This window comes from Kitasatospora sp. NPDC051702, from assembly GCF_040681575.1.
In the GTDB taxonomy this organism is placed as follows: Bacteria; Actinomycetota; Actinomycetes; order Streptomycetales; family Streptomycetaceae; genus Kitasatospora.
Genome location: NZ_JBFAZB010000050.1, coordinates 1 through 57,671, shown reverse-complemented (window position 1 = coordinate 57,671; position 57,671 = coordinate 1). Strand labels below are relative to the sequence as shown.

Genomic DNA, 57,671 nt, shown 5'->3' with positions numbered 1-57,671 from the left:
TCCGCGCCGATCTGCTTGTTGATGATGTCGATCGCCTGCGCGGCGGCCTCGGCGGCGCAGTTCTCCGCACCCGTCAGCCAGCGGTACGGGTAGGCCACCGGCACCCGGTAGATCTCCGGCGCGAACGGACCGAAGCCCTGCTTGTACGGCATGTTCTTCGCCGTCAGGCCCATGGTGAGGTTCGTGCGGCCGTGGTAGCCGTGGTCGAACACCACGACGGCGGTGCGCTTGGTGTAGGCGCGCGCGATCTTCACCGCGTTCTCGACCGCCTCGGCACCCGAGTTGAACAGCGCGGTGCGCTTGTCGTGGTCACCCGGGGTCAGCTCGTTGAGCTGCTCGGCGACGGCCACGTAACCCTCGTACGGGGTCACCATGAAACAGGTGTGCGTGAACGCGGCCAGCTGCTCGCTCGCCTTGGCCACCACGGCCTCGGCGCTGTTGCCGACGTTCGTCACGGCGATGCCGGAACCGAAGTCGATCAGCGAGTTGCCGTCCACGTCCTCCAGCACGCCGCCGTTGGCACGGGACACGTACACCGGCAGGGTGGTGCCGACGCCGGCCGCCACCGCACCCAGCTTGCGGGCCTGCAGCTCCTGCGACTTCGGACCGGGGATCGCGGTGACCAGGCGGCGCTCCTGCGGGAGCGGCGTTGCGGCGCTCATGGGGTTCTCCAGACTTCTCGGCTCGGTGCTTCGCAGGCTACGGCCGCCCCGACCGGCCGGGCATGCGCCACTCGGTAGCACTGGGCCGTCCGACTTGTCCGACGCGGCCAGCCCGGCCGGCACGACTACCCGCAGGCCCCGCTCCACTACATTGAGCGCGGGCGTGTCGCCGGTACGGCGGCATGGGTATGGCGGCACCGACGGCGGTCGGGCCGGGCGGGCGAGGGAGCGGGACCGTACATGGCGCAGGACGGGGCACACCACCACACGGATCGCACCACCACCAGACCCCCGACCCCCATGCCCCACCAACGCCCCGGCGGCCCGGTGGGCGGCCGGCCCGCCTTCGACCTTCCCACCTGGGCCGGCACCCCGCGACCCGAGGCCGAACCCGGCGTCTTCCGGCTCGGCTACCGCCCGATCGACCCCGAACGGGCCGAGGCCGCCCAGGTCGCCGCCTGGCCCCTGCTCCTGCGGGCGGGGCTCAACGCGGTGGTGGGGTGGTTCGCCTTCCTGTACGGCACCCAGCTGGTGCTCCGACTGATCGTTGTCACCATTTGGGTGAAGAACCCGACCGAGACCGCGGTGACGGTCGTCGGCGTATCGGTGAACCTCGTGGTCGCCGTGCTCGTCATCAAGGTCTTCGGCCGGATGGGCCGCTGGACGGAGGTGTGGCGCCGGTACGTGGCGCCGTTGCTGTCGCGGACGGTGACGCAGGAGGAGCCCGCCGAGGACGGCGGCCGGGCGGTGGCTGAAGCGGCGCGCCGGTCGGACCCGTGGGACGGGCTGCGGCAGGGCGGGGCGGCCGAGGCGGCGGGGCGGCTGGAGCGGGACGCTGTCGGGGACGTCGACTACGTGCGGATCCTGCGGGCGTGGGAGTCGGCGCAGGCGGACCCGGCGTTCGTGCCGGCGTTCGTCGGGCAGGTGGTGGCGCGCGGTGGGGCGGCGTTCGCGCACCCCTCGGAGTCGCGTGAGCTGCCGGGCCGGGGCGAGCGGCACGATCTGCTGCTGGGTCAGGTCCGGTTGGGGACGACCCAGGACGTGCCGAAGAACTCCCTGGCCCACCGGGCGGCGGGTTTCGCCCTGGACCCGGCGGTGCTGGGCACCTCGCTGCTGGCGGTGGGCCCTGCGGGGACGGGGAAGACGGCGCGGCTGGCGCGGCCGGTGGCGGAGGCGTTGTGCCTGCAGGCGCTGGCCGGTACGGCGTGCGTGGTGGTGGTCGGGGCGGCGGACGCCGATCTGGGCCCGGACACCTGGTACGACGTGGTGATCGCGCCCGGCGATCCGGCCTCGGTGTACGGGTTGGACCTGTACGGCGCGGCGCAGGATCCGGACGAGGCGGCGGCCAGGCTGGCCGAGGCGCTGTTGCCGGACGAGCTGACGGCGCGGGCGGAGAACGCGCGGACGGCGTTGCAGCAGGTGGTGGGCCCGTTCCACGCCGCGTACCGGCGCTATCCCGGGGTCCGGGAGCTGCGGGCCCTGCTGCTCGGCGAGCCGGACGCGTCGGCGGCGCTGGTGAAGGCGTTGGGGGTGGCGGGCCGGCTGGGGGTGTTCGAGCGCGATCTGGAGCACCGGGAGCGTCAGCGGGGCCGGGCCGACGATCCGGGCGCGCTGCTGGCGGACCGGCTGGCGCTGCTGGACCGGCCGGCCTTCGAGGGGGCCTTCGCGACGGACGGGACCGGCCGGCCACCGTTCGCGATGCGGGTGCTGGACCATCCGCTGCGGGTGCGGGTGCGGCTGCCGGAGCGCAGCCACCCGGAGGCCGCCCGGATGCTGTCGCGGTTGGTGGTGGGGCAGTTCGTGCAGGCGGCGGGGGCGCGGGAGGACCGTTCGCTCTTCGCGGGTCTGGTGGTGGACGACGCCTCGGCGGCGCTGGACGCGACGGCCGTGCGCGGGTTGCAGCGGATGCGGGGGGCGAACGCGGGGGCGGTGCTGCTGCTGCGCACGCTGGTGGATCTGCCGGAGGCCTTGCGGGCGCCGCTGTTCGGGGCGGTGGGGTGCCGGATGGCGTTCCCTGGGATCGCGCCGTGGGACGGCCGGCTGTTCTCGGAGGCCTGGGGGACGCACCTGGTGCAGGAGACCGCGGTGACCCACACCCCCGACACCTCCGGTGGGGTGATGCGGCGGGCCGGGCGGGTGGGGCGGAAGGCGTTGTCGGGGACGGCGGCGCAGACGGAGTCGGTGACGACGCGGGACGTGGAGCGGTTGCGGTGGTCGCCGTCGGATCTGGCGCACGCGTTGCCGGCGGGGCACGCGGTGGTGTCGTTGACGGCGGTGTCGGGGGAGCAGGTGCCGCCGTTGCTGGTGGACCTGCGGGGGTGAGGGGCGCGGGGGAGGAAGCTCGCCTTCGAGGTGGATTCGGCAGTGCGGGTTGTCCGGAGCGTCCATAATGAAGGGGAGAGTTTCTCACTTGTCCCATTGCCCTCTCCTCGCCCGGCCGCAACGGCGCGGTCAGGTCGATCCCCCGAAGGTGCCATGCCCCCCACACTCGCCTCCGTCGTCCGCAACAGTTCGCTCCATCTGACGGTCCTCGCCGGTGCGGACCATCTGGAGCGGCCGGTCCGCTGGGTGCACACCAGTGAGCTGGACGACCCGACGCCGTTCCTGGAGGGTGGCGAGCTGCTGCTCACCACCGGGATCAAGCTGGGTCGTACGGCGGCGCAGTTGCAGGCGTACGTGCACCGGTTGGCCGATGCCGGGGTGGTGGGTCTGGGCCTGGGGGTGGGGCTGTCGCACACGGAGGTGCCGCAGCCGCTGGTGGACGCGGCGGCGCAGCGGGGGCTGCCGTTGCTGCGGGTGCCGGAGCCGACGCCGTTCATCGCGATCAGCAAGGTGGTGTCGGCGGCGCTGGCCGCGGAGCAGTACGAGGCGGTGACGACGTCCTTCGAGGCGCAGGAGGAGCTGACCCGGGCTGCTCTGGGCAAGGACGGCACGACGGCCGTGGTGCGCCGGTTGGCGGCGCGGCTGGGCGGTTGGGCGGCGCTGTACGACGGTTCGGGGGCGCTGTCGGTGGTGGCGCCGGACTGGGCGGCGCGCCGGGCGGGGCGGCTGGCCGCGGAGGTGGACCGGCTGCGTCGGCGGCCGGCGCCGTCGAGTGCGGCGTTGCAGGGGCGGGCGCCGGGGATAGACACGGCGGACGAGGACTACGTGGTGGTCCAGTCGCTGGGGGCGGACCGGCGGGCGCGCGGGTTCCTGGCGGTGGGCACCGAGGACCGGATCACCCCGACCGAGCGGTACGTGCTGAACGCTGCGGTGGCGCTGCTGACCCTGACGCTGGAGCGGTCGCGCGAGCTGCGGCAGGCGGAGGAGCGGATGGGCGCGGCGCTGCTGCGGATGGTGCTGGCGGGGGAGGTGGCGACGGCCCGCCAGGTGGCGGTGGGGCTGTTCGGCGGTCTGCCGGAGGGGACGATACGGGTTCTGGTGGCCGGTGCGGGGCCGAACGCGGAGGCGGCCGAGGCGCTCGGTGAGCTGGGGGACCGTGCCGAGCAGGCGGGTGCCCGGGTGGGCGAGAAGCTGCTGGTGGCGCGGGAGGACGGCGCGCACGGGCCGCGGTTGATGGTGCTGGCGCTGGACAACGGCTCGGTGCACCGGGCCTGTCTGGGCGCGGTGGAGGAGCACGAGGGCCTGTCGCTGGGCGTGTCGGCGCCGGCTTCGCTGGAGGAGGCGGGGACGGCGCACGCGCAGGCCGAGCGGGCGCTGGCGGTGGCGCTGCGCGGTGGCCGCCGGTCGGTGGACCACGAGGAGGTCGGTGCGGGTTCGCTGCTTCCGCTGCTCGGGGAGGAGGCGGTGACGGCGTTCGCGGAGGGGTTGTTGCGGCCGCTGCGCGAGCACGACCGGACGGCGCGCGGCGATCTGGTGGCCTCGCTGCGGGCGTGGCTGTCCAGACACGGGCAGTGGGACGCCGCGGCGGCGGACCTCGGGGTGCACCGGCACACGCTGCGTTACCGGATGCGCCGGGTGGAGGAGCTGCTCGGCCGTTCGCTGGACGACACGGACGTCCGGATGGAGTTGTGGCTGGCGCTGCGCTCCGGCGAGGAGTAGGCGGGAGCGAGCAGGCGGCCGGCCGGTCGGCGGGCCGGGAGGGCCGCGGCGGGGCCGGTGGCCGCGGGTCGGCCCGGGGTAGCGGATCCCGGGCCGTTCGGCTGGACGGGATGGAGTGGCCTCGGGGCGGAACGCTCCTAGTCGTCCAATCCGGTCGGCGCGTCGCCGCCCCTACCCTCGGGTTCAGGCCCCACGTCCGTGGGTCCGACGACGACGAGGAGAGGGCCGGTACCACGGTGACCACCACGTACGATTTCTGGCTCGCCGGCCGCCGGGCGAGCGGTGACGCCGACTTCGAGGTGCACAACAGCTGGGACGGCCGTCTGGTCGGCAAGGTGAGCATCCCGACCGAGGCCCAGGTCGAGGAGGCGCTGGACGCCGCCGTCGCCGCGCTGCCGGTGTTCGCGGCGACCCCGGCGCACCAGCGTGCGGCCGCGCTGGACCACGTGGCGAAGCGCCTGGCCGAGCGGACCGAGGAGATCGCCCGGCTGATCACCGCCGAGAACGGCAAGCCGATCAAGTGGGCGCGCGGCGAGGTCGGCCGCGCGGTGTCGGTCTTCCGCTGGGCGGCCGAGGAGGCCCGCCGGACCAACGGCGAGACGATGCGGCTGGACACCGACCCGGGCGGCGTGGGCCGTTTCGCGGTGGTGCGCCGCTTCCCGCGCGGTGTGGTGCTGGGGATCGCCCCGTTCAACTTCCCGCTGAACCTGGTCGCGCACAAGGTCGCGCCGGCGATCGCGGTGGGTGCCCCGATCATCCTGAAGCCCGCTCCGTCGACCCCGCTGTCGGCGCTGGTGCTGGGCGAGATCCTGGCCGAGACGGACCTCCCGGCCGGTTCGTGGAGCGTCCTGACGGTGCCGAACGACCGGATGCCGGCGCTGGTGCAGGACAAGCGCCTGCCGGTGATCTCGTTCACCGGTTCGGACAAGGTCGGCTACCAGATCATGGACTCGGTGCCGCGCAAGCACACCACCCTGGAGCTGGGCGGCAACGCCGCGGCCGTGGTGCTCGCCGACTGGTCCTCGGAGGCCGACCTCGACTGGGCGGCGACCCGGATCGCGATGTTCGCCAACTACCAGGGCGGCCAGTCCTGCATCTCGGTGCAGCGGGTGATCGCCGACGCGTCGGTGTACGACGCGCTGGTGGAGAAGGTCGTGGCCAAGGTCGGGGCGCAGGTCACCGGTGACCCGAACGAGGACGCGACGGACGTCGGCCCGCTGGTCGACGAGAACGCCGCGAAGCGGGTGGAGTCCTGGGTGGACGACGCCGTCGCCAAGGGCGCCAAGGTGCTGACCGGCGGGACGCGCGAGGGTGCCACCTACGCGCCGACCGTGCTGGCCGAGCTGCCGGAGGACGCGATCCTGGCCAAGGCCGAGGTGTTCGGCCCGGTCATGTCGCTGCACCGGGTGGACGGCGTCGAGGAGGCCTTCGCGGCCGTCAACGACTCGCCGTTCGGCCTGCAGGCGGGCGTGTTCACGCACGACCTGCAGACCGCCTTCCGCGCCCACCGGGAGCTGGAGGTCGGCGGTGTGATCATCGGCGACGCGCCGTCCTACCGCGCCGACCAGATGCCGTACGGCGGCGTCAAGGACTCCGGTGTCGGTCGCGAGGGCGTCCGCTACGCGATGGACGACTACACGGTGGAGAAGGTCCTGGTCCTCACCGGCCTCGACCTCTGACCGGACGGATTCCCCGTGGACGAAGGGCCCGGTCGACCGACCGGGCCCTTCGCGTGTCCGCGCCCGGGTCGCCGCGGGCCCCGGCGCCCGTGCAGGCCTCCGGCCCCGGCGCCCGTGCAGGCCTCCGGGCCCCGGGAGGGGCCTCAGCCGTCGTGTCCGCCGGCGGCGGCGACGGCCTCCTCGACGGTGGCGTTCCCGGCGACCAGTTCCAGGGTCCGTCCGGCCGTGCCCGGTTCGTGCAGCAGCGCCGCGAGGACGGCGGCCACGTCGGCCCGGTCGACGGCACCGCGGGCGACGGAGGGGGCCAGCCGGACCAGGCCGGTGCCGGGGCCGTCGGTGAGCCGGCCGGGCCGCAGCACCGTCCAGTCCAGGGTGGTCCGGGCCCGGACGGCGTCGTCGGCGGCGCCCTTGGCCCGCAGATAGGTCTCGAAGACCTCGTCGGCGGGGTGGTGGGCGTTGGCGTCGGCGCCCATCGAGGAGACCATCAGGTAGCGCCGGACGCCGGCCAGTTCGGCGGCGTCGGCGAGCAGGACGGCGGCGTCGCGGTCGACGGTGTTCTTGCGGGCGGTCCCGCTGCCCGGTCCGGCGCCGGCGGCGAAGACCACCGCGTCGGCGCCGGTGAGCAGTTCGGCGAGCCGGGGGGCGGTGGTGGACTCCAGGTCGAGCAGCAGCGGCTCGGCGCCGGCCGCGGTGAGGTCCTGGGCCTGTTCGGGGCGGCGGATGATCCCGGCGGGCCGGTCGCCGCGGGCGGCGAGCAGCCGTTCGAGCTTCAGCGCGATCTGTCCGTGTCCCCCGGCGATGACGGTACGCATGGCTCCGACGGTAGCCCGGGGCGGGTGTCCCCGTCCTGCGGAGCGCGGTACCGCGCTCAGTACCGGACGAAGGTCCCGAGCGCGCTGCTCGAACGGAGCCCGTGGGCCGGCCGGCGGCCCGCGCGGAGGCGCCGTCCCGCGGGAGGGCGGGGGAGTGCGGTCCGGTCGGGGAGCGCCCCGGGGGCGCGGATCCGCCGGACGCGGCCTGGGCAGGGCCCGGGGCAGGACACAATGGGCGCATGACTTCGCTCGCCCACCCGCAGCTGCGCTTCACGCCCACCGTGCAGGACCCCTCCGGCCCCCGGGAGCTGGTGATCCTCGGTTCCACCGGGTCGATCGGCACCCAGGCCATCGACGTGGTGCTCCGCAACCCGGACCGCTTCCGGGTGGTCGCCCTGTCGGCGGCCGGCGGCCGGGTGGAGCTGCTGGCCGAGCAGGCGCTGCGGCTGGGCGTGCACACGGTGGCGGTCGCGGACCCGGCCGCGGAGCCGGCGCTGCGCGCGGCGCTGACCGCGAAGGCGGCGGGTGCGCCGCTGCCGACCGTGCTGGCGGGCCCGGACGCGGCGACCGAGCTGGCCGCCGTGGAGTGCCACTCGGTGCTGAACGGCATCACCGGCTCGATCGGTCTGCGCCCGACGCTGGCCGCGCTGGCGGCGGGCCGGGTGCTGGTGCTGGCCAACAAGGAGTCGCTGATCGTGGGCGGCCCGCTGGTGAAGGCGGTGGCGAGGCCGGGGCAGATCGTCCCGGTGGACTCCGAGCACGCCGCGCTGTTCCAGGCGCTGGCCGGCGGCACCCGCGCCGAGGTCCGCAAGCTGGTGGTGACGGCCAGCGGCGGCCCGTTCCGCACCCGCAGCCGCGAGCAGCTGGCCGGGGTGACCCCGCAGGAGGCGCTGGCGCACCCGACCTGGGCGATGGGCCCGGTGGTGACGATCAACTCGGCCACCCTGGTCAACAAGGGCCTGGAGGTGATCGAGGCGCACCTGCTGTACGACGTGCCCTTCGACCGGATCGAGGTCGTGGTCCATCCGCAGTCGGTGGTGCACTCGATGGTGGAGTTCACCGACGGTTCGACGCTGGCGCAGGCCAGCCCGCCGGACATGCGGATGCCGATCGCGCTGGGCATGGGCTGGCCGGACCGGGTGCCGGACGCGGCCCCCGGCTGCGACTGGACCAAGGCCGCGACCTGGGAGTTCTTCCCGCTGGACGACGAGGCCTTCCCGGCGGTGGAGCTGGCCCGCGAGGTCGGCACGCTGGGCGGGACGGCGCCCGCGGTGTTCAACGCGGCCAACGAGGAGTGCGTGGAGGCCTTCCTGAAGGGCCGCCTGGCCTTCACGGGGATCGTGGACACTGTTGCCAAGGTCGTCGCGGAGCACGGGACGCCCGGGTCGGGAACTTCCCTGACGGTCGAGGACGTCCTGCACGCGGAGGACTGGGCCCGCGCCCGGGCCCGCGAGCTCGCGGCGGGCTGACGGCGGCGGTCCGGCGGTCCGGGTCGCGCCCGCCCGGGTGGGCCCGTGCCGGTACCGGCACGGGCGCGACTGCGGTAAGACAAGACGAAGAGCGGAGCGGCATGACGGAGGAGCAGCGGTGGCAACGGTGATGTGGGTGGTCGGCATCCTGGTCTTCGTGGTCGGGTTGCTGATCTCGATCGCCTGGCACGAGCTGGGCCACCTGTCCACGGCCAAGCTGTTCGGCATCCGGGTGCCGCAGTACATGGTCGGCTTCGGTCCGACGGTCTGGTCGCGGAGGAAGGGCGAGACCGAGTACGGCTTCAAGGCGATCCCGCTGGGCGGCTACATCCGGATGATCGGGATGTTCCCGCCCGGCGAGGACGGCCGGATCACCAAGCGCAGCAGCTCGCCCTGGCGCACGATGATCGAGGACGCCCGGGAGGCCTCCTACGAGGAGCTCCAGGAGGGCGACGAGCAGCGGCTGTTCTACACCCGCAAGCCGTGGAAGCGGATCATCGTCATGTTCGCCGGGCCGTTCATGAACCTGGTGCTGGCCTTCGGCCTGTTCCTGACGGTCATGATGGGCTTCGGCGTCAAGACCGCGATCCCGACCATCGGTTCGGTCGCGCAGTGCGTCGTCAAGGCCGGTCAGCCCACCGACGTGTGCCCCGCCGACGCGCCCAAGACCCCGGCCAACGAGGTCGGCCTGCGGCAGGGGGACAAGGTCCTCTCCTTCGGCGGCGACCGGATCCACGACTACGACCAGCTCCAGGCGGACATCCGCAGGTCGGCCGGGCAGAAGGTGGACATCGTCGTCCAGCGGGACGGGCAGCAGCTCACCCTGTCGCCCGTCATCGCCGTCAACGACGTGCAGAAGTACGACGACCGGGGCCTCCCCCTCAAGGGGCAGACCGTCCAGGCGGGCTTCCTCGGGTTCACCCCCGGCCAGGGGGTCGTGCGGCTGGGCTTCGGGCAGTCCGTCGACCGGATGTACGACATGGCCGAGGGCGGCGTGAAGTCGCTGGCCGCCCTGCCCGGGAAGATCCCCGGTCTGTGGAACGCGGTCGTCGGTGACGCCCCGCGCGATCCGGACTCCCCGATCGGCATGGTCGGCGCGGCCCGGGTCAGCGGCGAGCTGGCCAACCTGGACCTCCCCGCCGAACAGCGGGTGGCGATGTTCGTCAACCTGCTGGCGGGCATCAACCTGTCGCTGTTCCTGTTCAACATGCTGCCGCTGCTGCCGCTGGACGGCGGTCACATCGCCGGTGCGGCCTGGGAGGCGGTCCGCCGACGGCTCGCACGGATGTTCCGCCGGCCCGATCCGGGACCGTTCGACGTCGCCAAGCTGATGCCGGTCGCCTACGTCGTGGCCAGCATCTTCATCGGCTTCACCCTGCTCGTGATGGTCGCCGACCTGGTGAACCCGGTGAAGATCGGCTAGGGCGTTCGGGTACGGCGGGTGTGCTGGGCCCCTGCGCCGTGCCGTACCGTGGAGGCCGGGTGCGCGATCGAGGCGCGCCCGGCCTCCGCCGTCCCGACGGCGGGGCGGACGACCACACCTCAACCCCGGGGAACCCTGCGCACATGACCGCGATCTCGCTCGGTATTCCGTCCCTGCCGCTCAAGCCGCTGGCCAAGCGCCGCGTATCCCGGCAGATCATGGTCGGCAACGTCCCGGTCGGCGGCGACGCCCCGGTCTCGGTGCAGTCGATGACCACCACCGTCACCTCGGACATCAACGCCACGCTGCAGCAGATCGCCCAGCTCACCGCGTCCGGCTGCCAGATCGTCCGGGTGGCCGTCCCCTCCCAGGACGACGCCGACGCGCTGCCGATCATCGCCAGGAAGTCCCAGATCCCGGTGATCGCGGACATCCACTTCCAGCCGAAGTACGTGTTCGCCGCGATCGACGCCGGCTGCGCCGCGGTCCGCGTCAACCCCGGCAACATCAAGGCCTTCGACGACAAGGTCGGCGAGATCGCCAAGGCGGCCAAGGACGCCGGCGTCCCGATCCGGATCGGCGTCAACGCCGGCTCGCTCGACAAGCGCCTGCTGGAGAAGTACGGCAAGGCCACCCCCGAGGCCCTGGTCGAGTCGGCGCTCTGGGAGTGCTCGCTGTTCGAGGAGCACGACTTCCGCGACATCAAGATCTCGGTCAAGCACAACGACCCGGTCGTGATGATCCAGGCCTACCGCCAGCTCGCCGCCGCCTGCGACTACCCGCTGCACCTGGGCGTCACCGAGGCCGGCCCCGCCTTCCAGGGCACCATCAAGTCCGCCGTCGCCTTCGGCGCGCTGCTCGCCGAGGGCATCGGCGACACCATCCGGGTCTCGCTCTCCGCGCCGCCGGCCGAGGAGATCAAGGTCGGCATCCAGATCCTGGAGTCGCTGAACCTGCGCCAGCGCGGCCTGGAGATCGTCTCCTGCCCGTCCTGCGGCCGCGCCCAGGTCGACGTCTACAAGCTCGCCGAGGAGGTCACCGCCGGCCTGGAGGGCATGGAGGTGCCGCTGCGCGTCGCCGTCATGGGCTGCGTCGTCAACGGCCCCGGCGAGGCCCGCGAGGCCGACCTCGGTGTCGCCTCCGGCAACGGCAAGGGCCAGATCTTCGTCAAGGGCGAGGTCATCAAGACCGTCCCCGAGTCGAAGATCGTCGAGACCCTGATCGAGGAGGCCCTCAAGCTCGCCGAGCAGATGCAGGAGGAGGGCGTCGAGGCCGGTGCGCCGACCGTCGTCGCCGCCGACTGAGCAGGTGGGGTCCGCGCGGGTCCGCCGCGCGCTGTTCTTCCGGAAGCGGGGCCGTCCGTGCGCGGACGGCCCCGCGGCCGTAGCCGGGTGGGGCCACGGAGTAGGGTGCGGCCAGAGTCGTCTCAGTGAGGTGCTGTCTCGATGCTCGATCGAGGTGTGATGCTCCCCAGCTCGTTCCAGGCCGCGCGCGCCCTGGCCACCACCCGCGTGCTGGAGCCCCCGGACCTGGCGGACGCCCTGGAGATCCTCCACCGCGACCCGGTCGCCAACGCGTTCGTCGCCACCCGGGTCGAGGCGGTGGGTCTCGACCCCTGGCGGCTCGGCGGCGAGATGTGGGGCTGGTACGACGGGGACGGCGCGCTGGCCGCGCTCTGCTACGCCGGGGCCAACCTCGTCCTGGTCAACGCCGGGCCCGAGGCCGTGGCCTCCTTCGCCGAGCGGGCCCGCCGACAGGGCCGGCGCTGTTCCTCGATCGTCGGGCCGGCGGAGTCCACCGCGGCCTTCTGGGCGCTGCTGGAGCGCAGCTGGGGCCCGGCCCGCGACGTCCGCGCCCACCAGCCGCTGCTGGCCACCACCGCGCCCTCGGCCGAGATCGCCCCGGACCCGCTGGTGCGGCGGGTGCGGCGCAACGAGGTCGAGGCGCTGATGCCGGCCTGCGTCGCCATGTTCACGGAGGAGGTCGGGGTCTCCCCGCTGGCCGGCGACGGGGGCCTGCTCTACCAGGCCAGGGTCGCCGAACTGGTCTCCACCGGACGGTCGTTCGCACGCTTCGGGGAGGACGGCCGGGTCGTCTTCAAGGCCGAGATCGGCGCCGTCACCGAGGGCGCCTGCCAGATCCAGGGTGTCTGGGTGGCGCCCGAGCACCGTGGCCAGGGGCTCTCCGAGACCGGCATGGCCGCCGTCCTCGGCATCGCGTTGCGCGAGGTCGCGCCGGTGGTCTCGCTGTACGTCAACGACTTCAACCTGCGCGCCCGGGCCGCCTACCGGCGGGTGGGGTTCCGCGAGGTCGGGGCGTTCATGAGCGTGCTGTTCTGAGCCCTTCCGCGGGGCCGGCGGTCCGGTCCGGTCCCGCGCGGTCCGGTTCCGATCTTCGCCCGCGCCACGGCCGCGCGGGTAGTAACGTCCGGAGCATGGATCAGCTGACCGGGGTGACGATCGAGGCCATCGACCTTGCGGCCTGGGCGCCGACGGCGCTGGAGGTCCAGGCCGTGGCCTTCGGGCTCACCCCCGAGGAGGTCGCGGTACGGCTGCACATCGTGGGCCGGCACGCCCGCCAGCCCGGGGTGGTCGCCTTCGGGGCGATGAGCGGCGGCCGGCTGGTCGGGTTCGGCTACGGCATGCCCAACCAGCGCGAGCACTGGTGGAGCACGGTGATCGAGCCGTACCTGACCGCGCGCGGCCACGGGGACTGGCTGGACGGCGTGTTCGCCGTCACCGAGCTGCACGTGCTCCCCGACTTCCAGGGGCAGGGCGTGGGCTCGCGGCTGATCCGGGCCCTCTGCGACCGTTCCGGCCTGGACCGCAGCATCCTCTCCGCGATCGACGCGGAGACCCCGGCCCGGCGGCTCTACCGCGCGCTGGGGTACCAGGACCTGGCCCGCGCGGTGCGGTTCCCGGCCACCGACCGGCTGTACGCGGTGATGGGGGCGCGGCTGCCGCTGCGGGGGCCCGGGCCGTCCGGGCGGTTCTGACCGCCGCCCGGCGACCGGGCGGATTCCGGGGCCGGCGGGTGCCGGCGGCGCGGCTTCAGAGCTGCCCGGCGAACTCCAGGTGCAGTTCGGCGTCCTCGTGGCGGCCGGCGGCCAGGGCGCGCAGGCCGAGGTCGACGGAGCGGAACAGGGTCCACCCGCGCAGCCGCTCCCGGTCGACGTCCAGGGCGTCGGCGAGCTGGTGCAGCCGGCGGCGGACGGCCGCGGGCGCGCCGGGGGAGCCGATCAGGGTGTCCGCGCGTTCCAGGGCGAGCCGGGCCAGGTCGTAGGCGCGTTCCCCGGCCAGCGGGCGCGGGTCGATCGCCAGCCAGGGCGCCCGGTCGGCGGCGAGCACGTTGCCGTGGTGGAAGTCCCCGTGCAGGAGGAAGGTCTCGGCCGCGGACCCGGTGAGCGCGCGGGCCGTCTCCAGGGCCTCCGTGACGAGGGGCTGCGCCTCGGCCGCGCCGGGCAGCGTGCGGTGCCGCTCCAGCCGCTGCGCGGTGTCGGCGGCCCGCTCGGCGAGGGTGGCGAAGGGGTGCCCCTCGGGCAGGGGGGTCCAGAGCCGGTGCAGCAGGCTGGTCGCCTCCAGCATGGCCTTCGCCTCCGCCAGCGAGCGCAGCGGGATGTCGCCGTGCAGCCGTTCCAGGAGCAGGACGCCCTCGGCCGGGTCCGCGTCCAGCAGCAGCACCGCGCCGCGGCCGGCCCAGTGGGACAGGGCGGCGTGTTCGTGGGCGGTCTCGTGGGTGCGCAGGCCGGCCTTGAGGACGGCGGGGGAGAGGTCGTCGCGGTGGACGTAGGCGACCAGGCTCAGGCTGCCGCCCGGGTCGAGCACCCGTTCCAGGGTGAGGTCCCAGCGGGCGAGGTGGGCGGCCACCGCGGTGGGGAGGCCCGCCAGCCACTGCCGGCCCCGGTCGCCCTCGCCCGCGGTGACGCCGCGGGCCAGCCAGGTGGGGACGGTGATCTGTGCTGCTGCTCCCGACATGCCGGCCTTCCGGTTGACGCTCCCCCGTGGGTACTGCTCCGTCCATTGTCGGTCATGCGGGTGAACTCGCAGGTCAGTGCCGCGTGGTCGGTGGCACGGGTCAGTGCGGGGGCAGGGCGGGCGGGGCGCTCAGCCCGTGCTGCCTGCGGTGGCCGGGGCGGAGGCGGTCGCCGGGGCTGACGGGGACGGGCCGGGGGGTGTGTCGGGGATGCCGGGGAAGGCCTGGTCGGGGGCGCCCCAGCGGTGGGCCCGGAGGGCGCACTCGCGCAGCGCGTCGGCGGCGGCGGTGCGCTCCGGCCCGGGGACGGCGGAGACCAGGTCGGCGTACACCGTGGTGAGCCGGGTCTCCAGGTGGGCGGCGAGCCGGCCGGCGGCGGCCGCGTCGGTGACGGCGAACGGGAGCTGGTAGCCGGCCGCGGCGGCGGAGGGGGTGGCGCCGAGCGAACCGACCAGCCGCTGCCAGGCGTCCCGGCGGGCCTCGTGCGCGGCGTAGGCGGTGCGGGCGTCGGCGCGCTGCTGGTCGTCGGGGAGCCGGGCGCCGACCACGCCGTAGCCGTAGACGGCGGCGTGCTCGGCGCCGAGGGCGCCCTGGAGGGCGGCGACGGCGCCGGGTGGGGCGGTGGCGGCCGGGCTGGTGGCGGTGGTGGGCGGGGCGGCGGCCGGCGAGGGGGAGCCGGACGGTTCGGCGGAGCCGGGGGCGGCCGGGCCGGACGGGGTGCCGGTGGGCGCGGCGGTCGGGGCGGGCGGCGGGGTGACCAGCGGGGTGTTGTCGCCGAGCGCGACGGCGTGCAGCACGTCGGAGGTGGCGATCGAGGCCAGGATCCGGGCCAGCGGCGGGCGGGCTGCGGCCAGGTCGGCGAGCCGGGTCCGGGCGGTCTGGCGTTCCAGGGCGGCCAGCGCGGCGGGGGTGCCGACGGCGGTGGCCGGCGGGGTCGCGGTCGGGCCGGGGGCCGTGCTCGCGCTGCCGGAGGTGGCCGGGGCGGCGCCCGGCGCGGGCGGGACGGAGGCGGCGGGCAGGTCGTGGGCGAGGGCGGCCCGGTGCCGGACGACCTCGGCGCGCAGCGCCGCCAGGTCCTTGTCCGCGGCCCCGGCCGGGGTGGCGAGCAGGGTGTCGTAGCCGGTGAGCAGGGTGTCCGTGGCGGCGACGGCGCGCAGGATGACCGGCTCGTCGGGGTTGGGGGCGGTGCCGCGGTCGCCGGGCGCCGCGCCGTTGCCGCCGTGTCCGCCCGTGCAGGCGGTGGCGAGGAGGAGCAGTCCGAGGGCCAGGAGGGTCCGTCGGCTGGGCGGCTGCATCGGTGTCACTCCGGGGCGTGTACGGGAGGACGGACTCCCCGTCTGCCCTCGTAGGCGTGAATGATTACAGAATCCCCATGTTTCCGGGCACTGATTCGGATCACGAAGGCCTGTCCGGACCGGTGTGAGCTTGCTCGCAGTGGGTGGCGTGCGACCGGTCGGGGGTGGTCCGGAATCGGTGGTTGGCGGCTTCACCGGCTAGGCTTTGGGCCGAGCTGCCGTGACCCGGTGCGCGCCGTACCCCGGCGCCGGGGTCGCGGCGCGACCTTCTGACAACAGCAGACGCGGCCGAGGAGTCCACCCGGATGAGCACCACCCACACCGACCGGCTGCGCGCGTTGCTGGAGCCGCTGGCCGCGCAGGCCGGTCTGGACCTGGAGGACGTCAAGGTCACCCGGGCGGGCAACCGCCGGCAGGTGCAGATCGACGTCGACACCGACGGCGGCGTGGACATGGACACCATCGCCGAGTTCAGCCGGGTGGTCGGCGAGGCCCTGGACGAGTCGGACCTGATGGGTGACGAGGCCTACCTGCTGGAGGTGGGTTCGCCGGGCGCCGAGCGTCCGCTGCTCCTGCCCCGGCACTGGCAGCGGGCCCAGGGCCGGCTGGCCGCGATCCACCTGGTCGACGGCGGGGAGATCGTCGCCCGGGTGCTGGAGGCCGACGAGGACGGCGCGCTGGTCGAGGTGCAGCCGGTGAAGGGCCGCGGCCGCCCGAAGGAGCGTCGGCTGGAGTACGCCGAGGTGGACCGGGCGCGCGTGCAGGTCGAGTTCAACCGCAAGGACGAGCAGCTCCTCGACGAGACCGCGGACTTCGCGGACGGCGACGCCTCCGAGGAGGGGGACGACGGTGCGGAGTGACCTGCGCACCGCCTGGACCATGACGAACGTGACGAAAGACGAGGAGGCGTAGCCGTGGACATCGACATGAGTGCCCTGCGCACGCTGGTCAACGAGAAGAACATCCCCTTCGACCTGCTGGTCGAGTCCATCGAGTCCGCCCTCCTCACCGCGTACCACCGCACCGAGGGCTCGCGCCGCCGCGCCCGGGTGCACCTGGACCGCAAGTCCGGCCACGTCACCGTGTGGGCGACGGAGGACCCGGCGGAGCTGGACGAGGGCGTCGAGCCGAAGGAGTTCGACGACACCCCGAACGGCTTCGGCCGGATCGCGTCCAGCATCGGCATCCAGGTCATGATGCAGCGGCTGCGCGACGCCGCGGACGACCAGACCTTCGGCGAGTACGCGGGCAAGGAGGGCGACATCGTCACCGGTGTCGTCCAGCAGGGCAACGACCCGAAGAACGTGCTGGTCGACATCGGCAAGCTGGAGGCCATCCTGCCGCCGCAGGAGCAGGTCCCGGGCGAGGACTACCGGCACGGCACCCGTCTGAAGTGCTACGTGGTCGCGGTGCGCCGCGGTGTCCGAGGGGCCTCGGTCACGCTGTCGCGCACGCACCCGAGCCTGGTGAAGAAGCTGTTCGCGCTGGAGGTCCCGGAGATCGCGGACGGCAGCGTGGAGATCGCCGCCATCGCCCGCGAGGCCGGCCACCGCACCAAGATCGCGGTCTGGTCGCGCCGGGCCGGGCTGAACGCCAAGGGCGCCTGCATCGGCCCGATGGGCAGCCGGGTGCGCGCGGTGATGGGCGAGCTGCACGGCGAGAAGATCGACATCGTGGACTGGTCCGAGGACCCCCGCGAGATGGTCGCCGCGGCGCTGTCCCCCGCGCGGGTGACCAGCGTGGAGATCGTCGACGCCGCCCAGCGCTCCGCACGGGTGATCGTGCCCGACTACCAGCTGTCGCTGGCGATCGGCAAGGAGGGGCAGAACGCCCGCCTCGCCGCCCGTCTCACCGGCTGGCGGATCGACATCCGGCCGGACACCGAGGGGCAGCCGGAGGACGGCGACCGCCCCGAGGGCGGTCACGGCCGGTCGTAATCGGGTGGCATCCACCCGGTCGTCAGTGTTGTCCTAGACGCTTCGCCGGTCCGGGCGGGATCGGCGGGGCGGCGCCATGTCCCTTCGGAGGGGTAGACTTGCCTTCGTCTGGCCGGACGCACGTCCGAGCACGCCCGGAACGCACCTGCGTGGGCTGCCGCAAGCGAGCGGCCAAGCACCAGCTGTTGCGTGTCACGGCGGTCGAGGGCGTCTGCGTCCCCGATCCCCGTGGCGCACTGCCGGGCCGGGGCGCGCACCTGCACCCCGATCCGGCCTGCCTCGACCTCGCGGTCCGCCGTAGGGCGTTCCCCCGGGCCTTCCGGCTCCAGGGCGCGCTCGACACGGAGCGGCTCCGCGGGTTCATCGAGGAGCGGACCGGCGACACCCCGGCGCCCTGAGCGCCCGGTGCGGCCGCCCGCAACGACCGCCGCTCAGCTCAGGCGGCGGAAGAACCACCGCAACAAGCACAGTGCGCGGGCAGCCGCGCGCCGTGCCACCAGTCAGGTACCTCGCGATGTGGAAGTAGGTCGAGATTGCGATGAGCACTCGATGAGTACGCGATGAGTACGCGATGGGTACGCCCATGAAGTAGCGACGGTCCGGCGGACGAGACACCCCGGACTCATAGACAGGAGTGAAGTGGCTAAGGTCCGGGTTTACGAACTCGCCAAGGAGCTTGGCTTGGAGAGCAAGGCCGTCATGGCCAAGCTGACCGAGCTCGGTGAGTTCGTCCGTTCGGCGTCCTCGACGATCGAGGCGCCGGTCGTGCGCAAGCTGACTGACGCGCTTGGCGTTGCCCCCACCGGTGGTGGCTCCGCTGCCAAGCCGGGCCCGCGGAAGACCGCGGCGCCCCAGCCCGCCGGCGGCTCTGCCGCCGCGGGTGCACCCAAGCCGGGTGCTCCGACCCCGGGTCCGCGCCCCAGCGCGACCCCCGGTCCCCGTCCGACCCCGGCCGCCGCGGCTCCCGCCGCTCCGGCCGCCCCCGCCGCGAAGCCGGCCGGACCGACCCCGGGCCCGCGCCCGGCGGCGCGTCCCGCCGCCCCGGCGGCCCCGGCCGCGCCCGCGGCCGAGTTCTCCTCGCCGGCTCCCGCCGGTGAGACCCAGGCGCAGCGTCCGGCCGCCCCGGCCGCGCGTCCGGCCGGTCCCGCCGCCGGCGGCGGCGCCCGTCCGGGCCCGCGTCCGGCCGGCCCGCGTCCGGGCAACAACCCGTTCACCTCGGGCAGCGCCACCGGCATGGCCCGCCCCGGCGACCGCCGTCCCGGCGCGCCGGGTGCGCGTCCGGCCGGTCAGGGCGCCCAGGGCGGCGACCGTCCGCGTCCGGGCGGCGACCGTCCGCGTCCGGCCGGTGCCCAGGGTGCCGGTGCCCCGCGTCCGGCCGGTGCGCCGGGTGCCGGTGCGCCGCGTCCCGGTGGTGCCCCGCGTCCGGGCGGCGACCGTCCGCGTCCGGGTGGCCAGGGTGCTCCGGGTGCCGGTGCCCCCCGTCCGGGTGGTGCTCCGCGTCCCGACGGCATGCCGCGTCCGGCCGCGCCGCGTCCCGGCGGCCCGACCCCGTCCGGCATGCCGCGCCCGAACCCGGGCATGATGCCGCAGCGTCCGGCTCCCGGCCCGCGTCCGGGCCCCGGCGGTCGTGGCCCCGGTGGCCCCGGCGGTCGTCCGGGTGCTCCGGGCGGCGCGCGTCCCGGCTTCCAGGGCCGTCCGGCCGGTCCGGGCTCGCGCCCGGCCGGTGGCGGCGGCTTCGGCGGCCCGCGTCCCGGTGGCGGTGCCCCGGGTGGCGGCGGCGGTTTCGGTCCGCGTCCCGGTGGCTTCAGCGGCCGTCCGGGCGGCCCGGGTGCCCGTGGTGGCACGCAGGGTGCCTTCGGTCGTGGCCCGGGCGGTCGCCCGGCGCGCGGTCGCAAGTCGAAGCGGGCGAAGCGCCAGGAGTACGAGGCCATGCAGGCCCCGTCCGTCGGCGGTGTGATGCTGCCCCGCGGCAACGGCCAGACGGTCCGTCTGTCGCGCGGTGCGTCCCTGACGGACTTCGCCGAGAAGATCAACGCCAACCCGGCCGCGCTCGTCTCGGTGATGTTCAACCTCGGTGAGATGGTCACCGCGACCCAGTCGGTCTCCGACGCGACCCTCGAGCTGCTGGCCGGCGAGATGGGCTTCGTCCTGGAGATCGTCAGCCGGGACGACGAGGACCGCGAGCTGCTGGAGTCGTTCGACATCGACTTCGGCGCCAACGAGGGCGACGAGGACCAGCTGGCCCCGCGTCCGCCGGTCGTCACCGTCATGGGTCACGTCGACCACGGTAAGACCCGACTGCTGGACGCGATCCGCAAGTCCAACGTGGTGGCCGGCGAGGCCGGTGGCATCACCCAGCACATCGGTGCCTACCAGGTCGTCACCGAGGTGAACGGCGAGCAGCGCCCGATCACCTTCCTCGACACCCCGGGTCACGAGGCGTTCTCCGCCATGCGTGCCCGTGGTGCCAAGTCCACCGACATCGCGATCCTGGTGGTCGCGGCCAACGACGGCGTCATGCCGCAGACGGTCGAGGCGCTGAACCACGCCAAGGCCGCCGGCGTGCCGATCGTGGTCGCCGTCAACAAGATCGACGTCGAGGGCGCCGACCCGACCAAGGTCCGCGGTCAGCTGACCGAGTTCGGTCTGGTGGCCGAGGAGTACGGCGGCGACACCATGTTCGTCGACATCTCCGCGCGCCAGGGTCTGCACATCGACCAGCTGCTGGAGGCCGTGGTCCTCACCGCGGACGCCTCGCTCGACCTGCGGGCCAACCCCGACCAGGACGCGCAGGGCATCGCCATCGAGGCCCACCTCGACAAGGGCCGCGGCGCCATGGCGACCGTGCTCGTGCAGCGCGGTACCCTCCGCGTCGGCGACTCGATCGTCGTGGGCGACGCCTACGGCCGCGTCCGCGCGATGCTGGACGAGAACGGCAACAGCCTCTCCGAGGCCGGCCCGTCCCGCCCGGTGCTGCTGCTCGGTCTGACCTCGGTGCCCCGCGCCGGCGACAGCTTCATCGTCGTCGACGAGGACCGCACCGCCCGCCAGATCGCCGAGAAGCGCTCGGCCCGCGACCGCAACGCCGCCTTCGCGCAGCGTCGGGTCCGGGTGTCCCTGGAGGACCTGGACAAGGCCATCGCCGCCGGCTCCATCGAGCAGCTCAACCTCATCATCAAGGGTGACGTCTCCGGTTCGGTCGAGGCCCTCGAGGACGCCCTCGTCAAGCTGGACGTGGGCGAGGAGGTCGAGCTCCGGGTCCTGCACCGCGGTGTGGGTGCCATCACCGAGTCCGACGTGGACCTGGCGATGGGCTCGGACGCCATCATCATCGGCTTCAACGTGCGCGCCGAAGGCCGTGCGCGCACCGCGGCCGACAAGGAAGGCGTGGACGTCCGGTACTACTCGGTCATCTACCAGGCGATCGAGGAGATCGAGAACGCCCTCAAGGGCATGCTCAAGCCGGAGTACGAGGAGGTCCGCCTCGGCTCCGCGGAGATCCGCGAGGTGTTCCGCTCCTCCAAGTTCGGCAACATCGCCGGTGTGCTGGTCCGCGAGGGCCTGCTGCGCCGCAACGCCAAGGCCCGCCTCATCCGCGACGGCAAGGTCGTGGCGGAGAGCCTCACCATCGAGGGTCTGCGCCGCTTCAAGGACGACGCGACCGAGGTCCGCGAGGGCTTCGAGGCCGGTGTCACCCTGGGGTCGTTCAACGACATCAAGGTCGACGACGTCATCGAGACCTACGAGATGCGCGAGAAGCCGCGCTCGTAGTCGGTGGAATCCGGGGCCGGTCGACGGGTGGTATTTCCGTCGACCGGCCCCGGTCTCGCTGTGTAGGGTCCCGGTAGTCGAACGACGAAGCACCGGCCCGGTTCCGGGCGGTGCCCCCGAGGCCTTCAGGTCGGCTAGACCTGTCACACATGTTCGTGGGAACACTCACCTTCGACCTGCTGCTGGGCGACGTCCACTCGCTCAAGGAGAAGCGTTCGATCGTGCGGCCCATCGTGGCCGAACTGCAGCGCAAGTACAGCGTGTGCGCTGCCGAGACCGGGAACCAGGACCTGCACCGCAGGGCCGAGATCGGCCTGGCGGTGGTGTCCGGCGAAGCCGGGTACGTCACCGAGGTCCTGGACAGCTGTGAGCGGTTGGTCGCCGGCCGCCCCGAGGTGCAGCTCCTCTCCGCGAGGAGGCGCTACCACAACGACGACGACGAATGAGAGCTGTGGAGGCGGTCGGCGGAAGTCGCCGTTCTCACACAGATCAGGACCCGGAGCGCCCGCAAGGCCGGGCGCGGGCCGGTACTTTGGGGCGTGGGCCCCGACGGGTGCGCAGCTCACCCGGGTACCGGGCCCACTGCACGAGGAGGCAACGTGACCGACACCGCAAGGGCGCGCAAGCTCGCCGACCGCATCCAGGTGGTCGTCGCCCAGACCCTGGAACGACGGATCAAGGACCCGCGACTGGGGTTCGTGACCATCACCGACACCAGGGTGACCGGCGACCTGCGCGAGGCCACCGTCTTCTACACCGTCTTCGGTGACGAGACCGAGCGCGAGGCCACGGCCGCCGCGCTGGAGAGCGCCAAGGGCGTGATCCGCTCCGAGGTCGGCAAGATCGGGGTGCGCTTCACCCCGACGCTGACCTTCGTCGCGGACGCGCTGCCGGACAACGCCCGGAACATCGACGACCTGCTCGACCGGGCCAAGGCCATCGACGCGGCGGTGCGCACCACCGCCGCGGGGGCGGCCTACGCCGGCGACGCGGACCCGTACAAGGTTCCGGCGTCCGAGCGTGACGACGAGGACGAGTAGACATGGCGGGTGAGCCGGCGCAGGCCGCCTCGCGAGCCGGTTCGACCACGGGGGCGTCCTCCACCAGCACGGTGGAGGGTGCCCTCGCGGCGCTTCCGGGGCCGCGCGCCGAGGAGAGCGGCTTCGAGCTGCTCTGGCAGCAGGTGGTGGCGGAGATCGGGCGGGCGCGCTCGATCGACCTGATCTGCCACATCTGCCCGGACGGCGACGCGCTGGGCTCCTCGCTGGCGGCGGGGCTGGCGCTGCGCGGGCTCGGCAAGCAGGTGCGGGTCTCCTTCGGCGACGACCCGCAGATCGTGCCCGAGTCGCTGGCCTTCCTGCCCGGCCAGGAGCTGATCGTGCCGGCGGCCGACGTCCCGGACGTCCCCGAGCTGGTGCTCTGCTTCGACGTGGCCGCGGAGAGCCGCCTCGGGCTGCTGCACGACAAGGCGTTCGCCGCGCCCGTCCTGGTGGTGATCGACCACCACGCCTCCAACCCGGGCTTCGGCACCCACCAGCTGATCGACCCGACCGCCCCGGCCACCGCCGTGCTGGTCGACGAACTGCTGCGCCGGCTCGGCGTCGAGCTCGACCAGGACCTGGCCACCTGCCTCTACACCGGCGTCGCCACCGACACCGGCTCGTTCAAGTACCGGGCCACCACGCCCGCGACCCACGAACTCGCCGGGCGGCTGCTGGCCACCGGCATCCGGCACGACCTGATCTCCCGGCAGCTGTGGGACACCTCCTCCTTCGGCTACCTCAAGGTGCTCGCGGGCGCGCTCGACCGGGCCGTCTACGAACCGGACGCGGCCGGCGGGCTGGGGCTGGTGTGGACCTGGGTGCCGTACCAGGACCTGGTGCTGTTCAGCGTCACGGTCGAGGAGATCGAGGGGCTGATCGACATCCTGCGCCGCCCCGCCGAGGCGGAGGTGGCGCTGGTGCTCAAGCAGGACCCGGACGGCACCCTGCGGGGCTCCTCGCGTTCCAAGGGCGCGGTGGACGTCGCCGCGGCCTGTGCCGAGCTGGGCGGCGGGGGGCACGTCTTCGCCGCCGGGTTCAGCGCGCGGGAGGACGTGCCCGCGGTGGTCGAACGGTTCCGGGCCGCGCTGCGGCCGGTACCTTGATCACCTCTTGACCGCTCCTGAGAGAAAGAACCCGATGAAGCGCAAAGGCACCGGCCCGGACGGCCTGGTGATCGTCGACAAGCCCGAGGGCATCACCTCGCACGGGGTCGTCGCCAAGATGCGGTGGCTGGCCGGGACGCGGAAGGTCGGGCACGCCGGCACGCTGGACCCGATGGCCACCGGCGTGCTGGTGATCGGCGTCGAGCGCGCCACCCGGCTGCTCGGCCACCTGATGTTGACCGCCAAGACCTACGAGGCGACCGTCCGGCTCGGCCAGACCACCGTCACCGACGACCGGGAGGGCGAGGTCACCTCCGCCACCCCGGCCGACGGGGTGACCCGGGAGGCGATCGACGCCGGGATCGCGGCGCTGACCGGCGAGATCATGCAGGTCCCGTCCAAGGTCAGCGCCATCAAGATCGACGGCAAGCGCTCGTACGCGCGGGTGCGCGAGGGCGAGGAGTTCGAGCTCGCCGCCCGGCCCACCACGATCCACTCCTTCACCGTGCACGGGCAGCGCGCGGCGGTGGCCGAGGACGGCACGCCGGTGATCGACCTGGACGTGACCGTGGAGTGCTCCTCCGGCACGTACATCCGGGCGCTGGCCCGCGACCTGGGCGCCGGGCTCGGCGTCGGCGGGCACCTGACCGCGCTGCGGCGCACCAGGGTCGGGCCCTACGCGGTGGAGTCGGCGCGCACGCTGGAGGAGCTGGAGGCCGCCGTCACCGGCGAGGCCGCCACCGGCCTGGAGGTGCTGCCGATCGGCGAGGCCGCCGCGGCCGCGTTCCCGCGCTGGGACCTGGACGAGGCGTCCGCGCAGAAGCTGTCGCACGGCGCCCGGCTGAAGGCGCCCGGGCTCGGCGCGGACGGGCCGATCGCGGTGTACGGGCCGGACGGGCGCTTCCTCGCGCTGGTCGAGGAGAAGGACGGCCAGGCGAAGCCGGTCGCGGTCTTCGTCGGCTGACGCGCCCCGCACGCCCCTGCTGTCACCCCCGTAGGGATCCGTCCCGGCGGGGGTTTCACTCGTGCGGGGGAGCGCGCGAGGTGAACGCCGGTGGTGAGCGGCGCGGGCGCGGTCGGGCCGCCGCCGCTCCGGGCAGGCTCCCCGGCGGGTCCGGAACCGGGCCCGAGGGCCTCGCGCGAGCAGGCCGAGGAGGCGCGCCGGTGCCACCGCGGACGGAGCGGGGCCGCCGGTGGGACGGGCCCCGCAGCGACGGCCGCGGGCACCCGGCGCGCCCCCGAGGCGGCCGGCGCCAGTCGAGGGGGCGGAGCACATGGCGGGCATGCCGGACGGCGACGGGGTGGCGGGGGACCCGGGGCGGTACCTGCTGCGGATCCGGGACCTCAACGGGCGGCTGCACGGCTTAGGGTTCGTCGCCGACCCGAGGGGCACCGTCCTCACCGCGCACGAGGCCGTCGCCGGCCTGGACCGCCTCGTGCTGCACACCCCCGGCGGGCAGACCCGGGTGCTCGGCCCCGACGCCGTCCTCGCGCTGCCCGGGCACGGACTCGCCCTGCTGCGCACCGACGCGGTCGGCGGGCTGCCCGTACCGGCGCTGCCGGTCGCCGCGCTCGCGGCCGGACACGAGGTGGTGGTGCCCGCGCTGGCCGGGGAGGACGACCGGGCCGTGGCGCTGCGCTGCGGCCTGCTGGGCGTCACCGGCCTCGGGTACACCGGGCCGGACGGCCGCCACCTGCCGGGCGGCGTGCTGCTGCTGGACCCGCCGGTGGTCGCCGGGGCCTCGGTGCCGGCCGGCTCGCCGGTGCTCGACGCCCGCAGTGGCGCCGTGGTCGCGCTGGCCGCGCCCGCCCTGGGCGGCCCGCGGCACGGCGGCGCGCTCGCCGCGGTGCCGGCCGGCGGCGGCGCGGCGGCGGCCGCCCCCGCGCTGGCCGAACTCCTGGCGCGCAACGCCGCCGCGGTGCCCGCCTACGGGCCCGCCCTCAACCTGGCCGGGGTGCTGCGGCTGGCCGCCGTCCAGCTGGCCGCCGCCGGGGCCGGACCGGGCCGGGTGGCCGGGCTCGCCGCCGACCGGGTCGACCGGCCCGACGGCCTGACCGGGGACGAGCCGCGGACCACCGTCACCGCCGTGGTCGGCGCCCCCGGCAGCGGGCGCACCACCGAACTCGCCGCCCTCGCCGCCCGCCGGGCCGACGGCGCCCGGCAACTGCCGACCCTGTGGCTGCGCGGCGCGGACCTACGGGCCGGGGACCGCTCGCTGGCCGAGCCGGTGGAGCGGGCCCTGGCCGCCGCCGCGGCCGAGCTGGGCACCCCCGCGCCCGCGCCGGAGCCGGTGGCGGCCCTGTGCGCGGCGGCCGGCCGCCCGCTGCTGGTGGTCCTGGACGGCCCGGAGGAGGCGCCCGCGCCGCTCGAGCCGCACTGGCTGCGCGGCGCCGGGGACTGGCTCACCGGCTGCGGGGCGCGGCTGCTGACCGCCTGCGCCGAGGAGACCTGGGAACGGCTGGCGGCCGAGACGTGGGGCGGCGGCGCGGCCCGCGCCGGGTATGACGAGGAGCCGGCCCCGTACGGCGACCTGGCCAGCGCCCCCACCGTCCGGATGGACGGCGCCGGCCCGGGCGCCCCCAGCCTGGGTGGCCACCGGCTCGGGCCGCTGCCCGCCGAGGCGGCCGAACGCGTGCGCCGCCGCTACGGGCTGCCGCCGGGGTGGCCGGCCGCCGCCGACGCCCGGCACCCGCTGGCCGTGCGGCTGGCCGGCGAGCTCTGGGCGGAGGGCCTGCGCGGGGAGCCGGGCGGGCGGGCGGAGCTGTTCGGCGGCCACCTGGACCTGCAGTGCCTGCGGGTGGCCCGGCGGCTCGTCGAGGACCCCCGGCCCCGGCGCCCCGGCGCCCACCGGCGGGGCGCGCCGGCCGGTCCGGCGCAGGGGCGGGTGCGGCGGCTGGCGGCGGCGGTCGCCGGGCGGGTGCACGAGGCGGCCCGGCGGATGCTCGGCGCCGATCCGGGCGGGCTGGGCCGGGAGGCCTTCGAGGAGCTGTTCCCGGCGGCCGGCGGCTGGGCCACCGCGGTGCTCGCGGAGGGCCTGTTCGTCCCGGCCGGCACCGGCTTCCGGTTCGCGCACGGGGAGTTCGCCGACTGGCTGCAGGGCTCGCACCTGGATCTGGACGCCGCGCTGCGGCTGCTGCTGGGCGAGGCCGAGGACACGCCCACCGGGCCGGCCGGGGGGCGCGTCCCGGCGGGCCGGGCGTGCGGTGTCCCCCGGCACCGGATCGGCCCGGTCGTCGCCGCGCTGCGCCAGCTGGCGGAGGCCTGGGACGCGCCGGCGCTGGACCCGTGGCTGCACCGGATCGGGCGGGCGCTGGACCTGCGCCCGCCCGGCAGCGAACCCGCCTGGTGGGCCGGACGCCTGCTGACCGCCGGACTGGCCGCCAGCCCTGACCCGGTCGAACACCTGGCGCTGCTGGAGCAGTTGGCCGATCGGGCCGCCGACGGGGGAGCGGCGTTCGGTCCGGCCTTCTGGACCGGCCTCGGCCTGCCGGTCGAGGCCGAACTCGCCCTGCTGCGCCGCCTGGTGGTCGCGGACGGCCCCGGGCAGGGCCACCTGGCCGCGGTGGCCGGTCGGCTGCGCGCCGACCCGGTCGCGGTGTTCCCCCTGCTCTGCGGCTGGTTCGAGGACGGACGCCGGCTGCCGGGGCGCCCCGGTCACACCGTCGCCGACCTCGCCCACGACCTGCTGCACGCCCACCGCCGGCTCGCCCTGGACGAGTTGGCGGACGCGCTGGTCGACGCCGCGCACCCGCGGGCGGACGCGCTGCTCACCCTGCTCGCCGCCGAGGAGCCCTCCGCGCTCTGCCGGGCGGTCGACCGCTGGAGCCACGACCGGCGGCCCGAGCGGCACGTGGCGGCCGCCGTGCACGCCCTGCGGGTCGCCCCGCACGCCGTCGGCGCCGCCGCCGGGCTGCTGCGGTTCACCGCGCAGACCCTGCTCGCCCGCGAGGACGAGCCGGGCCTGCACGGAGCCGCCCTCGCCCTGCTGCTCGGCGATCCGGCGACGCGTGCCGGGCACCTCCCGGCCGCGCTGGCGCTGCACCGGGCGGGCGGCGACGCCTTCCTCACCGCCGCGGCGCTCGCACCGGCGCTGGAGAGCGACCCGGAGCCCGTCCTGGCCGCGCTGGCGGACCGGCTGGCCGCCCCCGGTGCGGCGGTCGCCGAGACCCTGCGGGTGCTCGCCGACGCGACGGCCCCGGTGGCCACCCGCCGCGGCGCCGAGCTGGCGGCCCGGCTGCTGCGCGAGCGGCCGGAGCTGGCCGGCCCGGTGGCCGTCGACTACCTGGGCCGGCGGCTGGCCCGCGCGGCGACCGGTGGCCCGGCGGCCCGGCTCGAGCTGCGGGTGCTGCTCGGCGGAGCCCTGGCGGCCCGGTCGCCCGCCGTGCGCCGCCCGTTCGCCCGGGTGCTGTCCGCCCCGGTGGCCGACCCTGCGGCGGACGCGTTGCGCTGCGAGCTGCTCGACACCCTGCTCGCCACCGAGGCCGACCCGGCGGTGCTGACCGCCGCGGTGGAGGGGCTGGCCGAGCACTGCGCGGCCGAGCGGCCGGCCCGGGCCCGCGCGGTGCTGGCCCGGGCGGCGCCCGCGCTGGCGTCGGCGGACGAGGTGCTGGTGGGCTGCGCAGGACGCTCGGCGGCCTTCGCCCGGCTGCTCGCCGAGTGGCCGCAGGACGCCGCCCCGGCTCCGCCGGAGGGCCCCCGGCTGGCCCGGATGCGGGGCCTGGTGGCGGCCGGCCGGGATCCCCGGAGCGCCGCCGCGGAGGCGGAGCGGACCGCCGCCGGGCGGGCCGTACGGGCGCAGGTGCGGTCAACCCGTATTCCGGTGCCGGAGCAGGAGCAGGCGCATGGCACGCTATAGGGGTTCGGGTTTGAGCGTTTGAGCGTACAGAGGGTACGCGCCGTACGGAACAAGGAGCGGTCAGGGTGCAGCGCTGGCGTGGCCTGGAGGAGATCCCCGGTGACTGGGGACGCAGCGTCGTCACCATCGGTTCGTTCGACGGGGTGCACCGCGGGCATCAGCTGATCATCGGCCGGGCCGTCGAGCGTGCCCGCGAACTCGGCCTCCCCACGGTCGTGGTGACCTTCGACCCGCACCCCCGCGAGGTCATCCGCCCGGGCAGCCACCCGGCGCTGCTCGCCCCGCAGGCGCGCCGCGCCGAGCTGATCGCGGGCCTCGGCGTGGACGCGGTGCTGGTGCTGCCGTTCACCCCGGAGCTCTCCCAGGAGTCGCCGGAGACCTTCGTGCAGCAGGTCCTGGTGGACGCGCTGCACGCACGGACCGTCATCGAGGGCCCCAACTTCCGCTTCGGGCACCGGGCCGCCGGGGACGTCGCGCTGCTCGCCGAACTGGGCCGGGCGGCCGGCTTCGACGTCGAGGTGGTCGACCTCCAGGTGAGCGGCAGCGCCGGGGACGGCCGGCCGTTCTCCTCCACGCTGACCCGCAGCCTGGTCGAGTCCGGCGACATGGCGGGCGCCGGAGAGGTCCTCGGCCGCCCGCACCGGGTCGAGGGCACGGTGGTGCGCGGCGCCCAGCGCGGCCGCGAGCTCGGGTTCCCGACCGCCAACGTGGAGACGGTGGCGCACAGCGCCATCCCGGCCGACGGCGTGTACGCGGGCTGGCTGACCGCCGACGGCGAGCGGATGCCCGCGGCCATCTCGGTGGGCACCAACCCGACCTTCGACGGCACCAGCCGCACCGTCGAGGCCTACGCCATCGACCGGGTCGGCCTGGACCTCTACGGGCTGCACGTGGCGGTGGACTTCCTGGCGTACCTGCGCGGGATGGAGAAGTTCGACTCCATCGAGGCGCTGCTCGACCGGATGGCCGACGACGTCAAGCAGGCCCGCGAGCTGACCGACGGCCGCTGACCGGCTGCTGAGCGCCGGCCGTCGAGCGCCGGTTGTCGAGTGCCGGCCGCCGAGCGCCGCACCGCCCGCGCGGAAGGGCCCGCCGACCACGAGGTCGGCGGGCCCTTCGGCGTCACTGCTGGGGCTGCGGCGGCGGGTAGCCGTACCCGGGCGGCGGCTGGTAGCCCTCCGGCTGGGCCGGCGGCGCGGGCTGCGGCGGCTGGCCCTGGGCGGGCGGGTAGCCGTAGCCCGGGCCCGGCTGCGGGGCGGGGGGCTGCTGGCCGGGCTGCGGCCAGGCCGTCGGGGCGGGCTGCGGCGGCGGGTATCCGTACCCGGCCGGCGGCGGGGTCTGGCCGGGCTGCGGTGCCCAGGGCGCCCCGGGGGCCGGCTGGGCGGCCTGGCCGGGCAGTCCCTGCTGACCCGTGTACGGCTGCGGGGCCGGCTGGCCGCCCTGCGGCGGGTACGGGGCCGCCTGCGCCTGCTGCTGCCACCCGGCCTGCTGGGCGGCGGCCTGCTGGGCCCGGGCGATGTCCTCGCCGACCAGGGTGGCCAGCTCGAAGTAGGCCTCGCGGACCTTGGGCCGCATCATGTCGAGGTTGACCTCGGCGCCGGCCGCCAGGCTCTCGTCGAAGGGCACCACGACCACCCCGCGGCAGCGGGTCTGGAAGTGCGCGACGATGTCCTCGACCTTGATCATCTTGCTGGTCTCGCGCACTCCGGAGACCACCGTGATGCTGCGCTGCACGAGGTCCGCGTAGCCGTGCGCGGAGAGCCAGTCCAGGGTGGTCGAGGCACTGGAGGCACCGTCCACGCTGGGGGTGGAGACGATGATCAGCTGGTCGGCCAGGTCGAGCACCCCGCGCATCGCGCTGTACAGCAGACCCGTGCCGGAGTCGGTCAGGATGATCGGGTACTGGCGGCCCAGCACGTCGATGACCTGGCGGTAGTCCGAGTCGTTGAAGGTGGTCGAGACTGCCGGGTCGACGTCGTTCGCCAGGATCTCCAGGCCCGAGTTGAGGTCCTGCGAGGTGAACTGACGGATGTCCATGTAGCTGCGCAGGTGCGGGATGGCCGTCACCAGGTCGCGGATGGTCGCGCCGGTCTGCCGCTTCACCCGGCGGCCCAGGGTGCCGGCGTCCGGGTTGGCGTCGATCGCGATCACCTTGTCCTGGCGCTCGCTGGCCAGGGTCGCGCCGAGCGCGGTGGTGGTCGTGGTCTTGCCGACGCCGCCCTTGAGGCTGATCACGGCGATCCGGTAGCAGCTCAGCACCGGGGTGCGGATGATCTCCAGCTTCCGGGACTTCTCGGCGGCCGCCGCCTTGCCGCCGAACTGGAACCGCGGCTGCTGGCGCTGCTGCTTGGGCTGGCTGCGCAGCAGCCGGTCCGAGGACAGCTCGACCGCGGCGGTGTAGCCCAGCGGAGCGCCGTGCGCGACCTGCTGCGGCGCGGCGGCCTGCTGGAACGCGGCGGGCTGCGCCTGCGGCTGGCCGCCCTGCGGCGGCCAGGGCTGCCCCGGGCCGGGCTGCTGCGGCTGGGCCGGCTGCTGGTAGGCGGCGGGCTGCGGCCAGCCTCCCTGGCGCGGGTCCACCGGCGCCGGCTGCGGGGCCGCGGGCTGCGGCTGGGCCGGGTCCGGCTGGAACGGGGCCTGCGGGGCGGCGCCCCACGCGGCGGCCTGCGGGTCCTGCGGCTGGTGGGCGGGGACCGGCTGCTGGTACGCCTGCGGCGCCACCGGCTGGGCGGGCGCCACCGGTTGGGCGGCCGGGGCCGGCTGGGCGGCCGGGGCCGGCTGGGCGGCCGGGACCGGGTACGGCTGCTGCGCGGCCGGGACGGGGCCGGGCTGCTGCAGCGGTGCGGGCTGCGGGTGCGGCTGTGCCGCGGCCTCGGCCGCCGGCCAGCCCGGGGCGACGGCCTGCGGGTACTCGGCGGCGGCGGGCTGCGGCTGCGGGGCGACCGGGGCGGGGACCGGCTGCGGGGTGACCGGGGCGGGGGCGACCGGGTCCGGCGCCGGGGCGGCCACCGGGAACGGGACGTGCTGCGCCTCGGCCTGGACGGGTGGGACGGCCACGGGCGCCTGGGGCTGCGCCTGCGCGGGCACCGGGGCCGGCGCGGACGGGTACGGGCCGGCGGCGGGGCCCACCGGAGCCGGGCCGGCGGGGGCCGGGGCGGTCGGTGCCTGAGCGGCGGGTGCCTGGGCGGCGGTGGCCGGTGCGGTCGGTGCCGACGGGGGGACGGGGGCCACCGGAGCGGCCGGAGCCACCGGGGTGGTCGGCCCGGCGGGGTTCGGGGCCGGGGTCGCCGGTGCCGCCGCGGCGTCCGTCTGCACGTACCAGGACGGGGGAGTGTAGTCAGGCGCGTCCGACCAGTCGTCGTCGTCCTCCGCCGCGTTGTCGCCGACGTAGACGCCGTCCCGATCGCTGCTCACTAGGGCTCCCTCGTGTTCGCCGCCGCTTGTTCAGCGGTGCCGTTGCCGCATCACAGACTAGGCCGTGCGGCAACCCCCCTTGAAGGCGGCGTCCGATCCCGACCGGGGCCCCGGCCGGGATCGGCGGCTCAGTCCATCCGGCGCGGCCCGCCGAGAACCTGCTGCTCGGCCGGCCCGGCGACGGCCCGCACGTACTGACGGCGCATCCGGGTGGTCCACAGGGTGAGGTCGTCGCCGAGGGCGGGCAGGGCGGCGACGTCCTCCGGGGGGAGCGAGAGCACCCGGCCGGTCAGTTCCGCCTCCTGCGGGGAGATCCGCTGCAGGCCCACCAGGTCGGCCGCGTTGAGCACCCGGGCCGCGTTGGGGCCCAGGTAGGGCAGCAGGGTCAGGGTGGTCTGCCAGGGGGCGGCGGAGAGCCGGCTGCGCGGCGGGCGGGCGCCGAGGTCGCGGACGACGAGGACCGGCGAGGTCACCGAGGCGCCCTGCGGGCCGAGCCGGCCGACCTGGTGGACCGTCACGCACGGCTGTCCCCCGCCGGCGGCCTGCGCCAGCGGGCCCCAGAGCTGCCCGCGGGCGGTCTCCACCGCGACCCGGGCGCCGGTCGCGGCCGCGCGCAGCGCGATGACCTGGGCCGTCCACACGCCGCCGACCAGCACCAGGTCGTAGGCGCTGGGCCGGAACAGGCCGAGCACCGCGGGCTGCCCCTGCGGGTCGGCGCCGATCACCACGCCGTCGTCGCCGACCGGGAAGGCCAGCGCCCCGAGGTCCGCGGGGTCGAGCACGTGCTTCTCCCGCCGGGGGCCGCGCAGCCCGAAGCCGGGCAGTATCCGCGCCCGCACCCGGGGCCGTTCGGCGCCGTGCTGCGGGCCGGGGGCCGGATAGGTCTGGTACGCCATCAGGACGCTCCTCCCAGCGGCAGGGTGGCGAGCACCCCGGGGGCCTGTTCCAGGTCGAGCCGGACGAGGCCGAGCCCGGCGCCCTGGGCCCGGGTCTCCACCTGGCGGCCGACCTGTACCACCTCGCTCTCGCTGCGCCCGGTGACCCGCAGGTGGCCGCTGACGGTGACCGAGCCGCCGGTGCCGTGCCCGGCGGTCAGGCTGAAGGTGCTGGCCAGCGCCGGGGTGCCGGTGATCAGGTTGACCAGGTCGGGGGCGGCGATCCGGCCGGGGGCGCCGCCGGGGCGGCTGAGCTGCGGCCAGCGGGAGATCCAGTAGGTGCTGTGCCAGCGGTCGTCGATCCGCCAGAACCGGTTGCCCTCCTGGGTGCGGCGGGTGGTGCCGCCGCCGCTGCCGGTGCCCTGGCGACCGGCCACCGCGATCGGATTGGCGCAGGTGGAGATGGCCAGGGCGGCGATCAGTTCGCGCTCGTCCAGCACGGTGGCGTTGAACCCGGCGCTGTTGAGCCGCCCGGCCAGCTGGTCGGTGACCCGCTGCAGCGCCTTGCGGGCGCCCTCCTCACCGCCGCCGCGGGCCCGGACGGCGGCCGCGGCCCGTTCGGGGTCGAGCTTGAGGGCGACCCAGGTCAGCCGGAGGCCCGGAGTGGCGGTGCCGTCCGGGAGTTCGCGGTAGGCGCGGGCGGCGAGGGACTGCTCGGGCAGGTGCGGGGCCGGGGCCGGCTGGGTGTGCTGGACGAGCTGCACCGACTCCAGGGTGATGTCGTCCACCGTCAGCGCGGAGCAGACCACGTCCAGCGGCAGCGGCAGTGCGGTCCGCACCGGGCGCAGCGGCTGGTCCTTGGCCTGGACGAGCAGGACGGAGCTGAGGAACGTCCCGTCGCCGACCATGCCGGTCTCGCGGCGCACCGGGCGGCCGCCGAGGTCGGCCTCGGTGGCGTGGGTGCAGGTGCGCAGCGCCGGTTCGAGCTCCAGGGCCGGCGCGAGCGCCGGGTCGGTGCCGGCCGGGGGGAGCGTGCTGCGGGCCTGCCGGCGGCGGGACTTGAGGGCGGCGCGCACCCGCAGCAGCTCGGCGACGGTGCGCCCGCGCAGCGGGACCGCGGCGCACACGACCAGGACCAGGGCGACCGCGCCGAACCCGGCGGCGACCGGTCGGCTGATCGTCCAGCCGACCGCGACCAGCGCGGCCGCGACCTCGACGAGGACGAGCTGTTGGAGCTTCAGCCGGCCGCCGAGCAGGCCGGGCCGGGGGTTGACCCGGACCGCGACGGGCCCGCCGCCACCGGGCTGCGGCGGCTCGGGCGCGGCCCCGGCGGCCGCGGTGCCGCGCTGCGCCCGGCCGGAGCGGCGCGACCTCCCGCCCGTTGCCGGGTCGCGGCGTCCTGGAGCGGTCTGGCTTGGCATCCCCCGGTGACCTCTCTGATCGGTTGTCGCGGCCCGGCTGGCTGGTTCGCGGACCCTACCCGTACGGTACTCACCGGCTGCTGCCGCATCGTAGAGGGTTCGCGCGGGTCGCCGCCCGGCGGGTGCGGGCGGCGGGGCAGGCCGGTCTGACCATGTCCGACGAGGGGGACGACGAGGATGGCATCGCGCCGGGACGAGCTGAACGCGTACACGTTCGCGCGCAAGCGCACGGTGGGGGCGTTCCTGCAGCCCGCCGGCGGCGGCAGCGACGAGGACGCGCCGCGGCCGGTCAAGGCGGTGCTGCCGAGCGTCCTGGTCGGGGCGCTGGTGGTCGCCGGGTTCGGCCTGTGGGGGGTGTTCAAGCCGAGCGCGCCGCTGCACTGGGACGACGGCAAGAGCGTCATCCAGGGCAAGAAGTCGACCACCCGGTACGTGGTGCTGACGGATCCGGACGGCCGGACCAAGCGGCTGCACCAGGTGCTGAACATGTCCTCGGCGCGGCTGGTGCTGCCGGCCGACGCCAAGGTGGTCGTGGTGGACGACGGGGTGCTCGACGCCTACCCCAACCACGGGCCGACGATCGGCATCCCGTACGCGCCGGACAAGCTGCCGAGCAAGGACAACGCGGGCCGGCCGATGAAGTGGTCGGTCTGCGACCGCCCGGGTTCGGACGACAAGCAGGAGACCGTCAACCAGGCGGTGTTCGTGGCGGCGGGCCAGGACGCGGCGGCCCTCTCGGCCAGGGACCGGATGCTCGGCCCGGACCAACTGCTGCTGGTGCAGCAGGCGGACGAGCAGCAGGTCTCGGTGCAGCCGGCGCCGGGCCAGCCGGGCGCCCGGCCGGGAGACGCGAAGGTGTTCCTGGTCGACGCGCAGGGGCGCAAGCACGAGATCGGGTCCCCGCAGGCGGACGACAAGGAGCGCAAGGCGCTGATCACCGCGGTCTTCGGGCCCAATGCGGTGCCGCAGCGGGTCAAGCGCGAGTGGCTGGACACCCTGGTGCCGGGCAGCCCGGTGGTCTTCCCGCAGATCGACGGGGTGGCGGACAGCCAGGGGCCGAACTCCTCGGTGGCGCTGGGCAACCAGGCCGACCGCCGGATCGGCCGGCTGGTGCACTACCAGGACCGGAACTACGTGGTCGGCAAGGACCGGCTGTACCTGGTGACGGCCTTCCAGGCGGAGCTGATCCGGCAGAACCCGGCCTACCAGGTCCTCTACAAGTACGACGCGGACAGGAAGCCGCGCAGCGACGAGATGACCCCGGCCGACCACGCCGCGTTCGGCGGCGACACCCGGCTGCCGAACGCCGGGGACGACTGGCCGCTGAAGGCCGCCGCGCCGGCCAACAACTGGCAGGACCGCCAGGACCCGCGCCTGGTGGTCTGCAGCACCTTCGACGGCGTCGGCGAGGACGGCCGCACGCCCAGGCGCAGCGTCTGGGCCGGCCCGGCGTACCCGGCGCCGTACAACAACGGTGCCGGCGCGGCCTACGTGACCCCCGGTCACGGCCTCTTCTACCGGGCGATGGACAACACCGCGGGCGGCTCCGGCACCGACTTCCTGATCACCGAGACCGGTCTGCGGTACTCCGTTCCGGCGAACGGCGACGGTGGCCGGGGTGCCGCCGCCGCGCCGTCCGCGGGTGCCACCGCGCCGCCCGGGGGGCAGTCGGGCGGGGGCGGCGCCACGAAGTCGCCGACCCCGCAGCCGGGCGCCACCGCGCCGGACCAGCAGCCCCAGCAGCAGGACGAACCCGGCGCCAACCAGGCCCGGTTGGGCTACCAGGGGCTGCAGCCGCTGCCGGTGCCGCGCGAGTGGTCCAACCTGGTGCCGGCCGGTCCGCCGCTGACCGCGAAGAGCGCCGTGCAGCCGCAGAACGCCTGACGGGCGGGGCCGGACAACCGAATTGGCCCCCGTGTCATGGTCTGGTAACTACTCTGTGCTCGGTGTTGGGCGGGTTGCGCCCGCCGACTACAGTGCACGTGGGCATCACTCGGGTGATGCGGCGGCTCGGGCCGGGAGGCCCTCCGTACACACGGCTTGTCTCATGGGGGATGGTGGAACATGGCTCAGGGTCAGTTCACGATGACGGCACAGGAGATGCTGGCGTTCGCCAAGCGGATCGAGGAAGCGGTCGGCAAGATCGAGGCCGAGCGGCAGAAGCTGATCAGCACGGTCGACGGCGTCACCGGTGGCTGGCAGGGCCAGGCGGCCACCGCCTACAAGACCCTGCAGGAGCAGGTGAACACCGACATCGCGAAGCTGAAGGAGTCGCTGACGGCGATCCAGCACGCGATCGAGCTGACCACCAAGCACTACGCGAGCACCGAAGAGGAGCAGAAGGCGCTGTTCGCCTCCGCGCAGGGCTGATCACCGCACCGCGCTGACCACCCGCCTGTTCCGACCTTCCGCTCGGCGGGGCGCCCGCGGCCGATCGTGCGGCGCCCCGCATTCCTCGTCAAGGAGTCACCGTGTCCGACAACATCCTCGTCAACTTCGAGACCGTCCACCACGCGGCGGAGGAGGTGCGCGCCTCGGCCGGCCGCATCGACCACCTGCTGAACGACCTCAAGAGCGACGTCCAGAAGGTCTCCGGCAGCTGGCAGGGCGCCGCCCAGCAGGGCTACCAGACCTACCAGACCCAGTGGGACACCCGCGCCGCGGACCTGCAGAAGGTCTGCGCGCAGATCGCCACCTCGCTGGACAACGCGGCGACCAGCTACAAGACCACCGAGGACAACAACGCCAAGCTCTGGCAGTGACGACGCGTCCCCGGGCGGGGACGTGAGGGGGCGGGTACCCGGGCTCCGGGTGCCCGCCCCCGGTGCGCGGCAGGGGTGGACGACATGAGGGGTGGCAGGGTGTCCGGACGCGGGTACCGGAAGGCGGCCGCGGTGCTGGCCGCGCTCGCGGTGCTGGGCGGCCCGCTCGCGGCCCCGGCGGCGGCAGACGGCGGCCCCGGACTGGCCGCCGCGGGCGACTGCCCCAAGAACGCGCCCGACGTGCCGACCGTGCCGTGGTCGCTGCAGCGGCTGCTGCTGGACGAGCTGTGGCAGGGCGGGCGGACCACCGGCAGGGACGTGCTGGTCGCGGTCATCGACACCGGTGTGGACGACCAGAACCCGCAGCTGGCCGGCAAGGTCCTGGAGGGCCCCAGCCTGCTGGTCAACCGGGAGACCAAGGAGAAGGTCCCGGGCGGCTCCAAGGACGATCCGGTCGGCCACGGCACCAAGGTGGCCGGCATCATCGCGGCCGGGCGCAGCGACCGGACGGGCTTCGTCGGGCTCGCCCCCGACGCCCGGATCCTCTCGATCCGGCAGAACGACAGCGACGGCAACGGGGACGTCTCCACCCTCGTCCAGGCCGTCAACGAGGCGGTCCGGGCCAAGGCCAGGGTCATCAACATCTCCCAGGACGTCCGCGGCGCGGGCACCGCGGCGTTCGGCGGCTACAACGAGCTGAAGGCCGCGATCCAGGCCGCCGAGGACGGCGGCGCCGTGGTGGTCGCCTCCACCGGCAACGACGGCAAGGAGGGCGACACCTATCCGGGCGCCTTCCCGACCGTGCTCGCCGTCGGCGCCTCCGACCGCAACAACGAGCGCGCCCCGTTCTCCCAGTACGGCTCCTTCGTGAAGGTCGCCGCGCCCGGGGTCGACATGCTCTCCACCGTCCCGCGCGGAGGCCAGTGCGTGGACAACGGCACCAGCTTCGCCGCGCCGTACGTGTCCGGGCTCGCCGCGCTGCTGGTCGGCGCCCACCCGGACTGGAAGCCGGCCCAGGTGCGGGCCTGGATCGAGCAGACCGCGCAGCGCACCGAGCGCGGCCCGAACCGGTTCATCGGCTGGGGCGTGGTGGACCCGGTCCGCGCCGTCACCAAGGCGCCCGACGTCGCACCGGCGACCCCGGCCCCGGACGCCCCCGTCCAGCTGGCGGCGGCCCCGATCGTGCCGCAGCCGGTCGGCCTCGGCGAGACCCAGGCCGACCGCGACGGCCGCACCGCGACGTACGTGCTCGCCGCCGGGGCGCTGCTGGTCGCCCTGCTGATCGGCGGCGGCGTGGTGCTGCGGGACCACCGCCGCCGGTCCGCCGACTGACCGCTGCGTACGGCGGCCGACCGGTCCGTGTGCGCAGCACCCCTCCGGTGGCCGGAGGAGTCCCGTGGGGCGCCTGTAACACCGCGGGCCCCTCGGCGCATCCAAGAGGTGTCGGGGAGCGCGGGCAACGGGGGCGGTACGCATGGGGTGGACCAGGTCGGGCCGGGAGGCCAAGGACGCCGAGTTCCTGGAACTCGTCTCGGTCCGCACCGGCCACCTGTACCGCTCGGCCTGCCTGCTCACCAGCGGCGACACCCACTACGCCGAGGACCTCGTCCAGGAGGCCCTCAGCCGGATGTACGTGCTGTGGCGGCGCAGCGCCTGGACGGGCGGCCGGGACCGGATCGACAACCCGGCGGCCTACACCCACACCGTGATGGTGCGTACCTTCCTGGCCCAGCAGCGCCGCCGTTCCAGCTCCGAACGCCCCACCGGGGAGCTCCCCGAACCGGAGGGGCGGGAGACGGACAGCACCCTGCGGCTGACCCTGCTGGACGCCCTCGGCCGGCTGCCGGCCAAGGACCGGGCCGTCCTGGTGCTGCGCTACTGGGAGGACCGCAGCGTCGAGGAGACCGCCGAGGCGATGCGCGTCTCCTCCGGGGCGGTCCGCACCCGCACCACCCGGGCCCTGGCCCGGCTGCGCACCCTGCTCGGCGACTCGCTGGCCGAGCTCGCCGCGCGCTGACACCTCCCGCAGACCACTTCCCGCACACCACGTCCCGCAGACCGCGACGCAAGGAGACGGTGACCACGCATGTCCCGACCCGAAGAGTTCGAGGACGATCTTCTCTACGCCATGACCCGCACCGGTGAGGGCTTCCGCACCGAGCCGGCCGACCTGGTCGCGGGGGGCTACCGGCGCGGCCGGAGCCGCTGGCGCCGGCGCTCCACCGCCGCGGTGCTGGGCGGCGCGGCCGCGCTGGCCCTGGTGGGCACCGGCACGCTGTACCTCACCGGCTCCGCCGGCCCGGCGCCGGTGCGCGCGGCCGCCGCCCCGAGCCCGGCGGCCGGCAGCGGCTCCGGTACCCCCTCGGCGGCCCCCTCCGCGCCCGCGACCTCCGCCGCCTCCCCGGCGGTCAAGCCGGTCGGCGGCGACGAGGTGCTGGCCGCCTTCCAGGCCCTGCTGCCCAAGGGGCAGGTCACCGACGGGCGGGGCACCGGCACCGAGCCCGCCGACGGCAAGCCGTGGGGAGGCGGCGTCGCCGCCGGCGCCTCGCTGGTCTTCGACGACGGCAGGGGCAGGTCCGCGATGGGCATCTCGCTGGGCCGCCTGGGGGAGGGCGACCCGGGCCGGGCGGAGAACACCTGCCCGGACGGGAAGCTCGTCCCGTACGACGCCTGCACCACCACCACGCTGCCCGGCGGCGGCACGCTGACGGTGCTGCAGGGCTACGAGTACCCGGACAAGCGGGCCACCACCAAGTGGTGGAACGCCAAGCTGACCGGCGCGGACGGCCGCCAGATCGAACTGTCCGAGTGGAACTCCCCGGCGGAGAAGGGCTCGCCGGACAGCCGCCCGCAGCCCCCGCTGTCGGCTGAGCAGCTCAAGGCGGTCGTCACCGACGCGTCCTGGGACCGGGTGATCGCCGCGATCCCGGTGCCCGCGCCGGTCAAGCCGCGGGACACCAGCCACGAGTACGGCCAGGAGGAGATCCTCGCGATCGCCGCGAAGCTGCTGCCCGCCGGGCTGACCGAGGCGAAGACCGGCGGCCAGCCGGGCTACGCGAACTTCGTGGTCGACGACGGCAGGGGCGAGTCCCTGGTGGAGATCAACGTGCAGGACTGGAGCGGCGGCAAGAGCCCGGCCGGGGAGATCTTCGACGGCGTCGCGCCCCAGCCGGACGGCACCAAGGTGGTCGTCCGCAAGCAGGCCGGCAACCCGGCGGGCTGGATCGTCGACACCCTGCACGCGGACGGCCTGCGGGTGGTGGTCGCCGCGTACAACAGCGGCAGCCAGCGGACCAAGGCGACCCGCAGCACCGCGGCGCTGAGCGACGACCAGCTGAAGGCGATCGCCACCGCGGCGGTCTGGAAGCTCAAGAAGTAGTGCCGGACACGGCAGTGCCCCGGGCGGGGGAGCCCGGGGCACTGCCGTGGGGGGTGGGGGAGGTGGGGGTCAGGACTGCTGGTCCTCGGGGAGGCTGATCACCCAGCGGGTGTCCTGCCGGGGGCGCAGGTAGAACAGCCAGTAGAGGGTGGCGACGGCGGTGATGCCGCCGGTCCACAGCAGGGGCTCGGCGTCGAGCTGGGTCATCACGTAGACCAGGACGGCGATCAGCACCACCGGGACGGCCGGCCACAGCGGCATCCGCCAGGCGGGGGCGTGCTTGTGGTGGGCGCGGCGGGAGAGCAGCGCGGCGATCGCGACCAGCAGGTACATCCCGGTGACGGCGACACCGGTGATGTTGCTCAGCAGCTCGCCCTTGACGAAGCAGAGCGCGGCGCCGGGGAGGCCGACGGCCAGGGTGGCGATCCACGGGGAGCCGAACCGGCCCAGGGTGGCGAAGGCCTTGTTGACCGGCTCGGGCCAGGCCTTGTCGCGGGCGGAGGCGAACAGCACCCGGGAGTTCTGGATGACCATGACGATGCCGGCGTTGATGATGGCCAGCGCGACGCAGAGGCTGATGAAGGTGCCGACCGCGGAGTTGCTCCAGGCGGTGACCATGCCGGAGATGTCGCCCGAGGTGAGGGTCTGCAGGTCGGGGGCGCCGACGGTGATGGCGACGACCGGGACGAGGATGACCGCGGCGGAGATGCCGAGCGTCCAGAGCACGGTGCGCGAGACGTTGCGGCGGGGGTTCTCCAGCTCCTCGGAGAGGTAGACGGCGGTGGAGAAGCCCTGGGTGATGAACAGGGCGATGCCGAGCGCGCCGACGACGGCGCCGATGCTCACCGTGGTGGCGGTGCCGTCGTCCCCGCTGACGACGCCGTGCAGCAGGCTGGGGGCGCCGCTGTTGGCGTGGGCGAAGCCGAGGACCGAGACGACACCGGCGGCGATGACCTCCAGGACCAGGAAGATGCCGGTGATCCAGGCGTTGGCGCGCAGGTCGAGCAGGCCGGCCAGGGTGGCGGCGAGCATCACGGCGGCGCCGGTGATGGCCTTGTCGACGTGCAGCACGGGGGCGAGGTAGTCGGCGGTGCCGAGGGCGATGACCGAGGGGACGATCATCACCACGATCAGCGACAGCACGAAGACCAGCCAGCCCATCAGCCGGCCGGCCAGGGTGCCGACCATCGCGTACTCGCCGCCGGCGCTGGGGATCAGGGTGCCGAGCTCGGAGTAACAGAACGCGACGGCCACGCAGAGCACGGTGCCGATGGCGATGGCCAGGGCGGTGGCGCTGCCGATGCTGGAGAAGAGCTCCGGCACGATCACGAAGAGCGTGGAGGCCGGGGTGACGCACGACAGCGTGAGCAGCGTGCCGCCCACGACGCCGATCGAGCGCTTGAGCTGCTGGGGAGCGGCGCCCTCGGCCGCCGTGGCGGCTACGGTCTGTGGCGGGCGAAGCGTGTCGGTCATCTGGCTTCCGATCGGCTCTGTGCGGTCCTGGGGGTGGGAGCGGTATCGCCTCCGCTGGCTGGCTGCTCGGGTCCTTCGTCGGTCGCTCCCGGGGCGCAATGGAACCTTGGGCGTATTGATCGCGTCAACGCCGGAACTGCTTCGGAATCCGTTGCAGTACGGGGCATAAACATGCGATCTGATGATCGCTTTCAGTCATTGCGAGGTTTGTCCGCCTTGTTACCTCGGCCACATCGCGTGTGAATCCAAGGTGAACAGAGTGTTGAAGGCTGATATTCAAAGGCGTCGACCCGGGTGGACAGTGGTACGCCCAGGCACCTCCGACGTGTCCGGCGGCCCCCGCCCGGGGTGCGGGAACCGCAGCCCCGGCCCGGAAAGATCTAGGTAACGTTTCAGCACCTGGGACGCGGAGGGGCCGGACTCCCGGAGTCCGGCCCCTCTGCTCACCGTCCGTAGCCGGACCGCCGTCACGCCACCGGCAGCCAGCCGGTCTGGACCATCTGCCCGCCGGTCGCCCGGCGCGACACGAACACCCCGCGCCCCGGCGGCAGCGGCATCGGCCGGACCGCCCCCAGCAGCGCGCCCTCGTCCCGGTTCCCGGAGAGGATCACGCCCTGCCCGCCGAGCTCGCGCATCCGCTGCAGCACCGGCTCGTACAGCGAGCGCCCGGCGCCGCCCGCGCTGCGCGCCACGATCACCCGCAGGCCGATGTCCCGCGCGAACGGCAGGAACTCGGCCAGCGGCGCCAGCGGGTTGCCCGAGCTCGTCGCGACCAGCTCGTAGTCGTCCACGATCACGAACATGTCCTTGCCGCTGTACCAGCTGCGGTTGCGCAGCTGCTCGGCGGTCACGTCCGGGCCGGGCAGGCGGCGGGCGCAGGCCCCGCGCAGCATGTCCACGACGGACGCCATGGCCGGCTGCGCCGCCGCGTACTCCACCAGGTACTCCGACGGGACGGCGCCCAGCAGCGCGCGGCGGTAGTCGCCGACCACGATGCCCGCCTGGTCCGGCGTGTACCGCTCGGTGATCTGCTTGACCAGCATCCGCAGCAGCGCCGACTTCCCGGACTCGGTGTCGCCGAAGACGATGAACAGCGGATCGGTCTCGAAGTTCACGAAGGCCGGTGCCAGCTCGGCCTCGTCCACGCCGAACGCGACGCCGCGCTCCGGGTGCTCGAAGCCCTTCGGGAGCGCGTGCCCGTCCAGGACGGCCGGCAGCATCCGGACCTGCGGGGCGCGCGGCCCGCTCCAGGCCCCGTCGACGGCGGCCACCAGGCCGGCCACCCCGTCCTGCAGGTCGTCCACCGTGGAGGCCCCGTCCAGCCGCGGCAGGCCGGAGAGGAAGTGCAGCCGCTCCGGGGTGATGCCGCGCCCGGCCAGCGGCGGCACGTTCTGCGCCACCCGGCGGTCCACCTCGGACTCCATCGCGTCGCCGAGCTTCAGCTCGGTGCGGTTCTGCAGCAGGTCCTTCAGCGCCGGACGCACCTCCGCGTACCGCGCCGCGGTGATGATCAGGTGGACGCCGTAGCCGAGGCCGCGCTGGGCGATGTCGCCGATCACCGGCTCCAGCACCTCGAACTCCTGCTTGAAGGTGTTCCAGCCGTCGATCACCAGGAACACGTCGCCGAACGCCTCGTCCGGCAGCTGCCCGGCCGCGCGGCGCGCCCGGTACGTCCCGATGGTGTCGATCCCGGCGGCCCGGAACAGCTCCTCGCGCCGGTTCAGCACCCCGTGCACCTCGGAGACCATCCGGCGCACCTTGTCGACGTCCAGGCGCCCGGCGACCCCGCCGACGTGCGGCAGCCCGGCCAGCGACCGGAAGCTGCCCGCGCCGAAGTCCAGCAGGTAGAACTGCACCTCCAGCGGGGTGTGGGTGAGCCCGAACGAGGCGACGGTGGTGCGCACCACCGTCGACTTGCCCGAGCGCGGGCCGCCCACCACCAGGCCGTGGCCGGCCGCCCCCGCGTAGTCCACCTCCAGGATGTCGGTCTTCTGCTCCCGGGGCTTGTCCACGATCCCGATCGGCGCCCGCAGCCGGCCCATCGGGAAGCCGGGCGCGGTCAGGCCGCGCTCCGGCACCACCTGCAGCGGCGGCAGCAGGTGGTCCATGCTCGGCGCCTCCTCCAGCGGCGGCAGCCACACCTGGTGCGCGGCCGGGCCCTGGCCCGTCATCCGCTGCACGAACACGTCGAGCACGGTGTCGACCAGCGCGTCGTCCTGCTCCGGGGTCTGCGGCACCTCCTGCTCGGCCGCCGGCTCCGGCAGCTCCACCCGGGCCGCGGTGAACAGCACCGGTCGCGCGTTCACCCGGTGCCCGCCGGTCGACCGCTGCTGCCCCGGCGCCCGGTAGGGCCCGGAGACGTACGCGGCCTTGAACCGCTCCATCACGTCCTCGCCGAACTTGAGGTACCCGACGCCGGGCACCGGCGGCAGGTGGTACGCGTCCGGCACCCCGATCGCCGCCCGCGACTCGGCCGCCGAGAAGGTGCGCAGACCGATCCGGTAGGAGAGATAGGTGTCCAGACCGCGCAGCTTGCCCTCCTCCAGGCGCTGCGAGGCCAGCAGCAGGTGCACCCCGAGCGACCGGCCGATCCGGCCGATCTGGATGAACATCTCGATGAAGTCCGGCTTGGCGGTGAGCAGTTCGGAGAACTCGTCGATGATCAGCACCAGCGAGGGCAGCGGGTCCAGCGCCGCGCCGGCCGCCCGGGCCCGCTCGTACTCGTGGATGTTGGCGTAGTTGCCCGCCGAGCGCAGCAGCTCCTGGCGGCGGTGCAGCTCGCCCTCGATCGCGTCGCGCATGCGGTCGACCAGGGTGAGCTCGCCCTCCAGGTTGGTGATCACCGCGGAGGTGTGCGGCATGTCGGCCATGCCGGAGAAGGTCGCGCCGCCCTTGAAGTCGGCGAGGACGAAGTTGAGGATCTCCGAGGAGTGCGACATCGCCAGCGCCAGCACCAGGGTGCGCAGCAGCTCCGACTTGCCGGAGCCGGTCGCGCCGACGCACAGGCCGTGCGGGCCCATGCCCTCCAGCGCGGCCTCCTTGATGTCCAGGTACACGTGCTCGCCGTTGGCGCCGACGCCGATCGGCACCCGCATCCGCTCGTGCTGCGCGCGCGGGCGCCAGCTGCGGGTCACGTCGAAGGAGCCCGGGTCGCCCGAGTTCATCAGGTCGGTGAAGTCCAGGTTGGACAGCAGCGGCTCGTCGTCACCGCCGGCCGAGATCCGGTACGGCGCCAACTGGCGCGCCAGCGCCTCGGACTGCCAGACCGACAGGAGGTCCGGCTTGCCGGTGTACGTCGCCCCGGAGGCCGAGCGCAGCACCAGCTCCTGCGGGCCGACCGTCACCATCAGGTGCCCGCTCGGCTCGTCCAGGTCGCCCGGGACCACCTCGATGACGGTCACCCCCTGCACGCCCTCCGAGCCCGCCAGCAGCGAGTCGTGCGGCACCCCGGCACCGTCCATCACCACCACCAGGTGCGGCTGGTCGGCCACCGGGGAGGCGTCCCGGACGAACCGCTGGCGGCCGGCCAGCTCCTCCTGGAGCAGGTGCTCCAGCTCGCCCAGGTCGGTGGCGACCAGCCGGCGCGAGCCCGCGCCGTCGGCCTCCTTGCGGTGCTGGTTGTGCGGGAGCCACTTGGTCCACTCCCACTCCTCGGCGGCGCCCGGCGCCGCGGCCACCGCGACCAGCAGGTCGTCGGGGGAGTGCAGGGTGGTCAACTGGGCGATCATCGCGCGCACGTTGCCGTACACCGAGTCCGCGTCCCCGCAGACGGTGATGTGGTAGAAGGCGCGCAGCGACACCGCCAGGGGCAGGTCCTGCAGGGTGCCGTGAGCCTTGAGGAAGGAGTGCATGGCGGCCGAGGACAGCGGCTCCAGCTCGTCCATCGGAGCGGTCTGCGGGGCCACCAGCGGCGTGGACAGCTGCACCGGGCCCAGGCCCACCCGGATCTGGGCGAAGTCGCCGTCCCCGGTGCGGCGTTCCCAGAGCCGTCGGCCGTCCGCGACGATCGACCACAGCTGGTCCGGCGCGGGGTTCAGGAACAGCAGCGCGCCGCGCTGGCGCTCCGCGGTGCGGCGCACCTGGCGGCGCATCTGCTGCAGGTACTTGAGGTAGTCGCGGCGCTCGTCCGCCAGCGCGGTCGAGCCGCCCTTGCGGGCCCGCACGATCTGCGCCAGCACCATGCCGACCGTCGAGGCGATCATCAGACCGCCCATGATCTTCATCGGGGCCGCCGCGCCGGGCGCGAAGAAGAACACCGCGGAGCCGCCCATGCCGAGCATCGGCAGGATGCTCATCAGCCAGTCCTCGCCGCCCTGCCGGGGCAGTTCGGGAGGGCTCACCAGCTCCACCGGCTCGTCCGGCACCGCCGGCGGATAGGCCCTGGCCGGGCGCTTGACCGTGATCACACCCATGTGTCATCCACCCCGCGGCGTCGATCGATCACTTCGGCATCAGCCCTCACGCAACTGGACCCGCACGGCTCGTACGGGTTTCACCACGGGTGAGGACGCGCCTGCACGGCGCCGCCCCCGCTCCGCCGACCGCAGGTACCGGGTCGGGCCCGCCGCCCCGTACCGTGCGCAGGCGCCGATCCTAACGGTCGTCGCCGCCGCCCCCGCCAGGCCCCGCACCGGCCGCCGGCCCCGGCCCCGCGCCGCCGCCGGGCACGGAGCGAGCGGTAGGGTAACGCCGCGCCAACCGGCGGCCCGGCCGGGCCCGTTCACGGACGACCGGACGCCCGCGCAGCAGCCACACCGAGTGCCGCCGTGCCGCGGCACCGTCAACGAGGGGGAGCGCCCAGTGCGTCGAAGGATCGAGGTGCGGGCATGAGCGAGCAGCGCGGGCCCGTCGTCGGAGCACCCGCCGGGCGGAGCGGGGGGCGGGCATGAGCAGCGCCGCCGCGACCGGCTACTGCCGGGTCACCGTCGTCGCCCCGGACCGCCGGATCGACGTCGCCCTGCCCGAGGACGTCCCGCTCGCGGACGTCTACCCCGAGGTGCTCCGGCTGGCCAACCAGTCCCAGCCCGACGGCGCCCCGACCGGCTTCTACCTGGTCCGCCGGGACGGCACCGTCCTCGACAGCGGCCTGCCGCTCGCCGCCCAGCAGGTCCGCGACGGCGACCTGCTCGCGCTGCGCCCCTTCGCCGAGTCGCTCCCGCCGGCCGTCTACGACGACGTCGCCGACGCCATCGCCAGCGCCGTCGAGGCCGACCGCCGGTTCTGGAGCGCCGAGCTGATGCGGGCCTTCGGCCTGATCGGCGCCGGGCTCCTGCTCACCCTGCTGGGCTTCGCGCTCTGGTTCTCCGACCTGCGCCACGACATGCACGGCCTGCCCGGCGTCCTGGCCGGCGTCACCGCCGTCGTCCTCACCGCACTGGCCGGCGTCCGCGCCCGGGTCTACCAGGACGCCCACGCCGCCCTGGCGCTCGGCCTCGGCGCCCTGCCGCACGCCATGATCGGCGGCAGCGGGCTGATCGCCGTCACCCACCCGTGGGACGGCCCCGGCCGGCTCCAGTTCCTGGCCGGCTGCGTCACCGTCCTGGTCGTCGCCGTGCTGCTGGTCGGCCTGCTGCCCGAGCAGGACGCGGTGTTCGTCGCCGCCGCGCTGGTCGCCGCCGCCGGTGCGCTCGCCACCTTCGCCGCCGTCCTGCTGCCGGAGACCCCGGCGGGCCACATCGCCGCCGTCACCGGCGTCGCCGCGGTGGCCGCCGTCGGCTTCCTGCCCGGCCTGTCCGCCCGCTTCGCCCGGCTGCCCGTCGGCTTCAGCGCCCCCGGCCAGACGCGCACCCGCAGCCGCGACTACGACGAGGAGGCGGAGCGCGCCGAGGCCGTCCAGTACGAGCGGATCGCCCACCAGGCCCGCCGCGGCCACGAGGTGCTGGTCGGCCTGGTCGGCGGCTGCGCCGCGGTCGTGGTCGGCTCCTGCGCGGTGCTCGGCTTCACCGACCGGACCTTCCCCGAGCTGCTCGCGCTCGCCCTGGGGATCGCCACCATGCTGCGCGCCCGGCTGTTCCGCTACACCGCGCAGGTCTTCAGCCTCACCATCGCCGGGCTGCTCGGCCTCTCCCTGCTGATCGTCGGCCTGTCCCTGCACACCCCGCAGTACGTCCTGCGCGCCACCAGCGCCGCCCAGGTCGACCTGCGCACCGTCTGGCTGGCCGCCTCGATCGCGTTCGGTGCCGCGCTGCTCACCGCGATCGCCCTGGTGGTGCCCCGGCTGGGCGTCTCCCCGTTCTGGGGGCGCATCCTGGACCTGGTCGACAGCCTCACGCTGATCTCGCTGGTCCCGCTCGCGCTCGCCGTGCTGGACGTCTACCGGCTGGTCCGCGGCGCCACCGGCTGACCGGCCCGCACCCCTCCGCGGCCGCCCGCCCCGGCCCGCCGACCGGTGGCGTGGGCGGCACTGGTACGCTTGGCCTTCGAGCGCAGCCGTGTGTCCGCCCCCTTGGGTCGCAGACCGCCGGCCGCGCTCGTACGACACCGAGTTCTCACTGAGTCCTGTGCTGTCGACCAGGACCGCTCGGTAGACCCCGAAGGAGTTGCAGTGGCTCTCGCCTCTGACGTCAAGAAGCAGATCATCGCCGAGTTCGGCACCAAGGAGGGCGACACCGGCTCCCCCGAGGTCCAGGTGGCCATGCTCTCCCGTCGCATCTCGGACCTGACCGAGCACCTGAAGTCCCACAAGCACGACCACCACTCGCGCCGCGGCCTGCTGATCCTGGTCGGCCAGCGTCGCCGCCTGCTGCAGTACCTGGCCAAGAAGGACATCGAGCGCTTCCGTACGCTCGTCGACCGCCTGGGCATCCGTCGTGGTGCCGCCGGCGGCGCCCGCTAAGACCGCCGCTCGGGGCGGCTCCCCACACCGGGGAGCCGCCCCTCGCGCGTATGCCGCGGTGTTCGAACCGCGGCGCCCGGACATAACAACTCGCGCGCACCTCCCCGGGTGCCCGAGGATTGCACCGTAGGGTTGTGGGCATGCCGGGTGATGGCGCACCAGCGCGCCACCCGGGCACAAGGACCCGAACCCCCGCGGGCCGAAGGCTTCAAACGGAAGCCGCCCGCATCCGAGAGAGCGTCCAGACGCGGACCGCCCGCCCCGGCCCGGCAGCCGTGAGGCGCCGGTCCTCGGTAGTGGCCCCCGGAAACCCCGCCGGACGAGCGGGGAGCCCCGGAGGCTTCGATCGAAGACCGGCCCGACTGCCGGCTTCCCTGACGGGAGGACCCGGTCGGCCGGCAGGCAGTACGCGGGGACGCTCTCCCGGAGACGTACGAAAGAGGAGATCTTCCAGGTGGAAGAGAACGTGTTCTACGCCGAGGCCGTGATCGACAACGGCTCCTTCGGCACCCGTACCATCCGCTTCGAGACCGGCCGCCTGGCCCGTCAGGCCGCCGGCTCCGCCGTGGCCTACCTGGACGACGACACCATGGTGCTGTCGGCCACCAGCGCGTCCAAGCAGCCGAAGGAGCACTTCGACTTCTTCCCGCTGACCGTGGACGTCGAGGAGCGGATGTACGCCGCGGGCCGCATCCCCGGCTCGTTCTTCCGTCGCGAGGGCCGGCCCTCCGAGGACGCGATCCTCACCTGCCGCCTGATCGACCGCCCGCTGCGTCCGTCCTTCGTCAAGGGCCTGCGCAACGAGGTCCAGGTCGTCGTCACCGTGATGGCGCTCAACCCCGACCACCTGTACGACGTGGTCGCGATCAACGCCGCCTCCGCCTCCACCCAGCTGGCGGGCCTGCCGTTCTCCGGCCCGATCGGTGGCGTCCGCGTCGCGCTGATCAAGGGCCAGTGGGTGGCCTTCCCGACCCACAGCGAGCTGGAGTCGGCCGTCTTCGACATGGTCGTCGCCGGTCGCGTCCTGCCGGACGGCGACGTCGCGATCATGATGGTCGAGGCCGAGGCCACCGACAAGACCATCAAGCTGGTCGGCGACGGTGCCGAGGCCCCGACCGAGGACGTCGTCGCGGCCGGTCTCGACGCCGCCAAGCCGTTCATCAAGGTCCTCTGCGCCGCCCAGTCGCAGCTCGCCGCCCAGGCCGCCAAGCCGACCGGCGAGTTCCCGGTCTTCCTGGACTACCAGGACGACGTCCTCGCCGCGCTGACCGCCGCCGTCAAGGACGAGCTCGCCCAGGCCCTGACCATCCCGGGCAAGCAGGAGCGCAACAACGAGCTGGACCGCGTCAAGGCGCTGGCCGCCGAGAAGCTGCTCCCCGAGTTCGAGGGCCGCGAGAAGGAGATCAGCGCCGCCTACAACGCGCTGACCAAGAAGATCGTCCGCGAGCGCGTCATCAAGGACAAGGTCCGCATCGACGGCCGCGGTGTCACCGACATCCGCACCCTGGCCGCCGAGGTCGAGGCCATCCCGCGCGTGCACGGCTCGGCCCTGTTCGAGCGCGGCGAGACCCAGATCCTGGGCGTCACCACGCTGAACATGCTGCGCATGGAGCAGCAGCTGGACACGCTCTCCCCGGAGACGCGCCGCCGCTACATGCACAACTACAACTTCCCGCCGTACTCGGTCGGCGAGACCGGCCGCGTGGGCTCGCCCAAGCGCCGCGAGATCGGCCACGGCGCGCTGGCGGAGCGGGCGATCATCCCCGTCCTGCCCTCGCGCGAGGAGTTCCCGTACGCCATCCGCCAGGTCTCCGAGGCGCTCGGCTCCAACGGGTCCACCTCGATGGGCTCGGTCTGCGCCTCCACCATGTCGCTGCTGAACGCCGGTGTGCCGCTGAAGGCCGCCGTCGCCGGCATCGCCATGGGCCTGATCTCCCAGGAGATCGACGGTGAGACCCACTACGTCGCGCTGACCGACATCCTGGGTGCCGAGGACGCGTACGGCGACATGGACTTCAAGGTCGCCGGTACCCGCAACTTCATCACCGCCCTGCAGCTGGACACCAAGCTCAACGGCATCCCGGCGTCGGTGCTCGCCGCCGCGCTGAAGCAGGCCCGCGACGCCCGCCTGCACATCCTCGACGTGATGAACGAGGCCATCGACTCCCCGGACGAGATGTCCCCGAACGCGCCGCGCATCATCACCATCAAGATCCCGGTGGACAAGATCGGCGAGGTCATCGGCCCCAAGGGCAAGATGATCAACCAGATCCAGGAGGACACCGGCGCCGAGATCACGATCGAGGACGACGGCACCATCTACATCGGTGCCGCCGACGGCCCGGCCGCCGAGGCCGCCCGCACCACGATCAACCAGATCGCCAACCCGACCATGCCGGAGGTCGGCGAGCGCTACCTGGGCACCGTGGTGAAGACCACGACGTTCGGCGCGTTCGTCTCGCTCATGCCGGGCAAGGACGGCCTGCTGCACATCTCGCAGATCCGCAAGCTGGCCGGCGGCAAGCGCGTCGAGAACGTCGAGGACGTCCTCGGCGTCGGCGCCAAGGTGCAGGTCGAGATCGCCGAGATCGACCCGCGCGGCAAGCTCTCCCTGATCCCCGTCATCGAGGGCGAGGAGGGCGGCGAGGCCGCTTCCGAGTGAAGCGCCGCTAGCTGACCCCTTGCGGCCCGTACGCCTCCCGGCGTGCGGGCCGCACCCTGTTGCCCCCGCGTTCGTCCGCGCGTTCCCGCGCGCGTTTCCTCTGGAGGTACCCCCCGTGGCTCAGGCCCCGGCGGCGAAGCAGCGCCCCGGCACCACCCGGACCCTGCTCAAGGGCGTCGACGGCGCCGGCACGGTGCGCCGCACCGTCCTCCCCGGCGGCCTGCGGGTCGTCACCGAAACCCTGCCGACGGTGCGCTCCGCGACCTTCGGCATCTGGGTCGGCGTCGGCTCGCGGGACGAGACCCCGCAGCTCAACGGCGCCACCCACTACCTGGAGCACCTGCTCTTCAAGGGCACCGAGCGGCGCAGCGCGCTGGACATCTCGGCGGCCCTGGACGCGGTCGGCGGCGAGATGAACGCCTTCACCGCGAAGGAGAACACCTGCTACTACGCCCGGGTCCTGGACACCGACCTGCCGCTGGCCATCGACGTGGTCTGCGACATGCTCACCGGCTCGCTGATCCGCCCCGAGGACGTCGACGCCGAGCGCGGCGTCATCCTCGAGGAGATGGCGATGGCCGAGGACGACCCGGGCGACGTCGTGCACGACCTCTTCGCCAGGGTGATCTACGGCAGCGGCCCGCTCGGCCGCCCGATCCTCGGCACCCAGGAGACCATCAAGGCGCTCACCCGGGACCAGATCGCCGGCTTCTACCACCGCCGCTACCGGCCCGAGAACCTGGTCGTCTCGGCGGCCGGCAACCTCGACCACCGCAAGGTCGTCAAGCAGGTCGAGCAGGCCTTCGCGCCGGTGCTGGCCCGCTCGGAGGCGGCCCCCGCCGAGGCCCGCCGCGGCGTCAAGGCGCTGCGCACGGCCGGCAAGGTCGAGGTGCTCAACCGCTCCACCGAGCAGGCCCACCTGGTGCTGGGCGTGCCCGGGGTGCCCCGGCACGACGAGCGCCGCTGGGCGATGGGCGTGCTCAACGCCGCCCTCGGCGGCGGGATGAGCTCCCGGCTGTTCCAGGAGGTCCGGGAGAAGCGCGGCCTCGCCTACTCGGTGTACTCGTACTCCTCCTCCTACGCGGACAGCGGCCTGTTCGGCATCTACGCCGGCTGCCAGCCCAAGCGGGTCGAGGAGGTGCTGCGGATCTGCCGCGCCGAGCTGGCGAAGGTGGTCGCCGAGGGCATCACCGAGGAGGAGCTGCAGCGCGCGATCGGCCAGATCTCCGGTTCCACCGTGCTCGGCATGGAGGACACCGGCTCGCTGATGAACCGGATCGGCAAGGCCGAGCTCAGCTACGGCCACCACCTGTCGGTGGACGAGATGCTGGGCCGGATCGCGGCCGTGACCCTGGACGACGTGCACGAGGTGGCCCGTGATGTGCTGGGCGCGTACCGGCCGTCGCTGGCGCTGATCGGCCCGGTCAACGACAGGCGGGCGGCCAAGCTCGCCGACCTGCTGGTGTGAGAGGACTACCGCTATGACGCTGCGTGTCGCCGTGATCGGCGCCCGGGGACGGATCGGCTCCGAGGCGGTCAAGGCGGTGGAGGCCGCTCCGGACATGGAGCTGGTCGCCACCCTCGGCCGCGGGTCGAAGCCGCAGGAGCTGACCGAGGCCGGTGCCCAGGTCGCCGTCGAGCTGACCCACCCGGACTCGGTGATGGGCAACCTCGACTACTGCCTGAACCACGGCATCCACGTGGTCACCGGCACGACCGGCTGGACCGACGAGCGGCTCGACACCGTCCGCGGCCTGCTGGCCGGGGCGCCGGAGCTCGGTCTGCTGATCGCGCCGAACTTCTCCATCGGTGCGATCCTCGGCATGAAGTTCGCCCAGACGGCGGCCCGGTACTTCGAGTCGGTCGAGGTGGTCGAGCTGCACCACGACCGCAAGGCCGACGCCCCCAGCGGCACCGCCACCCGCACCGCGCAGCTGATCGCCGCGGCCCGCGCCGAGGCCGGCCGGCCGCCCCAGCAGGACCCGACCACCCACGGCCTGCCCGGCGCCCGCGGCGCCGACGTGGACGGGGTGCCGGTGCACGCCGTCCGGCTGCGCGGCCTGCTCGCGCACCAGCAGGTGATGTTCGGCGACACCGGTGAGACGCTGACCATCCGGCACGACTCGCTGCACCACAGCAGCTTCATGCCGGGCATCCTGCTGGGCGTCCGCAAGGTCGTCGACCACCCGGGGCTGACCTTCGGCCTCGAGCACTTCCTGGACCTGTGACCGTGCCGATCCCCAGGAGCGCGTCATGACCTCCCGTACCGGCTTCTTCGTCCTGTCCGGCGTGCTGCTGCTGGTCGCCCTGATCTGCGTGGGGGAGGGCGTCCAGCTGGTCGCCACCGGCAAGCCGCTCGGCATCGGCATCGGGGTGTGCGCCTTCGTGATCCCGGTGATCGGCGTCTGGTTCCTGCGCCAGACCGTCCGCTTCGGCCGGGCCAGCGAGCTGCTCGCCCGGCAGCTCGAGGCCGAGGGCGGCCTGCCCGTGGACGAGCTGGTGCGCACCGGGGGCGGGCGGATCGACCGTGCCTCGGCCGACGCGGTGTTCGCCCGGCGCCGGACGGAGGCGGAGGCCTCGCCGGCCGACTGGCGGGTCTGGTTCCGCCTCGCGGTGGCGTACGCCGACGCCGGTGACACCCCGCGGGCCCGCAAGACCATGCAGCACGCCATCAGGCTGCACAGCACCGATCCCGCAAGGAGCAACGCGTGAGCGACGAAGCGCCGGTCCCCGGCTTCCGCAGCGACGTCACGGTGGAGCTGGTCCGCAGTGCCGCCGCCGACTCGGACGTCATCTGGGCGGCCCGGGTCTCGACCGCGGGGGAGCAGTCCCTGGAGGCGGTGCGGGAGGACCCGGAGAAGTCCGCGGGCCTGATCAACTTCCTGATGCGGGACCGGCACGGCACGCCCTTCGAGCACAACTCGATGACCTTCTTCATCAGTGCGCCGATCTTCGTGTTCCGCGAGTTCCACCGGCACCGCAGCGGCTGGTCGTACAACGAGGAGTCCGGCCGCTACCGCGAGCTGCAGCCGGTCTTCTACGTCCCGGCGGAGGAGCGCAAGCTCGTCCAGCAGGGCCGCCCGGGCCGCTACGAGTTCGTCGAGGGCACCCCGGAGCAGCACCGCACCACCACGGAGGCGATGGAGGCGGCGTACCGCGAGTCCTACGCCCGCTACCGGGAGATGCTGGCGGCCGGCGTGGCCCGCGAGGTGGCCCGCGCGGTGCTGCCGGTCGGCCTGTTCTCCTCGATGTACGCGACCTGCAACTCCCGCTCGCTGATGCACTTCCTGTCGCTGCGGACCAAGCGGGAGAACTCGGCGGTGCCGTCCTTCCCGCAGCGCGAGATCGAGATGGTCGCCGAGCAGATGGAGCAGGAGTGGGCGAGGCTGATGCCGCTCACCCATGCGGCCTTCGAGAAGCACGGCCGGGTCGCCCCCTGACCTGGGGCGATGGGCATATGGCCTGAGTGTCTGGCATGTCTGGATTGCGGCTTTTCTGGCCGCTCCCTACATTCGTGAACACGGATCCCGGTGCTGCCCGAACCCCCGAGCGGGCAGCACCGGGATCCCACCCCTCCGCCGTTCCCCCCGCCCGGCCCCGTCCGGCCGCCGCCCGTTTCGGCCGCTCACGGCACCTGCCCGATGTCCGAACCCTGGACCGGTGTGGGTACCGCCCCACCGCCTACGAGTAGCTTTGGACGCATGGCTCCGACCTCCACCCCCCAGACGCCCTTCGGCCGGGTCCTGACCGCGATGGTCACCCCGTTCACCGCCGACGGCGGACTCGACCTCGACGGCGCCCAGCGCCTCGCCACGCACCTCGTCGACTCCGGCAACGACGGTCTCGTCGTCAACGGCACCACCGGTGAGTCCCCGACCACCAGCGACGCCGAGAAGGCCCAGCTCGTCCGCGCCGTGGTGGAGGCGGTCGGGGACCGTGCCCACGTGGTCGCGGGCGTCGGCACCAACGACACCCACCACAGCGCCGAACTGGCCCGCCAGGCCGAGGCCGCCGGAGCCCACGGCCTGCTGGTCGTCACCCCGTACTACAGCAAGCCCCCGCAGGAGGGCCTGTACCGGCACACCGTGCACATCGCCGACGCCACCGGCCTGCCGGTCATGCTCTACGACATCCCGGGCCGCAGCGGCGTCGCGCTCTCCCACGAGACGCTGGTCCGCCTCGGCGAGCACCCGCGGATCGTCGCCAACAAGGACGCCAAGGGGGACCTCGGCGCGGCCTCCTGGGCCATCGCCCGTTCCGGCCTCGCCTGGTACTCCGGCGACGACGTCCTCAACCTGCCGCTGCTCTCCGTCGGGGCCGCCGGTGTGGTCAGCGTCGTCGGGCACGTGGTGGCCGGCGAACTGCGTGCGATGATCGACGCGTACCTGTCCGGCGATGTGGCCAAGGCCACTGCGATCCACCAGAGCCTGCTCCCGGTGTTCAGCGGTATGTTCCGCACGCAGGGCGTCATCCTCACCAAGGCGGCACTGGGGCTCCAGGGCCTCCCGGCCGGCCCGCTGCGGCTGCCCCTGGTCGGTGCGACTCCCGAGGAGATCGCGCAATTGACGAAGGATCTCGCCGCCGGCGGGGTACACCTGTAGCAGACACAGACGTGCGCGCCCCGGCTCGCCGGACCCTCACGGGCCCGCCGCTGGACCGGACCGAAGGCGCGAGAGCACAGACCCGGTAGGAAAACGACACTGAGAACGCACGCCATATGTCTCCAGGGGAGGACCCTGGACATATGGCGTGCGTCGTGAGGAGAGTCTTTTGAGTCACCCGCATCCCGAACTCGGCGCGCCCCCCGCCCTGAAGGAGGGCGCCCTCCGCATCACTCCGCTCGGCGGCCTCGGCGAGATCGGCCGCAACATGACGGTCTTCGAGTACGGGGACCGCATCCTGATCGTCGACTGCGGCGTCCTCTTCCCCGAGGACGAGCAGCCCGGTGTGGACCTGATCCTCCCGGACTTCAGCTACATCCGGGACCGCCTCGACAAGATCGACGGCATCGTCCTCACCCACGGCCACGAGGACCACATCGGCGCCGTACCGTTCCTCCTGCGGGAGAACCCGGACATCCCGCTGATCGGCTCGAAGCTGACCCTCGCCCTGATCGAGGCCAAGCTCGCCGAGCACCGCATCCGGCCGTACGTGCTGGAGGTGAAGGAGGGCCAGCGCGAGCGCATCGGTCCCTTCGACTGCGAGTTCATCGCGGTCAACCACTCCATCCCGGACGCCCTCGCGGTCGCGGTCCGCACCCCCGCGGGCATGGTCGTCGCCACCGGCGACTTCAAGATGGACCAGCTGCCGCTCGACGGCCGCCTCACCGACCTGCCGACCTTCGCCAAGCTGGCGGAGGAGGGCATGGACCTGCTGCTGGTGGACTCCACCAACGCCGAGGTCCCCGGCTTCATCCCGCACGAGCGGGACATCTCGGCCGCGCTGCGGAACGTGTTCGCCAACGCCGACAAGCGCATCATCGTCGCCTCCTTCGCCAGCCACGTGCACCGCATCCAGCAGGTGCTGGACGCCGCGCACGAGTACAAGCGCAAGGTCGCCTTCGTCGGCCGCTCGATGGTCCGCAACATGGGCATCGCCCGCGACCTCGGATACCTCAAGGTCCCCGGCAACATGGTCGTCGACGTCAAGCAGCTGGACGACCTGCCGGACAAGGAGGTCGTGCTGATCTGTACCGGCTCGCAGGGCGAGCCGATGGCCGCGCTGTCCCGGATGGCCAACCGCGACCACCAGATCCGCATCGTCGAGGGCGACACCGTCGTCCTGGCCTCCTCGCTGATCCCGGGCAACGAGAACGCCGTCTACCGGGTCATCAACGGCCTGACCCGCTGGGGCGCCAAGGTCGTGCACAAGGGCAACGCCAAGGTGCACGTCTCGGGCCACGCCTCGGCCGGCGAGCTGCTGTACTTCTTCAACATCTGCAAGCCGCGCAACCTGATGCCCGTCCACGGCGAGTGGCGGCACCTGCGCGCCGCCGCCGACCTGGGCATCGCCACCGGTGTGCCGCGCAACCGCGTGGTCATCGCCGAGGACGGCGTCTGCGTCGACCTCGAGAGCGGCGTCGCCCGCATCGTCGGCAAGGTGCAGGCCGGGTACGTCTACGTGGACGGTGCCTCGGTCGGTGACATCACCGAGGCCTCGCTGAAGGACCGCAGAATCCTCGGCGAGGAGGGCTTCATCTCGGTCTTCGTCGCGGTCGACTCGGCCAACGGCAAGATCGTGGGCGGCCCGACCATCCAGGCCCGCGGTTCCGGCATCGAGGACAGCGCGTTCGCGCCGGTCGTCGCCAAGCTCCAGGAGGCCCTGGACCGCTCGGCGAGCGACGGCGTCCTGGAGCCGCGCCAGGTCCAGCAGCTGGTCCGCCGGACCATCGGCAAGTGGGTGGCGGACAACTACCGCCGCCGGCCGATGATCCTCCCGGTCGTCGTCGAGGTCTGATGCCGTGAGGGCCTGGTCCCTGGCCCGGGCCGGCTCCTGAGGGGTGCCACCCCGCAGGAGCGGGCCAGGCCGGTCCCGGTTTGACGTGGGGCAGCCCGGTGCGTAATGTTCTCCGGGTTGCCCCACGGGACGGCCCCGCCGGAAGTTCTCGAATATGAATTCGGGAATGACCGCGGAAAACGGCCCGGAAAACTCTGGTAGAGTTCGGGAGCGCCGAAAGGCAAAAAGCCAGTCGGGTGAATGAAACTCCGGGAAAACGGAGCGGAAAACATCTGATAAGCTGGAAACACGAAAGAACGAAGCGCCCGGAGGGCCTGCTGGAAGGCAGACCGAA

The 57,671-nt window shown here is 74.1% G+C and carries 41 protein-coding genes and 1 pseudogene (1 of these 42 running past the window's edge); 33 read left to right on the top strand and 9 right to left on the bottom strand.

Features of this window, described 5'->3' with window-relative positions; all coding sequences use genetic code 11:
• Positions 1–662 carry the beginning of a 4-aminobutyrate--2-oxoglutarate transaminase gene (gene gabT / locus AB0N04_RS31685; protein ID WP_360214465.1) on the bottom strand. Its footprint begins 679 nt before the window's first position, so 662 of the gene's 1,341 nt are visible here — the first part of the coding sequence; it begins with the start codon at positions 660–662; its stop codon lies beyond the left edge, outside the window.
• Positions 663–962: 300 nt separating this feature from the next.
• Between gabT and AB0N04_RS31680 the strand changes: the two genes are divergently transcribed.
• From AB0N04_RS31680 to AB0N04_RS31670, 3 genes are all read left to right on the top strand, one after another.
• Complete coding sequence (locus AB0N04_RS31680) at positions 963–2,984, top strand: ATP-binding protein (RefSeq protein WP_360214463.1); 2,022 nt, start codon at positions 963–965, stop codon at positions 2,982–2,984.
• Positions 2,985–3,137: 153 nt separating this feature from the next.
• Entirely contained in the window at positions 3,138–4,703 is a 1,566-nt protein-coding gene (locus AB0N04_RS31675; protein WP_360214461.1) for a PucR family transcriptional regulator, read from the top strand.
• A gap of 236 nt (positions 4,704–4,939) precedes the next feature.
• The gene (locus tag AB0N04_RS31670; RefSeq protein WP_360214459.1) at positions 4,940–6,382 is read left to right on the top strand and encodes an aldehyde dehydrogenase family protein; all 1,443 of its coding nucleotides are present in this window, start codon (positions 4,940–4,942) and stop codon (positions 6,380–6,382) included.
• A 143-nt stretch (positions 6,383–6,525) separates the two neighbouring features.
• Here AB0N04_RS31670 and AB0N04_RS31665 read toward each other — a convergent pair whose 3' ends face one another.
• Positions 6,526–7,194 carry an NAD(P)H-binding protein gene (locus AB0N04_RS31665; protein ID WP_360214457.1) on the bottom strand — a complete coding sequence of 223 codons (669 nt, stop codon included), beginning with the start codon at positions 7,192–7,194 and terminating at the stop codon, positions 6,526–6,528.
• Between the two features lie 239 nt (positions 7,195–7,433).
• On the opposite strand from AB0N04_RS31665, the gene dxr reads away from it, so the two are divergent.
• The 5 genes from dxr to AB0N04_RS31640 all read left to right on the top strand — a co-directional run bounded on the left by dxr (position 7,434) and on the right by AB0N04_RS31640 (position 13,081).
• Positions 7,434–8,663 carry a 1-deoxy-D-xylulose-5-phosphate reductoisomerase gene (gene dxr, locus AB0N04_RS31660; RefSeq protein ID WP_360214455.1) on the top strand — a complete coding sequence of 410 codons (1,230 nt, stop codon included), beginning with the start codon at positions 7,434–7,436 and terminating at the stop codon, positions 8,661–8,663.
• 118 nt (positions 8,664–8,781) lie between these two features.
• On the top strand, positions 8,782–10,086 hold the full coding sequence (locus tag AB0N04_RS31655) for a site-2 protease family protein (RefSeq protein ID WP_360214453.1): 1,305 nt from the start codon (positions 8,782–8,784) through the stop codon (positions 10,084–10,086).
• A gap of 143 nt (positions 10,087–10,229) precedes the next feature.
• Entirely contained in the window at positions 10,230–11,390 is a 1,161-nt protein-coding gene (gene ispG / locus AB0N04_RS31650) for a flavodoxin-dependent (E)-4-hydroxy-3-methylbut-2-enyl-diphosphate synthase (protein WP_360214451.1), read from the top strand.
• Between the two features lie 159 nt (positions 11,391–11,549).
• On the top strand, positions 11,550–12,425 hold the full coding sequence (locus AB0N04_RS31645) for a GNAT family N-acetyltransferase (RefSeq protein WP_360214491.1): 876 nt from the start codon (positions 11,550–11,552) through the stop codon (positions 12,423–12,425).
• 95 nt (positions 12,426–12,520) lie between these two features.
• A complete protein-coding gene (locus tag AB0N04_RS31640; RefSeq protein WP_360214449.1) occupies positions 12,521–13,081 on the top strand; it encodes a GNAT family N-acetyltransferase in 561 nt (186 codons plus the stop codon).
• 55 nt (positions 13,082–13,136) lie between these two features.
• On the opposite strand, the gene AB0N04_RS31635 is transcribed toward AB0N04_RS31640, so the two are convergent.
• Entirely contained in the window at positions 13,137–14,060 is a 924-nt protein-coding gene (locus tag AB0N04_RS31635) for an aminoglycoside phosphotransferase family protein (protein WP_360214447.1), read from the bottom strand.
• A 129-nt stretch (positions 14,061–14,189) separates the two neighbouring features.
• Positions 14,190–14,663, bottom strand: a pseudogene (locus tag AB0N04_RS31630) (ferritin-like domain-containing protein); the annotation flags it as partial.
• Positions 14,664–15,658: 995 nt separating this feature from the next.
• On the opposite strand from AB0N04_RS31630, the gene rimP reads away from it, so the two are divergent.
• From rimP to AB0N04_RS31580, 10 genes are all read left to right on the top strand, one after another.
• Positions 15,659–16,213 (top strand): ribosome maturation factor RimP, encoded by a 555-nt coding sequence (rimP, locus tag AB0N04_RS31625; protein WP_360214445.1) that lies wholly within the window; start codon positions 15,659–15,661, stop codon positions 16,211–16,213.
• Between the two features lie 54 nt (positions 16,214–16,267).
• Positions 16,268–17,290, top strand: coding sequence for a transcription termination factor NusA (gene nusA, locus AB0N04_RS31620; protein ID WP_360214443.1), 1,023 nt, complete (start codon positions 16,268–16,270; stop codon positions 17,288–17,290).
• Between the two features lie 98 nt (positions 17,291–17,388).
• Positions 17,389–17,688 (top strand): YlxR family protein, encoded by a 300-nt coding sequence (locus tag AB0N04_RS31615; RefSeq protein ID WP_360214441.1) that lies wholly within the window; start codon positions 17,389–17,391, stop codon positions 17,686–17,688.
• Between the two features lie 241 nt (positions 17,689–17,929).
• Positions 17,930–21,061: a translation initiation factor IF-2 gene (gene infB, locus AB0N04_RS31610; RefSeq protein ID WP_360214439.1), complete on the top strand. Its 3,132-nt coding sequence runs from the start codon at positions 17,930–17,932 to the stop codon at positions 21,059–21,061.
• A gap of 149 nt (positions 21,062–21,210) precedes the next feature.
• Positions 21,211–21,507: a DUF503 domain-containing protein gene (locus AB0N04_RS31605; RefSeq protein WP_030289887.1), complete on the top strand. Its 297-nt coding sequence runs from the start codon at positions 21,211–21,213 to the stop codon at positions 21,505–21,507.
• 153 nt (positions 21,508–21,660) lie between these two features.
• Positions 21,661–22,101 (top strand): 30S ribosome-binding factor RbfA, encoded by a 441-nt coding sequence (gene rbfA, locus AB0N04_RS31600; protein WP_360214437.1) that lies wholly within the window; start codon positions 21,661–21,663, stop codon positions 22,099–22,101.
• A gap of 2 nt (positions 22,102–22,103) precedes the next feature.
• Positions 22,104–23,207 (top strand): bifunctional oligoribonuclease/PAP phosphatase NrnA, encoded by a 1,104-nt coding sequence (locus tag AB0N04_RS31595; RefSeq protein ID WP_360214435.1) that lies wholly within the window; start codon positions 22,104–22,106, stop codon positions 23,205–23,207.
• Between the two features lie 34 nt (positions 23,208–23,241).
• Positions 23,242–24,171, top strand: a complete 930-nt coding sequence (gene truB / locus AB0N04_RS31590; RefSeq protein ID WP_360214433.1) for a tRNA pseudouridine(55) synthase TruB — start codon at positions 23,242–23,244, stop codon at positions 24,169–24,171.
• A gap of 310 nt (positions 24,172–24,481) precedes the next feature.
• Positions 24,482–28,063, top strand: a complete 3,582-nt coding sequence (locus AB0N04_RS31585) for a serine protease (RefSeq protein WP_360214431.1) — start codon at positions 24,482–24,484, stop codon at positions 28,061–28,063.
• A 65-nt stretch (positions 28,064–28,128) separates the two neighbouring features.
• Positions 28,129–29,073, top strand: a complete 945-nt coding sequence (locus AB0N04_RS31580) for a bifunctional riboflavin kinase/FAD synthetase (RefSeq protein WP_360214429.1) — start codon at positions 28,129–28,131, stop codon at positions 29,071–29,073.
• 112 nt (positions 29,074–29,185) lie between these two features.
• On the opposite strand, the gene AB0N04_RS31575 is transcribed toward AB0N04_RS31580, so the two are convergent.
• From AB0N04_RS31575 to eccE, 3 genes are all read right to left on the bottom strand, one after another.
• Complete coding sequence (locus AB0N04_RS31575; RefSeq protein ID WP_360214427.1) at positions 29,186–31,474, bottom strand: AAA family ATPase; 2,289 nt, start codon at positions 31,472–31,474, stop codon at positions 29,186–29,188.
• Between the two features lie 128 nt (positions 31,475–31,602).
• A complete protein-coding gene (locus AB0N04_RS31570; RefSeq protein WP_360214425.1) occupies positions 31,603–32,370 on the bottom strand; it encodes a hypothetical protein in 768 nt (255 codons plus the stop codon).
• A complete protein-coding gene (eccE, locus tag AB0N04_RS31565; RefSeq protein ID WP_360214423.1) occupies positions 32,370–33,770 on the bottom strand; it encodes a type VII secretion protein EccE in 1,401 nt (466 codons plus the stop codon). The genes AB0N04_RS31570 and eccE overlap by 1 nt, the downstream gene beginning before the upstream one ends.
• A 177-nt stretch (positions 33,771–33,947) precedes the next feature.
• On the opposite strand from eccE, the gene AB0N04_RS31560 reads away from it, so the two are divergent.
• The 6 genes from AB0N04_RS31560 (at position 33,948) to AB0N04_RS31535 (ending at position 39,911) form a co-directional block, all read left to right on the top strand.
• Positions 33,948–35,654 (top strand): type VII secretion protein EccB, encoded by a 1,707-nt coding sequence (locus AB0N04_RS31560; protein ID WP_360214421.1) that lies wholly within the window; start codon positions 33,948–33,950, stop codon positions 35,652–35,654.
• Between the two features lie 180 nt (positions 35,655–35,834).
• Positions 35,835–36,140 carry a WXG100 family type VII secretion target gene (locus AB0N04_RS31555; RefSeq protein WP_360214419.1) on the top strand — a complete coding sequence of 102 codons (306 nt, stop codon included), beginning with the start codon at positions 35,835–35,837 and terminating at the stop codon, positions 36,138–36,140.
• A gap of 101 nt (positions 36,141–36,241) precedes the next feature.
• Complete coding sequence (locus AB0N04_RS31550; protein WP_360214417.1) at positions 36,242–36,532, top strand: WXG100 family type VII secretion target; 291 nt, start codon at positions 36,242–36,244, stop codon at positions 36,530–36,532.
• A 99-nt stretch (positions 36,533–36,631) separates the two neighbouring features.
• A complete protein-coding gene (mycP, locus tag AB0N04_RS31545) occupies positions 36,632–37,864 on the top strand; it encodes a type VII secretion-associated serine protease mycosin (protein WP_360214415.1) in 1,233 nt (410 codons plus the stop codon).
• Between the two features lie 142 nt (positions 37,865–38,006).
• Positions 38,007–38,549, top strand: coding sequence for a SigE family RNA polymerase sigma factor (locus AB0N04_RS31540; RefSeq protein WP_360214413.1), 543 nt, complete (start codon positions 38,007–38,009; stop codon positions 38,547–38,549).
• Positions 38,550–38,618: 69 nt separating this feature from the next.
• On the top strand, positions 38,619–39,911 hold the full coding sequence (locus tag AB0N04_RS31535) for a hypothetical protein (RefSeq protein ID WP_360214411.1): 1,293 nt from the start codon (positions 38,619–38,621) through the stop codon (positions 39,909–39,911).
• 69 nt (positions 39,912–39,980) lie between these two features.
• Here the strand turns inward: AB0N04_RS31535 and AB0N04_RS31530 are convergent, their stop codons facing one another.
• The gene (locus tag AB0N04_RS31530) at positions 39,981–41,384 is read right to left on the bottom strand and encodes an APC family permease (RefSeq protein ID WP_360214409.1); all 1,404 of its coding nucleotides are present in this window, start codon (positions 41,382–41,384) and stop codon (positions 39,981–39,983) included.
• A 467-nt stretch (positions 41,385–41,851) separates the two neighbouring features.
• Positions 41,852–45,796, bottom strand: coding sequence for a type VII secretion protein EccCa (gene eccCa, locus AB0N04_RS31525; protein WP_360214407.1), 3,945 nt, complete (start codon positions 45,794–45,796; stop codon positions 41,852–41,854).
• A 473-nt stretch (positions 45,797–46,269) separates the two neighbouring features.
• Here eccCa and eccD point away from each other — a divergent pair, with 473 nt between their 5' ends.
• The 9 genes from eccD (at position 46,270) to AB0N04_RS31480 (ending at position 57,337) form a co-directional block, all read left to right on the top strand.
• Positions 46,270–47,727: a type VII secretion integral membrane protein EccD gene (gene eccD / locus AB0N04_RS31520; RefSeq protein ID WP_360214405.1), complete on the top strand. Its 1,458-nt coding sequence runs from the start codon at positions 46,270–46,272 to the stop codon at positions 47,725–47,727.
• A 201-nt stretch (positions 47,728–47,928) separates the two neighbouring features.
• Positions 47,929–48,219, top strand: coding sequence for a 30S ribosomal protein S15 (gene rpsO / locus AB0N04_RS31515; protein WP_360214403.1), 291 nt, complete (start codon positions 47,929–47,931; stop codon positions 48,217–48,219).
• Positions 48,220–48,673: 454 nt separating this feature from the next.
• Positions 48,674–50,881: a polyribonucleotide nucleotidyltransferase gene (locus AB0N04_RS31510; RefSeq protein WP_360214402.1), complete on the top strand. Its 2,208-nt coding sequence runs from the start codon at positions 48,674–48,676 to the stop codon at positions 50,879–50,881.
• Between the two features lie 115 nt (positions 50,882–50,996).
• Positions 50,997–52,349, top strand: coding sequence for a pitrilysin family protein (locus AB0N04_RS31505; protein WP_360214400.1), 1,353 nt, complete (start codon positions 50,997–50,999; stop codon positions 52,347–52,349).
• Positions 52,350–52,362: 13 nt separating this feature from the next.
• Positions 52,363–53,109 (top strand): 4-hydroxy-tetrahydrodipicolinate reductase, encoded by a 747-nt coding sequence (gene dapB / locus AB0N04_RS31500; RefSeq protein WP_360214398.1) that lies wholly within the window; start codon positions 52,363–52,365, stop codon positions 53,107–53,109.
• A gap of 25 nt (positions 53,110–53,134) precedes the next feature.
• Positions 53,135–53,593 carry a tetratricopeptide repeat protein gene (locus tag AB0N04_RS31495; protein WP_360214396.1) on the top strand — a complete coding sequence of 153 codons (459 nt, stop codon included), beginning with the start codon at positions 53,135–53,137 and terminating at the stop codon, positions 53,591–53,593.
• Positions 53,590–54,321, top strand: a complete 732-nt coding sequence (gene thyX, locus AB0N04_RS31490) for an FAD-dependent thymidylate synthase (protein ID WP_360214394.1) — start codon at positions 53,590–53,592, stop codon at positions 54,319–54,321. The genes AB0N04_RS31495 and thyX overlap by 4 nt, the downstream gene beginning before the upstream one ends.
• A gap of 261 nt (positions 54,322–54,582) precedes the next feature.
• Positions 54,583–55,482, top strand: coding sequence for a 4-hydroxy-tetrahydrodipicolinate synthase (gene dapA / locus AB0N04_RS31485; RefSeq protein ID WP_360214392.1), 900 nt, complete (start codon positions 54,583–54,585; stop codon positions 55,480–55,482).
• A 169-nt stretch (positions 55,483–55,651) separates the two neighbouring features.
• Positions 55,652–57,337, top strand: coding sequence for a ribonuclease J (locus tag AB0N04_RS31480; protein WP_360214390.1), 1,686 nt, complete (start codon positions 55,652–55,654; stop codon positions 57,335–57,337).
• Positions 57,338–57,671 lie beyond the last annotated feature (334 nt).

What these genes read in the sequence shown, in the direction of transcription:
- AB0N04_RS31680 (WP_360214463.1), top strand. Translation starts at nt 963, where the DNA reads ATGCCCCACCAACGCCCCGGCGGCCCGGTGGGCGGCCGGCCCGCCTTC.
- AB0N04_RS31675 (WP_360214461.1), top strand. Translation starts at nt 3,138, where the DNA reads ATGCCCCCCACACTCGCCTCCGTCGTCCGCAACAGTTCGCTCCATCTG.
- AB0N04_RS31665 (WP_360214457.1), bottom strand. Translation starts at nt 7,194, where the DNA reads ATGCGTACCGTCATCGCCGGGGGACACGGACAGATCGCGCTGAAGCTC.
- dxr (WP_360214455.1), top strand. Translation starts at nt 7,434, where the DNA reads ATGACTTCGCTCGCCCACCCGCAGCTGCGCTTCACGCCCACCGTGCAG.
- ispG (WP_360214451.1), top strand. Translation starts at nt 10,230, where the DNA reads ATGACCGCGATCTCGCTCGGTATTCCGTCCCTGCCGCTCAAGCCGCTG.
- AB0N04_RS31645 (WP_360214491.1), top strand. Translation starts at nt 11,550, where the DNA reads ATGCTCCCCAGCTCGTTCCAGGCCGCGCGCGCCCTGGCCACCACCCGC.
- AB0N04_RS31640 (WP_360214449.1), top strand. Translation starts at nt 12,521, where the DNA reads ATGGATCAGCTGACCGGGGTGACGATCGAGGCCATCGACCTTGCGGCC.
- AB0N04_RS31635 (WP_360214447.1), bottom strand. Translation starts at nt 14,060, where the DNA reads ATGTCGGGAGCAGCAGCACAGATCACCGTCCCCACCTGGCTGGCCCGC.
- rimP (WP_360214445.1), top strand. Translation starts at nt 15,659, where the DNA reads ATGAGCACCACCCACACCGACCGGCTGCGCGCGTTGCTGGAGCCGCTG.
- AB0N04_RS31605 (WP_030289887.1), top strand. Translation starts at nt 21,211, where the DNA reads ATGTTCGTGGGAACACTCACCTTCGACCTGCTGCTGGGCGACGTCCAC.
- AB0N04_RS31595 (WP_360214435.1), top strand. Translation starts at nt 22,104, where the DNA reads ATGGCGGGTGAGCCGGCGCAGGCCGCCTCGCGAGCCGGTTCGACCACG.
- truB (WP_360214433.1), top strand. Translation starts at nt 23,242, where the DNA reads ATGAAGCGCAAAGGCACCGGCCCGGACGGCCTGGTGATCGTCGACAAG.
- AB0N04_RS31585 (WP_360214431.1), top strand. Translation starts at nt 24,482, where the DNA reads ATGGCGGGCATGCCGGACGGCGACGGGGTGGCGGGGGACCCGGGGCGG.
- AB0N04_RS31570 (WP_360214425.1), bottom strand. Translation starts at nt 32,370, where the DNA reads ATGGCGTACCAGACCTATCCGGCCCCCGGCCCGCAGCACGGCGCCGAA.
- eccE (WP_360214423.1), bottom strand. Translation starts at nt 33,770, where the DNA reads ATGCCAAGCCAGACCGCTCCAGGACGCCGCGACCCGGCAACGGGCGGG.
- AB0N04_RS31560 (WP_360214421.1), top strand. Translation starts at nt 33,948, where the DNA reads ATGGCATCGCGCCGGGACGAGCTGAACGCGTACACGTTCGCGCGCAAG.
- AB0N04_RS31555 (WP_360214419.1), top strand. Translation starts at nt 35,835, where the DNA reads ATGGCTCAGGGTCAGTTCACGATGACGGCACAGGAGATGCTGGCGTTC.
- AB0N04_RS31540 (WP_360214413.1), top strand. Translation starts at nt 38,007, where the DNA reads ATGGGGTGGACCAGGTCGGGCCGGGAGGCCAAGGACGCCGAGTTCCTG.
- AB0N04_RS31535 (WP_360214411.1), top strand. Translation starts at nt 38,619, where the DNA reads ATGTCCCGACCCGAAGAGTTCGAGGACGATCTTCTCTACGCCATGACC.
- AB0N04_RS31530 (WP_360214409.1), bottom strand. Translation starts at nt 41,384, where the DNA reads ATGACCGACACGCTTCGCCCGCCACAGACCGTAGCCGCCACGGCGGCC.
- eccCa (WP_360214407.1), bottom strand. Translation starts at nt 45,796, where the DNA reads ATGGGTGTGATCACGGTCAAGCGCCCGGCCAGGGCCTATCCGCCGGCG.
- eccD (WP_360214405.1), top strand. Translation starts at nt 46,270, where the DNA reads ATGAGCAGCGCCGCCGCGACCGGCTACTGCCGGGTCACCGTCGTCGCC.
- dapB (WP_360214398.1), top strand. Translation starts at nt 52,363, where the DNA reads ATGACGCTGCGTGTCGCCGTGATCGGCGCCCGGGGACGGATCGGCTCC.
- AB0N04_RS31495 (WP_360214396.1), top strand. Translation starts at nt 53,135, where the DNA reads ATGACCTCCCGTACCGGCTTCTTCGTCCTGTCCGGCGTGCTGCTGCTG.
- dapA (WP_360214392.1), top strand. Translation starts at nt 54,583, where the DNA reads ATGGCTCCGACCTCCACCCCCCAGACGCCCTTCGGCCGGGTCCTGACC.